Origin of the sequence: Paracoccus sp. NSM, assembly GCF_052379855.1 — a bacterium.
GTDB lineage: Bacteria > Pseudomonadota > Alphaproteobacteria > Rhodobacterales > Rhodobacteraceae > Paracoccus.
Genome location: NZ_JBQTCG010000008.1, coordinates 55963 through 110665, shown reverse-complemented (window position 1 = coordinate 110665; position 54703 = coordinate 55963). Strand labels below are relative to the sequence as shown.

Below are 54703 nucleotides of genomic sequence, written 5' to 3'. Positions count from 1 at the left end.
GGCACCAATGAAAACGGGGCCAGCAAGATCCGACATGAGCATCCCCTTGAAAATGCGGCCAGTGTTCACATTTTGTGCCGCAAGGCAAGGGTACTAGCCGGGCAGCATCCGCAGAAAGCTGGCCACCCCGCCCGCGTAATCGCCGGGATTGACGGTCGAGCTGCCCGAGCGTGCGAACCAATCCATCAGCGAAACCTGATCGCGGTCCGAATAGCGCATCGTCCAGTTGCGAAACAGCCGATGCTCCAGCCCACCCGCGGACAGGATCTGCACCTGATCGTGGCGACGGTCGCGCATCAGCAAGGCCATCACCTCGCGCAGGGCCGGGGCCGGGCCTTCAAGCCATTGAAAGAACAGCCCAGCCTCGTGGTGCAGACAGCCTGTCAGGTCCAGCCTGCGGTTGCGGCCCCGCGCCGAGTCGAGGATGGCGCGCATGTCGTCATCGTTCAGCCCGGGCGCGGCATTGCTGCGGTATAGCAGGAATGACAGTCCGTTCAGTCCGCCCAGCCTATTGGTCAAGGAAGGACCGCAGCTTCCTGCTCCGCGACGGGTGCTTGAGCTTGCGCAATGCCTTGGCCTCGATCTGGCGGATGCGTTCGCGGGTGACGCTGAATTGCTGGCCGACCTCTTCCAGCGTGTGGTCGGTGTTCATGCCGATGCCAAAGCGCATCCGCAGCACGCGTTCCTCGCGCGGGGTCAGGCTGGCCAGAACGCGGGTCGTGGTCTCCTTGAGGTTTTCCTGGATCGCGCTGTCCAGCGGCAGGACGGCGTTCTTGTCCTCGATGAAATCGCCAAGCTGGCTGTCTTCCTCGTCCCCAATCGGGGTTTCGAGGCTGATCGGCTCCTTGGCGATCTTCATCACCTTGCGGACCTTTTCCAGCGGCATCTGGAGCTTTTCGGCCAGTTCCTCGGGCGTCGGTTCGCGGCCGATCTCGTGTAGCATCTGGCGGCCGGTGCGCACCAGCTTGTTGATCGTCTCGATCATGTGGACCGGAATGCGGATCGTGCGCGCCTGATCGGCGATGGATCGCGTGATCGCCTGCCGGATCCACCAGGTCGCATAGGTCGAGAACTTGTAGCCGCGGCGGTATTCGAACTTGTCCACGGCCTTCATCAGGCCGATATTGCCTTCCTGAATGAGATCAAGGAATTGCAGGCCGCGGTTCGTGTATTTCTTGGCAATCGAGATGACCAGGCGCAGGTTCGCCTCGACCATTTCCTTTTTCGCCTGACGGGCCTCTTTCTCGCCACGCTGGACCTGAGCCACGATGCGGCGGAATTCCTCGATATCGACGCCGACATATTGGCCGACCTCGGCCATGTCGCCGCGCAGCTTCTCGACCTGATCGCGCGAACGGTCGAACAGGGCCTGCCAGCCGCGACCGGCCTGAGCGGACATGCGATCGATCCAGGTCGGGTCCAGTTCGCTGCCGCGATAGGCGTCGATGAATTCGCGGCGGTTGATGCGGGCGGCATCTGCCAGCTTCACCATGCCGGAATCGATGGTCACGATGCGGCGGTTGATGCCGTAAAGCTGATCGACCAGCGCCTCGATCCGGCTGTTGTTCAGGTGAAGCGAGTTGACCAGAACCACGATTTCGGAACGCAGGACCTGATAATCGGTCTCGGCGGTGGCCGAGAAGCTGTTATCTTCGTTCAGCGTCGCGGACATGCGCTGATCCTGCATGTCGGCCAGACGCTCGTAGTTCAGTGCGATGGCTTCCAGCGTCTCGAGGACCTTGGGCTTGAGGCTGGCCTCCATCGCGGCCAGCGACAGGTTCTGACCCTCTTCGTCCTCATCCTCGTCGTCGTTGCGCAGAGGGTTGCCGTCGGCGTCGAATTCCTCGCGCTTCTGGGCGGTCGTGCCGGATTCGGCCTCGGGGGTCAGTTCTTCCTCGTCGGCATCATCGCCCTCGCCGTCGAGTGACTGGCCGAACGTGGTTTCCAGGTCGATCACGTCGCGCAGCAGGATCTCTTCGTCCAGAAGCTCCTCGCGCCACATGGTGATGGCCTTGAAGGTCAGCGGGCTTTCACAGAGACCCGCGATCATCGTGTTGCGACCGGCCTCGATGCGTTTGGCGATGGCGATCTCGCCCTCGCGCGACAGCAATTCGACGCTGCCCATCTCACGCAGATACATCCGCACGGGGTCGTCGGTGCGGTCCAGCTTTTCGGTCTCGGTCGCGGCGACGGCGACCTCGCGCGAGCCGGAACCGGTCACGGCGACCGCGCCGCCCTCGGATTCCTCGGCACCGTCTTCGTCCTCGATCACGTTGATGCCCATTTCCGAGAGCATCGACATCACGTCCTCGATCTGCTCGGAACTGACCTGCTCGGGCGGCAGGACGGTGTTCAGCTGATCATAGGTGATGTAGCCCCGCTCGCGGGCCTCGGCGATCATGCGCTTGACCGCCGCCTGGCTCATGTCCAGCGTATGGGCGTTGTCGTCGCGTTCGGTCTTGTCGTGATCGTCGTCCTTGGCGGCCATCAACGGCTCCCTTTTCAGCGGTCTGGCAGCGATTCGCGAGGAAACCGAATCGGCGCTTGAGACCAAGATATCTAGCCTGCTTCGAGGCCGAATCAAAGACCGGCCCCTGATGATGATTCGCAAAGCTGCGCGAGCGGCGGGCGGCGGCCCTCAGCGGCGCGGCGGCTTGCGCCAGATCTGACCCGAGAGCCAGTCGGACAGCTGCGCCGCAAGCGCGTCGCGGTCCTCGTTCAGATCGCCCGTTGTCTCGATCTCGGGGCGTTCGGCGCGGTGGCGGGCCCGGGCGATCTGGCTGATGCGCCAGGTCAGCCCCTCGTCGGCCTCGCCCTGGATCTCGGATTCGGCGCGTGCCAGTTCCGATTGCGCGGCGCGGTCGGCCTCGAGCCGGTCGAGAAGATTGCCCAGAATGGCGGATGCGGCCTCGTCCTGCTGCTGTTCGATGACGGTCGGGGTCAGCCCCAGATGGGAATCGCGCCTGAGCCTGTCAAGGCAACGCGCGCCTTGCGGAGTGCTGCCTTGCGTCAGCAGATCGTGCAGCAGGGCGGCGCGGTCGGGATCGCGCGGCATCAGCCGCTCCAGCCGCGACTCGACCGGAGGGATGCAGGCGGGTCGCAGGGCGCAGATCAGCAGCGCCGCACCTTCGAGCAGGTCGGCGCCGCGTTCGGGCACGGCCACCGGAACGGGCGTATGCGTCGCCCGCGGGGCCATCGAGGCCCCTTGGCGACGGGCCGGGCTGCGCCCGGCCGCGCCCCGACCCGACGCGGATTGCCGGGCCGCGCCGAACAGCGCCCACCGTTTGTCGCGGATTTCCTGCTGGTAGTGGTTGCGGGTCAGCTCGTCCGGGATGCGCCCGATAGCCTCGGCCAGCCGCCGGTCCAGCGCGGCCTTGCGTTCGGGGCTGTCAAAGACCTGCCCCTCGGTCTCGCGCGACCAGAGCAAATCGACCAGAGGCCGCGCCTGATCCAGAAGCGCGCCCATCGCGCCCGGCCCCGCCGCCTTGATCAGGTCGTCCGGGTCCTGACCGGAAGGCAGCATGACAAAGCGCAGGGCCTGTCCCGGACCGGTCAGCGGCAGCGCCAGGTCGATCAGGCGCTGCGCCGCGCGCTGGCCCGCCGCGTCGCCATCAAGCGCGATCACCGGCTCGGGCGAGACGCGCCACATCAGGCGCAGCTGTTCCTCGGTGATGGCGGTGCCCAGAGGGGCCACGGCGCCCTCGAACCCGGCGCGGGCCAGGGCGATGACGTCCATATAGCCCTCGGCCACGATCAGGCGCTGACCCTTGGCCACCGCCGAGCGGGCCGGGCCGAGGTTGTAGAGGTTGCGGCCCTTGTCGAACAAAGGCGTTTCCGGGCTGTTGAGGTATTTCGCCCGCGCATTCGGGTCCATCGCGCGGCCACCGAAGCCGATGCAGCGGCCCTGCCCGTCGCGGATCGGAAAGATGATGCGCCCCCGGAACCGGTCATAGGCCGCGCCGCCGCCGTCGGGCCGCGCGGACATGCCGGCCTCGACGATCTGATCCTCGGGGAAGCCCTTTTCGCGCAGGGCGGCGGTCAGGGCGGTGCGTTGATCGGGTGCAAAGCCGATCTCGAACCGCTCGAGCGCGGGGGCATCCAGCCCGCGCCGGGCCAGGTAATCGCGCGCCTCAGCGGCGGCGCCCGTCTGAAGCTGCAGGCGGAACCAGCGGCAGGCGGCCTCGGTCACGTCCAGCAGCGTCTTGCGGCGGTCGGTCCTTTCGCGGGCGCGGGGGTCGGGTTCGGGCATGGCAAGCCCCGCCTCGGCGGCCAGCAGCTTGACCGCATCCATGAAGTCCAGCCCATCATGGTCGCGCAGGAAGCTGACCGCGTCGCCCTTGGCGTGACAGCCGAAGCAGTAATAGAACCCCTTCTGGTCGTCGCAATGGAAGCTGGCGGATTTTTCCTGATGGAACGGACAGGGCGCCCACCAATCGCCACGCGCCTGGTTCGACTTGCGCAGATCCCACGTCACCTTGCGACCGATCACGCGGCTGATCGGGACGCGGTTGCGAATCTCGTCGAGGAAGCCGGGGGGCAGGGACATGGCGTGATTATCCGGCATGAGGCGCGGCCCGGCAAGCGGGCGATCGGTCAGACCCTATGCGGCCCCCACCGCCCCGCGCGCAAGGCCCCAATAGATCTGCACGATCCGGTCGCGGTCCAGCCGGCCGCCTTCCCGGTACCAGTTCGTCACGCCGGTCAGCATGGCAATCAGTGCCAGCGTAGTCAGCTTGGCATCCTCGATCCGCATGACGCCCGCCGCCACGCCTTCACGCAGGATGCGCTCAAGGATGGCCTCGTATTGCCCGCGCAGGGCCGCGATGCGGGCGAAATTCTCGGGCGTGAGGTTGCGAAGCTCCATGTAGGACAGAAACACCGAATCGGGGTGGTCGATGCTGAAGCCGATATGGAAGCGCACGAAGCGTTCCAGCCTTGCCAGCGGACCCTCGGCCGGATCGTCGGACCAGGCGTCCAGCAGGTCCTGCATGTGGCTTTCCAGCAGATCATGCAGCAGCGCCTGCTTGTCGGGCGTATAGGCGTAAAGCGCGCCAGCCTGCACGCCCACCGCCGCCGCAATCTGGCGCATGGACACGGCCGCATAGCCCTGCCGCGCGAACAGGCGGCGGGCTTCGTCGCGAAGCAGGGGGCCGGTGATCTCGGCGCGGGAACCTTGTGTGCGGGCCATGGGCCGTTCATAGCGCCCGCCCGCCGCCGCGAAAAGCCGCCATTGCCGCGACTTTGGCACGGGATTAGGGTTGCGCCATGATCCTGCGCGCCCTGCCCCTGTGCCTTGCCGCCCTGACCGCCGCCTGCGCGGACCGGGACGCCTATCCCCGGCTTCTGCCCACAGCCGAGGTGCTGGCCGAACCCGCACTGCCCGCCCATGCCGCCCCCGCCGCCACCCCCGACGGCGCCGCCCGAACCGAGGCCGCCGCCCTGTCGCGGGCCGAGGCCCTGCGCCGCCGCGCGGCCAGCCTTGGCGGGCCGGTGATCGAGCCCGGCCTGCGCGACCGGTTGCGGGGCGAATGATTGCGCGGGGCCGCGTCAACTGGTAAGGAAAACTGACCAGACCTTCGGAGAGCCTCATGCCCGCCATCACCTGCATCGACGACCTCAAGGCGCTGCACCGCGCGCGGGCGCCTAAAATGTTCTACGATTACGCGGAATCGGGCAGCTATACCGAACAGACCTTTCGCGAGAACTGCACCGATTTCGCGCGGCTGCGCCTGCGCCAGAAGGTGGCCGTGGACATGTCGAACCGCACACTGGCCGGGCAGATGGTGGGCCTGCCGGTTTCGATGCCGGTGGGGCTGGCGCCGGTCGGGCTGACCGGGATGCAGCATGCCGATGGTGAGATCCTGGCCGCCTGTGCCGCCGCGGATTTCGGCGTGCCCTTCTGCCTGTCCACCATGTCGATCTGTTCCATCGAGGACGTGGCGGAACACACGACCAAACCCTTCATGTTCCAGCTTTACGTGATGAAGGATCAGGATTTTCTGGCCGCGATCATCGAACGCGCCAAGGCCGCCAGGTGCAGCGCGCTGGTCCTGACGCTAGACCTTCAGATCTTGGGCCAGCGCCACAAGGATCTGAAGAACGGCCTGTCGGCCCCGCCCAAGATGACGTTGCCGGTGATGCTGGATCTGGCCACGCGCTGGCGGTGGGGTCTGAAGATGCTGCAGACGAAACGGCGCGGCTTTGGCAACATCGTGGGCCATGCCAAGGGCGTGGGCGACACGCGCTCATTGATGAGCTGGACGGCCGAGCAATTCGACGAGCGGCTGGACTGGGACAAGATCGCCGCGATCCGCGACATGTGGGGCGGCAAGCTGATCCTCAAGGGCATCCTGGACCCCGAGGATGCCCGCATCGCCGCCGATTTCGGGGCGGACGCCATCGTGGTCAGCAACCATGGCGGGCGCCAGCTGGACGGGGCGCTGTCCTCGATCCGCATGCTGCCCCATATCGTGCGCGCGGTTGGCGACCGGGTCGAGATCCACATGGATAGCGGCATCCGGTCAGGACAGGACGTGCTGAAGGCGCTGGCCATGGGCGCGGATGCGGCATGGATCGGGCGCGCCTGGCTGCACGGTCTGGGCGCGATGGGCCAGCCCGGCGTCACCCGCGCGCTGGAGATCATCCGCAAGGAACTGGACACGACGATGGCGCTTTGCGGCGAACGCGACGTGGCAGCCCTTGGCCGGCACAACCTGCTGGTGCCGCAGGGCTTCGAGACCGAATACGGTGCCTGACCAACCCGGCCGAAAGGGACTTCACATCCGGGCCGTCCTGCGATAAGGGCCACGACTTGTCGTCATGCACCCTGGAGGATGGCGACACCAACAACGGATAAGGAATATGATCATGGCCAAAGAGATCCCGGATCTGGTGGCCGAGCCGCGCGCGGGGACAGGCAAGGGAGCCGCCCGCCAAGCTCGCCGCGCAGGCAAGGTGCCCGGCATCGTCTATGGGGACAACAAGGACCCCGTGTCGATCCAGTTCGACTTCAACAAGCTGCTGACCACGCTGCGCGCGGGCCGCTTCATGTCCACGCTGTGGAACCTGAAGGTCGAAGGCCAGGATGACGTGCGCGTCGTCTGCCGTGGCGTCCAGCGCGATGTCGTCAAGGATCTGCCGATCCACATCGACTTCATGCGCCTGCGCCGCACCTCGAAGGTGAACCTGTTCATCCCGGTCGAGTTCATCAACCAAGACAAGTGCCCCGGCCTCAAGCGCGGCGGCACGCTGGTGACCGTCCGCGCCGAGGTCGAGCTGATGGTGACCGCGGGTGACATCCCCGATCACATCACCGTCGACCTGGAAGGCCTGGATGTCGGCGCCACGATCCACATCGAGGACGTGAAGCTGCCCGAAGGCGCGAAGCCCACCATCGACCGCAACTTCGTCATCGCGAACATCGCAGCCCCCTCGGCGCTGCGTTCGGACGAAGCCGAGGAAGCTGCGGAATAATCTCCGCGCGCTTCGGTCGCATCAGACAGGGGGCGGTGCCATGGGCGCCGCCCCTTTCCATTCAGCGCAGCCTTTGCTAGCCCGCTCGCATGGAGACACGCATGGAACCCGTCCACATCATCGGCGCCGGCCTCGCCGGATCGGAAGCCGCATGGCAGATCACCCGCGCGGGCGTGCCCGTCGTGCTGCACGAGATGCGCCCGACCAAAGGCACCTTCGCGCACCGCACCGGCGATTGCGCGGAAATGGTCTGCTCGAACAGCTTCCGCTCGGATGACGACGTGATGAACGCGGTCGGACAGCTGCATTGGGAAATGCGCGCGGCAGACGGGCTGATCATGCAGATGGCCGCCCGCCACCGCCTGCCCGCAGGCGGCGCGCTGGCCGTGGACCGCGACGCCTTCTCGGCCGCCGTGACCGAGACCCTGCGCGCCGAGCCGCTGGTCACGATCCAGCCCGGCGAGATCACCGAACTGCCCGACCACGGCAACTGGATCGTGGCGACCGGCCCCTTGACCTCGGACGCGCTGGCCCATGCGATCCGCGCCGTCACCGGCACCGAGGCGCTGGCCTTCTTCGACGCCATCGCGCCCATCGTCCATGCCGAAACCATCGACATGTCGATCGCCTGGGAACAGTCGCGCTATGACAAGGGCGAGACGCTGGCCGAGCAGAAGGCCTATATCAACTGCCCGATGACCAAGCCCGAATACGAGGCCTTCATCGACGCCCTTCTGGCCGCCGACAAGACAGAGTTCCACGAGGGCGAAACCGCGGGCTATTTCGACGGCTGCCTGCCCATCGAGGTGATGGCTGAACGCGGCCGCGAGACGCTGCGCCACGGCCCGATGAAACCCGTCGGCCTGACCAACGCCCACAAGCCCACCGACAAACCCTATGCGGTTGTCCAGCTCCGGCGCGACAACGCACTGGGAACGCTCTATAATATCGTGGGCTTCCAGACCAAGATGAAATACGGCGCCCAGACCCAGGTGTTCCGGATGATCCCCGGCCTGCAGGATGCCAGCTTTGCCCGGCTCGGCGGCATCCACCGCAACAGCTTCCTCAATTCGCCCACGCTGCTTGACGACCGGATGCGCCTGCGCCTTGCGCCGCATCTGCGGTTTGCAGGCCAGGTCACCGGGGTCGAGGGCTATGTCGAAAGCGCCGCGATGGGCCTTCTGGCCGGACGCATGGCCGCAGCCCAGGCGCTTGGACGCGACCTACCGCCGCCGCCCGCCACCACGGCGATGGGCGCGCTGGTCAACCACATCACCGGCGGCGCCGAGGCCAAGACCTTCCAGCCGATGAACGTGAATTTCGGCCTCTTTCCGCCCTTGCCCGAGGCGCGCAGCGGCAGGCGTGGCCGCAAGGACCGCTACCCGGCCTATACGCAGCGCGCCAAGGACGATTTCGGCGCATGGCTGGCCGCGCAGTAGAACCCGGCGCGGTCACGCGCTTTGCCCCCTCGCCAACAGGGCTTCTGCATCTGGGTCACGCCTTCTCGGCCCTGACGGCGGCGGCGCATGGCCGCTTTCACCTGAGGATCGAGGATATCGACCGCGACCGATGCCGCCCGGAATTCGAGACGGCGATCTTCGAGGATCTCGCCTGGCTGGGCCTCGACTGGCCGCAACCGGTGATGCGCCAGTCGGACCGCCTGCCCGCCTATCAACAGGCGCTGGACCGCCTGTCAGCGCTGACCTATCCCTGCCGCTGCCGCCGCGCCGATATCCGCGCCGCGCTCTCGGCCCCGCAAGAGGGCGCGCCGCCCGCAGGCCCCGACGGCCTGATCTATCCCGGCACCTGCCGCCACCGCCGCCACGATCAGGCCGGACCGGACGACGTCATCCGCCTGGACACGGCGCGCGCCTTCGCAACACTCGGGCTCGACGGGCTCGCCTTCCGCGATCAGGCGACCGAACCTGACCGCGACCACGGACTGACCGCCCGCGAATTCGCCGCCACGATCGGAGACGTGATCCTGTCCCGGCGCGGCATGGGAACATCCTACCACCTCGCGGTCGTGGTCGATGATGCGGCGCAGGGCATCACGCTCGTCACCCGTGGGCGGGATCTCTTGCAGGCGACCTTCATCCATATCCTGCTGCAACGCCTTCTGGACCTGCCGACGCCCGGCTACCTGCATCACCGCCTGATCCGCGACGATGCGGGCAAGCGCCTCGCCAAGCGCGACGATGCCCGCGCGCTGCGCCATTACCGCGAGGCGGGCGCCATGCCGGACGACATCCGCCGCATGGTCGGCCTGTGACCTTTGCCTTGGTCCAAATATCCCGGGGGGAGCCCGCGGGGCGGGGGGCAGCGCCCCCCTACGCCATCGGCACCATGATCTCGACTTCGGCGCCATCGCGGATCGCCGTGTAGAAGCACGACCGCCGGTTCGTGTGACAGGCCGGCCCCGCCTGCCGTACCAGCACCAGCAGACAGTCGCGGTCGCAATCCACCCGCATCTCGACCAATTCCTGCACATGCCCCGAGCTTTCGCCCTTGACCCAGAACCCCTGCCGCGACCGCGACCAATAGGTCACGCGCCCCGTCTCCAGCGTGCGGGCCACCGATTCGGCGTTCATCCAGGCCATCATCAGAACCTCGCCCGATGCGGCATCCTGCGCGATGGCGGGAACCAGACCGGCTGCATCATATTTGAGGCTGAGAGGGTTGAACATCCTGTTTCCTTTCACGGACCGGCCTCCTATCTAACGAAAGCATCCGGCCCGCGGAAGAACCCAAGGAAAGAACCATGTCCGACAGCGACCTCATGCAGCTCTATTCGCGCCGGATCCTGGCCCTCACGACGGTCATTCCGCATCTGGGACGCCTGACCGACCCGCAGGCCGAGGCGACACGCCGCGCGCCGCATTGCGGATCGTCGGTCAGCGTGCAGCTGCGCCTCTCCGAAGGCCGGATCGCGGAATTCGCGCAAGAGGTACGGGCCTGCGCGCTTGGTCAGGCCTCGGCCTCGGTTCTGGGGCAGGCGGTGATCGGCTGCGACCGCGCGGAAATCGCCGCAGCGCGCGACGCCCTGCGCGCCATGCTGAAGGACGACGCCCCGCCCCCCGCCGCCCCCTTCGACGCGCTGGAGGCCCTGACCCCGGCTCGTGCCTATCCCAACCGCCATGCCTCGATCCTGCTGGCATGGGAGGCGACGCTGGACGCGATGGACCAGGCGGCAAAGGCTGCCTGACACGCCGCCCATCGTCATGCCATGAAAAAACCGGCCCGCGAAAACGGGCCGGTCAAGTTGCGCGTGCTTCGGGGATCAATCGACCGCACAGGCGAACGGTCAAGGGCAACGCGGGGCAGAATACGGCAGGCGCGGCGTCAGGGTTGCAGGATCGCGGGCAACCACAAGACGACGGTGGTGATCACGGCCAGGGCGGTCACACCGATGATGTCGGACAGAAATTCACGGGTCATGGCAGCAACTCCTCTCTGTTGCTGCTTTGTTCCCATATTCATCCGATTCGGTAAAGAACTTTTTAAGAACATCCGTTTTACCCGACCGAGATCAGCCGAAAGGCCTGATCCTGCTGCATCAGCCACATCAGCATCCGCACCGCCTGCCCGCGCGGGCTGCTCAGATCCGGGTCGCGTTCCAGCAGGGCGCGCGCATCGGTCTGGGCAACGGCCATCAGCCCGGCCTGATGTTCCAGGTCCCCGATCCGGAAGCGCGGCAGGCCAGATTGCGCGGTGCCGATCACATCGCCCGCGCCGCGCATCTCCAGATCGACCTCGGCGATGCGGAACCCGTCCTCGGTGTCGCGCAGTGTGGTCAGGCGGCGCGTCCCGGTCTCGTTCAGCGGCGCGTGATACATCAAGAGGCAGGTCGAGGCCCCCTGCCCCCGCCCGACCCGGCCACGCAGCTGATGCAGCTGCGCCAGACCGAAGCTTTCGGCGCGCTCGATCACCATGATCGTGGCCTCGGGCACGTCCACACCCACCTCGATGACGGTGGTGGCGACCAGAAGCTGCGCCCGCCCCGAGGCGAAATCGGCCATCGCCGCGTCGCGCTGATCGGCGGGCATCTGGCCATGCACCATCCGGACGCGTTCCCCGAACCGGGCGCGCAAGGCGGTGAATCGCGCCTCGGCGGCGGTTAGATCGCTGACCTCGCTTTCATCGACCAGAGGACAGACCCAATAGGCGCGCGCGCCTTTTTCCATCGCGCTGTCCAACCGGGCCACGACCTCGTCCAGCCGGTGATCGCCGATCATCACCGTGGTGATCGGCTGCCGCCCCGGGGGCTTTTCGTCCAGCACCGACAGGTCGAGATCGCCATATTGCGACAGCGCCAGCGATCGCGGGATGGGCGTCGCGGTCATGATCAGCATATCGGGCGGCTCGTGCCCCTTGGCCGAAAGCTCAAGCCGCTGCGCCACGCCGAAACGGTGCTGTTCGTCGATGATCGCCAGCCGCAGATCGGCAAAGGCCACGTCCTTCTGAAAGACGGCATGCGTGCCGACCAGAATGTCGATCCGCCCCTCGGCCAGATCGGTCAGGATCATGGCCCGCGCCTCGCCCTTGTCGCGGCCGGTCAGCGCGGCCAGCCGCACGCCCGCCAGCCGGGCCAAAGGCTCCAGCGCGCGGGCATGCTGACGGGCCAGAATTTCTGTCGGGGCCATCAGCACGGCCTGGCCCCCGGCCTCGACCGCGACCAGCGCGGCCAGCAGCGCGACCAGCGTCTTGCCCGCGCCGACATCGCCCTGAAGCAGCCGGTTCATGCGCCGGTCGCTGGCCATGTCAGCCGCGATCTCGGCCACCGCGCGCGACTGCGCCCCGGTCGGAGGCCAGGGCAGCCCGGCCAGAACCCGCGCCCGCAGCCCCCCATCCCCGGCACTGGGCCGCCCGCGCAGCCGCCTTTTCTCGCGCCGGACCAGCGCCAGTGTCATCTGATGGGCCAGAAACTCGTCATAGGCCAGCCGCGCACGACAAGGCACATCGGGCGACAGATCACGCGCCGAGGCCGGATGATGCGCCTGATCCAGCGCGGCAGCCATGCCGGGCCAGCCGCGCGCCGCGACAAGCTGCGGATCGATCCATTCGGCAAAGTCGGGCAGCCGCGTCAGCGCCGCTTCGACCCCCCGGGCCATCATCTTCTGCGTCAGCCCGGCGGACAGTGGATAGACCGGCTCGAACCCCGCGGGGGGCGGGTCACCCTCGGGCAGGATATGGTCGGGATGGATCATCTGGGCCAGGCCGTCGAACAGCTCAGTCTTGCCGCTGACCAGACGCCGTGCGCCGACCGGCAGTTGCGAGGCGATCCAGTCGCCCCGCGCGCGGAAGAAGACCAGCGTCACGTCCCCGCCCTCGTCATCGCTGCAATGCACCCGCCAGGGGCGGTTGCGCGCGGTGGGGGCGTGGTGGCGCGAGACGGTCAGGGTCAGGGTCACGATCTCGGGCGGGCGGGCATCGGCGATCCGCGCGATCCGCCTGCGGGCGATCCCGCCGGTGGGCAGGGTCATCACCAGATCGCGCGGGCGAGTGACGCCCATCTGCTCCAGCGCGGCGCGGGCCTTGGGGCCGATCCCCGGCAGCGTCTCGATCCCCGCGAAAAGCGGGAACAAGGCGGGCGGGCGGCCCTTGCTTTCGGTCATCCGGCCCCCGCGATGCGAAGCCATTCATCCTCGTCGATCACCGTGACCCCCAGTTCCGAGGCCTTGGCGGCCTTGGACCCGGCGCCGGGGCCCGCGATCAGCAGATCGGTGCGCGCACTGACCGAGCCTGCGACCTTGGCGCCCATCGCCTCGGCCCGGGCCTTGGCCTCGGCGCGGGTCATGCGTTCCAGCGTGCCGGTGAAGACCAGCGTCTTGCCGGTGATCTCGGTCTGCGCCTCGGGCGCGGCCTCGACATCCAACGGAGTGATCTGAGCCAGCAGCCTGTCGATGCCCCCGCGCTCGGCCTCCTGTGCGAAGGCAGTGACCAGCGAGCCCGCCAGAACCTCGCCGATCCCGTCGATGCCGACCAGATCGGCCCAGGCCGCGCGGGCCTCAGCGCCGGGATCGGGCGCTTCGGCCCAGATCCGGTCGCGCGTCTCCTTCAGCCTCGCGCGGCGGCCTTGTGTGGCGGCGTCGGCGCGTTCACGGGCGACAGCCTCCTCGGCCTGGACATGGCGCTCGGCGGCAGGGGCGGCGCGGTCCAGCGCCCCGGCCAGCGCGTCCCAACTGCCGTAATGCCGTGCCAGCGTGGCCGAGGCGACCTCGCCCACATGCCGGATGCCAAGGGCGAAAATCAGGCGCGCCAGCGGAATGCGGCGCTTTTCCTCGATCGCGCTGAAAAGTTTTTCCACCGAACGCTCGCCAAACCCCTCGCGGTTTTTCAGGCGCGCCAGACCCGCAGCGTCGCGTTCGGCAAGCGTGAAGATGTGGGCGGGTTCGCGGATCGGCAGGGCGGGATCGGTAAAGAACATCTCGATCTGCTTGGCGCCGAGGCCGTCGATGTCAAAGGCGGCGCGGCTGACGAAATGCTTCAGCTTCTCGACCGCTTGGGCCGGGCAGGTCAGCCCGCCGGTGCAGCGGCGCACGGAATCGCCCGGCTCGCGGATCGCCTCGGCCCCGCATTCGGGGCAATGGGTCGGAAAGGCGAAGGGCACCGCGTCAGCCGCCCGGCGCGACAGATCGACATCGGCGATCTTGGGGATCACGTCCCCCGCCCGATAGACCTGCACCCAATCGCCCTCGCGGATGTCGCGGCCCTCGCGGATCGCGGCGCCCGTGCTGTCGCGGCCGGCGATGTAATCCTCGTTGTGAAGCGTCGCGTTCGAGACGACCACCCCGCCCACCGTGACCGGCGCCAGCCGTGCGACCGGCGAGAGCGCGCCCGTGCGACCCACCTGAATCTCGATCCGCTCAAGGCGCGTCCAGGCGGTCTCGGCCGGGAACTTGTGGGCCAGCGCCCAACGCGGCGTGGTCGCGCGAAAGCCCAGCCGCGCCTGATAGGACAGGTCATCGACCTTGTAGACCACGCCATCGATGTCATAGCCGAGGCTGGCGCGCTGCTTCTCGATCGCGGCCCAGGTCTCGATCAGGCCCTCGGCATCGTCGCAACGCCGCATCAGCGGGTTGGTCTGAAAGCCCAGCTCGGCCAACCGCGCGACCGCATCGAACTGCGTCAGGGCCAAGGGTTCGGACAGCGCGCCCCAGCCATAGGCGAAATAACGCAGCGGCCTGCGCGCCGTCACCGCAGGGTCGATCTGGCGCAGCGATCCGGCCGCCGCATTGCGCGGATTGGCAAAGACTTTCCCCTCGCCCGAGGCGTTGAGGGCCGCGAAATCCTCGTGCGACATGTAGACCTCGCCCCGGACCTCTAGGATCTCGGGCGCGCCGTCCAGCCGCTGCGGAATGTCGGCGATGGTCATCGCGTTCGCGGTGACATTCTCGCCCACCACCCCATCGCCCCGCGTTGCCGCCTGGACCAGAACGCCGCCTTCGTAGCGCAGCGACAGCGAGAGGCCGTCGATCTTGGGTTCGGCCGTTAGGGCCAAGGGCTGATCCGCTCCTAGGTTCAGGAAACTGCGGATGCGGGCGATGAAATCGGTGACGTCCTCGCGTTCGAACCCGTTGGCCAGCGACATCATGCGCTGCGCATGCGTGACCTTGCCGAAGCCTTCGGCGGGCGCGGCGCCGACGCGACGGGTGGGGCTGTCGGAGCGCGCGAGGTCCGGGTTTAGATCCTCGAGCGCCTGTAGCCGCCGCTTGAGCGCGTCATATTCCGCATCCGGGATGAAAGGCGCATCCTCGGCGTGATAGGCGCGGTCCGCAGCCGAGACGCGCGCCACCAGATCCGCGATCTCGGCCATCGCCGCCTGCCGATCCGCCCCTGCCTTGCCGTCACTTTGCATCATGCCATCCCTCGCCGCGTCTGTCGCGGCCCGGCAGGGCCGCGCGATACGCCTTGGGTATCGCCGAAGCCGCGCACAAGTTCCAGCCCGCCCCGGCGCGGCCCGTCGCCCCGGTCAGGGTTCAGGCGCCAAGCGCCAGACGCTCTTCCTGGGCGGGGCCGGGATCGCGCAGGACGTAGCCGCGGCCCCAGACGGTCTCGATGTAATTCTCGCCGCCAAGCGCCTCGGTCAGCTTCTTGCGAAGCTTGCAGATGAAGACGTCGATAATCTTCAGTTCGGGCTCGTCCATGCCGCCGTAAAGGTGGTTCAGGAACATCTCCTTGGTGAGGGTCGTGCCCTTGCGCAGGCTCAGAAGCTCGAGGATCTGGTATTCCTTGCCGGTCAGGTTCACGGGCCTCCCCGCCACCTCGACCGAGCGTGCGTCGAGGTTCACGGTGATCTCGCCGGTGCGGATCAGCGCCTGGCTGTGCCCCTTGGAACGGCGGATGATCGCCTGGATCCGGGCCTGCAATTCCTCGCGGTTGAAGGGCTTGGTCATGTAGTCGTCGGCGCCAAAGCCGAAGCCGCGCAGCTTGCTTTCGGTGTCGTCCGAGCCGGTCAGGATCAGGATCGGCGTGTCGATCCGCGCCAGTCGCAGATGGCGCAGAACCTCCATCCCGTGCATGTCAGGCAGGTCCAGATCCAGGAGGATCAAATCGTAATCATAGAGCTTGGCAAGGTCGATGCCCTCCTCGCCCATATCGGTGCGGAACACATTGTAGCTGGCTGCCGTCAGCATCAATTCGATCGCGCGCGCGGTGCTGGGATCGTCCTCAACCAGAAGAATACGCATGGCCAATATAATCCTTCGATTCGCCGTGGTCCTTGCCCGACCATCGCGCCAACAGGTTAATATGCCGTTACCATGCAACCGGTTGGCCGCATTAATCAACCTTTGGTTGTCTGAACCTCTGCAAGGAGGTCACTTTCAGCGCCTTGCGGCCGTGTTTGGCCACGGCTTGTTCCCACGCGTCCAGTTCTTCATCCGACAGGCCATAGCGGCGCAAAGCCTCGTCGCGGGTGATCAGGCCGTGGCGGATGGCCAGCACGACGACCTCCTTGCGGCTGGCGACCCATCGCGTGTCAGAGGGCGGCAAGTCGGCCATCGTCAGAATACGTCCATCAGGCAAGGTCGCGGTCCTCGGCCCAGAGCTCTTTTTCACGAACATTCAACCCGTCCTTGGTTCCATGGACAGATCATCGCATCGCTCACTTGCCTACGGGTTAACCGGCCCGCCGTTTTAGCCCCCCGATCCCTTGAGATTGCCCGGCATTTACTTATATTTTGACGCAATCCGCCGCCCAATGGGCCGGCCCGCCCGCCCCCGGAGATCGCCATGACCGCAACCGCCCTGACCGACACCCCTTCGGGGGTCGCGGAAATCAACAGCCTCGGCTTTGCCAAGCCGCCCGCGCAGACGCGCGTCGTGGTGGCAATGTCGGGCGGCGTTGACAGTTCGGTTGTCGCCGCCAAGCTGAAGGCCGAGGGCTATGATGTCATCGGCGTGACGCTGCAGCTTTACGACCACGGCGCGGCTCTGGCCAAGAAGGGTGCCTGCTGCGCGGGTCAGGACATCCACGATGCCCGCCGCGTGGCCGAACGCATGGGCTTTCCGCATTACGTCCTTGATTACGAGAACAAGTTCCGCGAATCGGTGATCGACGAATTCGCCGACGCCTATCTGGCCGGTGCGACGCCAGTCCCCTGCATCCGTTGCAACGAACGCGTGAAGTTCCGCGATCTGCTGAACACCGCGCGCGATCTGGACGCCGATTGCATGGCGACCGGCCACTATATCCAGCGCAAGACGGGCACCAAGGCCGAGCTGCACATGGCCGCCGACCCGGTCCGCGACCAGAGCTATTTCCTGTTCTCGACCACGCAGGAACAGCTTGATTTCCTGCGCTTTCCGCTTGGCCATCTGCCCAGCAAGGCCGAGACGCGCGCCTTGGCGGCCGAATACGGGCTGATCGTGGCCGACAAGCCCGACAGTCAGGACATCTGCTTCGTGCCGAACGGCGACTATGCCTCGGTGATCGAGAAGCTGCGTCCGGGCGCGGCTGATCCGGGCGAGATCGTGGACATGGAGGGCCGCGTCCTGGGCCAGCATCGCGGCGTGATCCATTACACGATCGGGCAGCGGCGCGGTCTGGGGATCGGGGGCCTGGGCGATCCGCTTTATGTGGTGCGACTGGAACCCGACAGCCGCCGCGTCGTCGTGGGGCCGAAAGCGGCGCTGGCCACCACCACAGTCAACGTGACCGAGGTGAACTGGCTGGGCGACCAGCTCTTTGATGGGGAAATCGCCTGTTCGGTCCGCATCCGCTCGACCCGGCCGCCCAAGCCCGCGATCCTGCGCTCCCTGCCCGGCAACCGCGCCGAGGTCGAGCTGCTGGACCCCGAGGAAGGCGTCAGCCCCGGCCAGGCCTGCGTGTTCTACGAGACCGGCGGAACCCGCGTTCTGGGCGGCGGCTGGATCAGCCTGCGTCGGCGGCCAGCTGCCTGATCCGCGCGATCATCGCGCGCACGCCGTTCGAGCGCTGCGCCGAAAGATGTTCGTCCAGACCCAGCCGGGCCAGCTGCGCCTGCGCGTCCACGTCCGCCACCTGCCCGACCGGCAGGCCTGAATACATCGCATGCAGAACCGCGATCAGGCCGCGCACGATCAGGGCGTCGCTGTCACCCTCGAAATCGAAGCGGCCGCCCTCGATCCGGGGCATGATCCAGACCTGACTGGCGCAGCCATCGACCTTGGTGGCGGGCACCTGAAGCGCCGGGTCCATCGCGGGCATGGCGCGGCCAAGCTCGATCACGTGGCGGTAGCGTTCTTCCCAATCGTCGAGGAAATCGAAGGTGGCGGCGATGTCGTCAAAGGCGGGGGTGGCCATGGGGTTCTCCTGTCTCGGGACCGGGGTAGCCTGCGCTTGGCCGAAGGTCAAAGAGGCTTTTCCGCGCGGCCCCTTTGGCCTAACACTCGGGCCAGTGCCGCGCCGCGCGGCAGGACCGCAGAAGGGATGCCGCGATGATCAGACTGACCCTGCCGCTGTTGATTGCCGCGCTGGCGCTGTCGGGCTGTGCGCGCCTTGGCGAAAGCAGGCTGAACCCGTTTCGCGGCGGTCCGGCCGCCCCCGCCACGCTGGCGCCCGAGGGCGGTTACGCGCTGCGCGACGCGCGCCCTGCCGTGCCGATGCTGGTCGCGGCGGAATGGCAACCCCTGCCCGAGGGGCGGCTGCTGGTCGTGCGCGGGCTGGCGCCGGTCAAGGGATACCACTCGGCCGCGCTGATCACCGAGCGGGTGCAGCCCGGCGGCAGGCTGGCGCCCGATGCCGACGGCGTGCTGCGCCTGCGCTTTGTTGCCGCGCCCCCGGCGGCGGGGGATCCGGCGGCGGCCCTGCGGGCGGATGCGGCGACCGACACGATCACCGTCGCCCGCCCGATCAGCTTTGCCCAGCTTCGCCGCATCGCCGCCATCGAGATCACCGGCGGCGACAGGGTCATCCGCCTGTCGCGCTGATCCGGTTGCCGCCCCCCGGCGCGGGGGCTAAGGTGGCGGCTTCAAGACAGGTGCCCGATGACCCAGACACAAGAGGCCGCATACAAGGTTCTGGCCCGGAAATACCGGCCCGAGACCTTTGCCGACCTGGTGGGCCAGGATGCGATGGTCCGCACGCTGAAGAACGCCTTTGCCGCTGACCGGATCGCGCAGGCCTTCGTGATGACCGGCATCCGCGGCACCGGCAAGACGACCACGGCGCGCATCATCGCCAAGGGCATGAACTGCATCGGCCCCGACGGCACGGGCGGCCCCACGACCGAACCCTGCGGGCTCTGCGAGCATTGCGTGGCCATCGCCGAGGGCCGCCATGTCGACGTGCTGGAGATGGACGCGGCCTCGCGCACCGGCGTGGGCGACATCCGCGAAATCATCGAATCGGTGCATTACCGGGCGGCATCGGCGCGCTACAAGATCTACATCATCGACGAGGTCCACATGCTGTCCACCAGCGCGTTCAACGCGCTGCTGAAGACGCTGGAAGAGCCGCCTCCGCATGTGAAGTTCATCTTTGCCACGACCGAGATCCGCAAGGTTCCGGTCACCGTCCTGTCGCGCTGCCAGCGCTTCGACCTGCGCCGGATCGAACCCGAGGTGATGATCGCCCTGCTGCGCCGCATTGCGGATGCCGAGGGCGCCTCGATCACCGATGAGGCGCTGGCGCTGATCACGCGCTCGGCCGAGGGTTCGGCGCGAGACGCGACCTCGCTTCTGGATCAGGCGATCAGCCATGGCGCGGGCGAGACCACCGCCGATCAGGTCCGCGCGATGCTGGGTCTGGCCGACAGGGGCCGGGTGATCGACCTGTTCGAGATGATCCTGCGCGGCGATGCCGCCGCCGCCCTGACCGAGTTGCAGGGCCAGTATGCCGATGGCGCCGACCCGGTCGCCGTGCTGCGCGATCTGGCGGATGTGACGCACTGGATCTCGGTCGCGAAGATCACGCCGGACGCGCTGGAGGACCCGACGGTCGCCCCCGACGAACGCCTGCGGGGCCGCGACCTGTGCGAGCGGCTGCCGATGCGCGTGCTGTCGCGGATGTGGCAGATGCTGCTCAAGGCGCTGGACGAGGTCTCGGCGGCGCCGAACGCGATGATGGCCGCCGAGATGGCGGTGATCCGCCTGACCCATGTGGCCGACCTGCCCGACCCCGAGGCGCTGATCCGCCGGGTCCAGCAGGCGCAGAACGCGGGCGAATTCGCGCGCGCACCCGCCATGGCCGGGACCGGTTCGGGGGCGGGCGCGCAGGCGGTGGAAGCCCCTCACGCGATGCGCCGCGCCCGCCCTGCACCGGCGGTCCAGTCGCGCGGTTCCGCGGCGCAGGCGCTGGCCGTGGCACCGGAGCTGGTCGAGAGCTTTCCCGACTTCGGCTCGGTCGTGGATCTGATCGCGCGGATGCGGGACATGACGCTGCTGGTGATGGTCGAACGCCACGTCTCGCTGGTGCGCTACAGCCCCGGCCGGATCGAGTTCCAGCCGCGCGGCAATCCTCCGGCGGAACTGGCACAGCGTCTGGCGGAACGCCTGCGCGGCTGGACGGGCGGGCAGCGTTGGGCGGTCACGGTCACGAACGAGGACGGCGCGCCCACCATCGCCGAGATGCGCGAGGCCGAGGAACGCGAGGCCCAGGAACGCGCCCTGGCCCTGCCGATCGTGCAGCAGGTTCTGGCGGCCTTTCCCGGCGCGACCCTGACACGCGTAACACGCGCCGCGCCCCCGCCCGACATCGCGGACGAGGCCGAGGGCGCCGGCAATCCCCATGACGGAACCCAGGGCCCGGTTGCCGAGGTTGAGGAATGGGACCCCTTCGAAGATGAGGACTAGACGATGATCAAGGGATTGGGCGGCATTGGCGACATGGCCAAGATGATGAAGGCCGCCAAGGACATGCAGGACAAGATGGGCCAGATCCAGGAGGACATGGCCCGCATCACCGTGACCGGCGAATCCGGCGCGGGGCTGGTGCGCGCGACCTGCACCGCGAAGGGCGAGCTGACCGCGCTGGAGATCGACCCCTCGATCTTCGTTCCCTCGGAAAAAGAGGTCGTCGAGGACCTGATCCTTGCCGCTGTCAAGGAGGCGCAGCGCCTGGCCGAGGAACGGATGAAATCCGAGATGGCGAAGATGACCGAAGGGCTGGGCCTGCCGCCCGGCATCAAGCTGCCCTTCTGAGCCATGCGCGACCCGCAGGCCGAGGGCAGCGACGACATTCAGGCGCTGATCGCCCTGATGGGGCGCCTGCCGGGGCTTGGCCCCCGCTCGGCCCGCAGGATCGTTCTGCAACTGATCCGCAGGCGCGGCGACCAGATGGCGCAGCTTGCCACTCTGATGGAGAAGGTCGCGCAGAACTCGCGCGAATGCCTGTCCTGCGGCAACATCACCGACCGCGACCTCTGCGCGATCTGCTCTGACCCGGCCCGCGCCACGGGCGAGATCTGCGTGGTTCAGGATGTGGCCGACCTGTGGGCGCTGGAACGGGGGCGGGCCTTTCGCGGGCGCTATCACGTGCTGGGCGGCACCTTGTCGGCGCTGGACGAGATCGGCCCCGAGGATCTGGGCATCCCTCAGCTTCTGGACCGAATCGCCGCCGAAAGCGTGTCCGAGGTGATTCTGGCCCTGAACGCGACCGTGGACGGGCAGACCACCGCCCATTACATCGCCGACGCGCTGGAGGGGCAGGCCGTCACCGTCACGGGCCTGGCCCAGGGCGTGCCGATCGGCGGAGAGCTTGATTACCTGGACGACGGCACGATCAGCGCGGCCCTTCGGGCACGGCGGCGTCTGTGATCACCGGATCCGGGCGGGCGCCAGGGCGCGGGCCAGGCTGGCCTCGCCGCGGCCATGGAGGGCGGGGTTGTAATTGCGGATCGTATCGCTCCTTGCGGTGTCCAGCAGCTGGTTGCCGATCTGCGCCGGCGTGGCATCTGTGAACTTGCTGCCCAGAACCGCCGCATAGCCGCTGACCACCGGAGCCGCGTAAGAGGTGCCCGCGAGCCCTGTCAGATCGCCGCGCACGCCCACCGTCAGGAACTGTCGCTGCACGCGGCGGTCATGGCCCGGACGGTTCGAATAATGCGCCAGCTCGGCCCGGTCCGTGGGCGAGCCGTTGCGGTCCAGCGCGCCGACGAAGATCGCCGCATCGCTGCCGACCAGCGCCAGGTTCAGATAATCGCTTCGACCCGCGCGATTCGCCCGGCCAAGCGCAACCCCGTCATTGCCCGCCGCCTTGACGACCAGCGCCGAACCCTGGCGCGCATGACGGATGATCGAGGCCTCTTGCGCCGACCATGCCATCCGGGCGGGGTTGTGACCGGCGGGCGCGTACATCGCGTAGCTGAGATTGACGATGTTCAGCCCGGCGCCAGGCCCGACCTGACGCCCCGCGCCCATATCGTGCCGACGAACCTGCGCCTGCGGCGCCAGCAGCGACAACGTAAGCTGCGTCCAGTCGCCGTGACGGAGGCTTTGGCGACCATTGCCCAGATTGCCCTCGATCCGGGCGCCGCGCTCGAAGCTGTCCACCACGGTGATGGTCGCACCTTGCCCGCGATAGCCCGCATTCCAGGCATTGGCGATGTCGGGATGCATCCATGGGCGCAGCTGTGGCTGGTTAGCCTGGCGCGAGGTCGGGCGCGTCGTCCCGACACTGCGCTGGCTGACGGCCACCGGACGCGTGCTCTGCCCCGCCTTGGCAAAGCCCTGCCCCAACGCACCAATCGCCGGACCCTGGGCCGACGCCACCTGCGGCGCGGCAAGCGACAGCAGGATGGCCAGCAGGGCGGCAATGGGGCGGTGTCGGCGTGTCATTATGCATCCTCGTTTGTCCGGATGCAGTCCTAAACTGGCTGATGGTATCACTGCCATACCGCCAAACGGATGGGAACCATTCTTTCGGATGTATTCTGCGGCCTTTCCGCCAAAGGAAAAAGGCCCGCCCCCTGCGGCAGGGGACGGGCCTTTTCCTATCGGGACGAAACCACGATCAGGCGGCGGCTTTCGCCTTTTCGACGATCGCACCGAACGCCTCGGGCTCGTTCACGGCCAGATCGGCCAGAACCTTGCGGTCAACCTCGATCCCGGCTTTCGCCAGCAGGTTGATGAAACGCGAATAGGTCATCTCGGCATCGACCAGACGGACGGCGGCGTTGATGCGCTGGATCCACAGGGCGCGGAAGTTGCGCTTGCGGTTCTTGCGGTCGCGGGTGGCGTACTGGTTCGCCTTGTCCACGGCCTGGGTGGCGGTGCGGAAGTTCCGCGAACGCGCGCCGTAATAGCCCTTGGCTTGATCCAGGACCTTCTTGTGGCGGGCGTGGGTGACCTTGCCGGATTTAACTCGTGCCATTGTTCAGTCCTCGGATCAGCGGTTGTAGGGCATGTATTTCTTGACGATCTTGGCATCCGCGTCGCAGAGGACCGTGGTGCCGCGCGCGTCACGAATGAACTTCGTGGTGCGCTTGATCATGCCGTGGCGCTTGCCGGCCTGGGCGGATTTCACCTTGCCCGAGGCCGTGAACGAGAACCGCTTCTTGGCAGCGGATTTGGTCTTCATCTTCGGCATTTTCATCTCCTTCATCAGAGTGAACGCGCGACTCGGCAATGCCAACTTGGCCGGCCGCACGGGATCGGAAGCGTGCCTGATAAGCGCGCTTGCGGGATTTGGCAAGAGGGGTCAGGGCGCGATGCGGCCCGTCAGCCTATCCAGCGAAGCGGCCAGCCCTTCGGGGCTGAAGGGCTGGGGCTGCATCGCAAAGGCCCAGAAGATCAGCAGGATGCCCGCGACGAAGGCCAAAGCCGCCGCGCGCGGCGGCTGGATCCGCAGCAGCTGGACCACCGCCAGGACGACCGACAGCAGGCACAGGACCAGACCGGCCCCCAGAAGAATATCCGTCATCGCAGACCCCCGTTGATGCGTGGCCCGATTACTCGGGATCGCTGGCGTAGATCAAGCGTTCGTCGCAGGGCGCGATCCGCAGGATGTTGGTCGATCCGGCCACGTTGAAGGGCACGCCGGCCATGACCACGACCTTGCGGGTCTCGTCGGCGAAACCGAACTTGCGCGCGGCGCGGGTGGCGTTCACGACAGCCTCCTTGAAGCGCGACAGGCGCGGCGTGGCGACGCCATGGGTCCCCCAGGTCAGACAGAGGCGGCGCAGCACGCGATCCTCGGGCGACAGGGCCATGATCGGCACGCGGGGGCGTTCACGACCGACCAGGCTGACGGTCTGGCCCGACTGGGTGAAGACGCAGATCGCCGCGACATCGGTGGTTTCCGCGATCTCGCGTGCTGCGGTCACGATGGCGTCGGGGACCGAGGACAGCGAAGCCTTGCGCGCGGCCTCGATGATCGAGCGGTAGTTCGGGTCCGCCTCGACGGACCGCGCGACGCTGTCCATCGTGGTCACGGCCTCGACCGGATAGCTGCCCGCGGCGCTTTCGGCCGACAGCATCACGGCATCGGCGCCTTCGTAGATGGCATTCGCCACGTCGCTGACCTCTGCACGGGTCGGCATCGGGCTTTCGATCATCGATTCCAGCATCTGGGTCGCCACGATCACCGGCTTGGCGGCGCTGCGGCACAGGCGGACCAGACGCTTCTGGATCGGCGGAACCGAATGGACCGGCAGTTCCACGCCCAGGTCGCCCCGCGCCACCATGATCCCGTCCGAGACCTTGAGGATCTCGTCAAAGGCGCGAACGGCGGCGGGTTTCTCGATCTTGGACAGGATTGCGGCGCGACCGCGGGCCAGGACCTTGGCCTCTTCGACATCCTCGGGGCGCTGCACGAAGGACAGGGCCAGCCAATCGACGCCCAGCTCGCAGGCGAATTCCAGATCGGCGCGGTCCTTGTCGGACAAAGCCGCCAGCGGCAGGACCACGTCGGGGACGTTCACGCCCTTGCGGTCGCTGATCTGGCCGCCCACCGTCACGGTGCAATCGGCGTGATCGGGGCCGCAGGACACGACCTTGAGGCGGATCTTGCCGTCATTGACCAGAAGCTCGGCGCCTTCGACCAGGGCCGCGAAAATCTCGGGATGGGGCAGTTGCACGCGGCTGGCGGTGCCCGGCTCGGGGCTGAGGTCGAAACGGAACGATTCGCCCTCGGTCAGGTCATGGGGACCGGCGGCGAACTGGCCCACGCGCAGCTTGGGGCCCTGAAGGTCGGCCAGAACGGCGATGGGGCGGCCCGTCTCGGCCTCGATGGCGCGGATCGCGTCATAGCGGGCGCGGTGATCCTCGTGGCTGCCATGGCTCATGTTCAGGCGGAACACGTCGGCCCCCGCTTCAAACAGCGCCCGGATCATCTGGCTGCTCGAGGATGCCGGCCCCAGAGTGGCCACGATCTTCACGTTGCGATGTCTTCTCATTCTTCCCGCCCCTCTGACGTTTAGCGCTATCTATGCCGCAATTGCTGCGTGGCGGCAACTGGCGTCCGGTCCGGTTTCGTCGTAAGCAGGCGCGCAGCATGAATGATGACGCGACCATGACGGAAACCGCCTACTGGATCGAGGGCCAGAATCGACCCTCGCGCTGGCTGATCACCTGCGACCATGCCACGAACCGCGTGCCCGACTGGATCGGCGGCGGAGACCTGGGCATCGCGCCCGCCGACATGGCCCGCCACATCGCCTATGACGTGGGCGCGGCAGGTCTGGCCTCGGCGCTGGCGGAGCGGATGGATGCACCGGCGATCTTTTCGGATTTCTCGCGGCTGGTGATCGACCCGAACCGCGGCGAGGACGACCCGACCCTGCTGATGCGGCTTTACGACGGGACCGTGATCCCCGCGAACCGCGATGCCGACGCGGCCGAGCGTGCGCGGCGGCTGGACCGGCTGCACCGCCCCTATCACCGGGCGCTGACGGCGCTGGCCGACGCCCATCCCGCGCGCTGCGTCTGCGCGATCCACAGCTTCACGCCGCAGCTTCGCGGCCGCCCGCCCCGGCCCTGGCAGGTGGGCATCCTCTATTCCCACCGCGACGCACGGCTTGGTCCGGCCATGGTCGCGGCCTGCCGCGACGAGGGCTGGGTCACCGGCGAGAACCAGCCCTATGACGGGCATCTGGACGGGGATTCCATCGACCGGCACGCGCTGGCGCAAGGGCGTCCGAACATGCTGATCGAGTTGCGCAACGACCTGATCGCCACGCCCGAGGGGCAGGCGGAATGGGCCGCGCGTCTGGCGCCGGTCATCGCGCGGGTGCTGGCGCAGGCGGGGCTTTAGCGCGTTTGGCGGGGACGGCAGGGGGGCGCTGCCCCCCGATCGCCTGCGGCGATCTCCCCCCGGGATATTTGGACCAAGGCAAGGACGGGCGCCGTCGGAAGGATTTTCCGGCGGCGCCTTTTTTCGTCAGACGGCGGCCTTGCGGCTTTCGTCCAGATAGATTTCGCGCAAGCGGGTGGCCACGGGGCCGACCTTGCCCGAGCCCACTGCGGCCCCGTCGATGCTGACGACCGGCATGACGAAGGCCGAGGCCGAGGTGATGAAGGCCTCGTCCGCGGCCTGGGCCTCGGCGATGGTGAAGGCGCGTTCCTCGACCTGCATCTGCGCCTCGGCGGCGAAGCGCAGGACGGCGGCGCGGGTGATGCCGTGCAGGATGTCGTGGCTGAGCTGGCGCGTGATGATCGTGTTGCCCTTGACGATATAGGCGTTGTTCGACGTGCCTTCGGTCACCTGGCCGTCCTGCACCATCCAGGCATCGTCGGCGCCGCGGGCCTTGGCCTCCATCTTGGCCATCGAGGGATAGAGCAGCTGCACCGTCTTGATGTCGCGGCGACCCCAGCGGAGATCCTCGACGCTGACCACGCTCCAGCCGGTTTTCGCGGCGGGGGCTTCGGCCAGGCCCGGTTTGGACTGGGTGAACATCACCACCGTCGGGGCCGTGTCCTCGGGCGGATAGGCGAAATCGCGGTCGCCGGGATTGCCGCGCGTCACCTGAAGATAGACGAGCCCGTCGATGATCGCGTTGCGGGCGACAAGATCGCGATGCGCGGCAAGGTATTCGTCATCGCTGAGCGGATTGGCGATGGCCAGTTCCGACAGCGACCGCTTGAGGCGGACCATGTGGCCCTCGAAGTCGATCAGCTTGCCGCCCAGCACGCTGACGACCTCGTAGACGCCATCGGCCATCAGGAAGCCGCGGTCGAAGACCGAGACGCGGGCCTCGGATTCGGGCAGGTAATCGCCGTTCACATAGACTGTCCGCGTCATCGAGATCCTCCTTGCGCGTGGCTTGCGCGCCGGTCCTGCGCCCAAAGCGGCCGCAGGTCAAGAACCCTGGCATCACGCGCGACGCAGCTTGCGGAACGCGGCCGAGGCGCCCCAGCCCGCCAGCACCGCCACGGCCAGCGACATCAGCCCGTAGATCAGCGGCTGGTCGAAGGCGAGCCGGTAGAGCCAGCGTTCCAGCCCGACCTTGCGGACCATGATCGGGGCGCGGTGGACATCGATCACCTGCCCCTCGCGCACGAGGAAGATGCGGGTCTTGTATTCGCCCTCGACCAGGGTGGCGGGCAAGGCGATATCGGCGCGGAACAGCGTTTCCTCGGCCAGATGGACGCCGTCCTCCTGAAGAAGGAAGCGGCCCTCGTCCTCGCGCAGGCGCAAGAGCGCCTCGGTGAAGGGGAGCGTGTCGCGGACCTCGAGCGCGCCTTCGAAGGCGCGCATTGCTTGCGGCAGCGAGATGCGGTAGCGCGCATCCCATGCGGGGTCGAGGATCTGGTCCAGCGGTCCGGACGAGGCGACGGCGTAATAGCTGGGCGCGGAGCCGATCTCGACGCGGTCGGTGTTGATCCAGATGCCCGCGCGGCGGGCCTTGCGCCAGACGGTCAGCGCCTGCGAGGGGGCCTCGACCGTGACGATGACATGCAGCGGCGTGTCGGGGATCGGCGTCTCGCGCCGGATCGCGCCGTAGATCAGGATGTCCGAGCCGTCGAAGCTGGCCGTGATCGCCACGGAATCGCTGGAGAGGCCCACCACGACCTGTTCGGCGGGCTGTTCGGCCTCGGGGCGGCTGATGTTCTCAGGCGCGGGCGCGCGGGGCAGGCCCGGATCGGGATAGAGCGGATAGGCGCCATCCTGCGCCAAAGCCGCCGGCGCGAGGATCAGCGCAAGGATCAGGGCCAGCCGCCGCATCAGCGCGCCCTCACCACGATGGAATAGAGATCCTCGGGCGGCAGGAACAGGTCCAGCGCCAGCTTGCCGCAGACCGCCAGCACCAGAAGCGCCAGCAGGATGCGCAGTTGTTCCGCACGAAGCCGTGCGCCAAGCGTGGTGCCGACCTGCGCCCCCACGACTCCGCCGACGATCAGCAGCACCGCCAGCATCACATCGACCGTGTTGTAGCTGACCGCATGCATCAGCGTCGTGAAGGCCGTGACGAAGGTGATCTGAAAGAGCGACGTGCCCACGACGACCTTGGTGGGCATGCCCAGCAGGTAGATCATCGCAGGCACCATGATGAAGCCGCCGCCGACGCCCATGATCGCGGCCAGCACACCCACCGCAACGCCGACCAGCAGGGGCGGAATGACGCTGATGTAAAGGCCCGAGGCGCGGAACTTGACCTTGAGCGGCAGGCGATGGACCCACATGTGGTCATGCAGCTTGCGCCTTGGCGCGGCGGGATTGCGGGCGCGGCGCAGGGCGCGGATGCTTTCCTGCAGCATCATGGTGCCGATCAGGCCCAGAAAGACGACATAGCAGAGCTGCACGACCAGCTCGACCTGACCCAGCCTTTGCAGGACGTTGAAGACCAGCACCCCGAGCGCCGATCCGACAAGCCCCCCCGCCAGCAGCACGCCCCCCATGCGGAAATCGACCGTGCGGCGCTTCATATGGGCCAGCACGCCCGACACGGAAGAGGCCACGACCTGATTGGCGCCGGTCGCGACCGCAATGGCGGGCGGAATGCCGATGAAGAACAGAAGCGGCGTGATCAGGAAGCCACCGCCCACGCCGAAAAGGCCGCTCATCAGCCCGACCAGACCGCCAAGGCCGATCAGGGTGAAGGCGTTGACCGAAACCTCGGCGATGGGAAGATAGATCTGCATGCTGCCGCGCCGGTTGCCTTGATCAAGGATGCAACACCCCCCGGCAGAGGTCAAACCGCTTTCGCCTGCGTCGCAACGGGTTGAAGCAGGCGCAGGCGGCGGCTAATCAGGTCCGGTCACGATGGCGTGCGCGCGACCGCGCGGGCCGCGTTCGGCGGGGGACTTTCGGCATGCGCATCCTGATCACCAATGATGACGGCATCAACGCTCCGGGTCTCGAGGTGCTGCATCAGATCGCCACCGAACTGGCCGGCCCGCATGGCGAGGTCTGGACCGTCGCCCCCGCCTTCGAGCAATCGGGCGTGGCCCATTGCATCAGCTACACCCACCCCACGATGATCGCGCGCCTTTCGGAACGCCGCTATGCCGCCGAGGGCAGCCCCGCCGATTGCGTTCTGGCCGCCGTGGGCGACCTGATGGCCGATGCCCTGCCCGATCTGGTCCTGTCCGGCGTCAATCGCGGCAACAATTCGGGCGAGAACGCGATGTATTCCGGCACGATCGGCGGCGCCATGGAAGCCGCGTTGCAGGGCCTGCCCGCCATCGCCCTGTCGCAATACCTTGGCCCCGAGACCGCCGATCTGGCCGACCCGTTCGAGGCCTCGCGCCAGCACGGCGCATCGTTGATCCGGCAGCTTCTGGACCACGGCGACTGGAACTCGGACGAGGATTTCCGCCTGTTCTACAACGTGAACTTTCCGCCCCTGCCTGCCTCGAAGGTGCGCGGCATCCGGGTGGCGCCGCAGGGCAAGCGGCGCGGCAGCCGGTTCGGGGTGGTGCCCTATACCGCGCCGAACGGGCGGCGCTTCATGTGGATCTCGGGCGGCTCGCAGCAGGCCGAGGCGCAGCCGGACAGCGATGTCGCGGTGAACCTGGACGGTTACGTCTCGGTCACGCCGATGCGGGCGGACCTGACATGCCACGCCTCGCTTTCGCGGCTGGCCAGGGCGCTGGACGGCAAGCCTCTGGCGTCCGGGGACTAGGCCATGACCGAGGACGAAGCCGAGGACATTCCCGATCACGACCCCGCCGAACGCAAGATGCGGTTCCTGTTCGCGCTGCGCTCGCGCGGGGTGACGGACCCCCGCGTGCTGCAATCGATGGAGCGGATCGACCGGGGCCTCTTCGTGCGCGGCCAGTTCGCAGACCGCGCCTATGAGGACACGCCGCTGCCCATTCCCTGCGGCCAGACGATCAGCCAGCCCTCGGTCGTGGGGCTGATGACGCAGGCGCTGGCGGCAGGCCCGCGCGACACCGTGCTGGAGGTCGGCACCGGCTCGGGCTATCAGGCGGCGGTTCTGGCCGGCCTCTGCCGCCGGGTCTATACGGTGGACCGCCACCGTCGGCTGGTACAGGAGGCCGAGGCGATCTTTCGCGATCTGGGCCTCTACAACATCACCGCGCAGGTGGCCGACGGGTCGCGCGGGCTGCCCGATCAGGCGCCCTTTGATCGCATCCTCGTGACGGCGGCCGCCGAGGACCCGCCCGGCCCGCTGTTGGCACAGCTGAAGATCGGCGGTATCATGGTGGTTCCGGTCGGGCAATCGGACGCGGTCCAGACCCTGATCCGCGTCACGCGGTCCGAAACCGGTTTCGATTACGACGAATTGCGACAGGTTCGTTTCGTTCCGCTGGTCGAGGGGTTGGGCCAGACATGACCCCCGCCGGCGGTTGGGCAGGCAGGCTGAGGGCAAAAGATCATGAGTGTGAATTTAAGGCGGCTTGCCGCGACGGGCGCTGTGCTGGGCCTGCTGGCCTCTTGCGGGCCGAATGGCGGCTTTGACCCCGATCTGCGCGGCTGGATGCCGGGCAATCTGGCGACCGACGATGCGGCCGCAGCAGCACCCCCGCGCCCCGAACCCGACCAGCGCGGTGTGATCACCTTTGCCAATGGTCAGGTGGTCGTGGCCCGCGCGGGCGACACGCCCGCCGCCATCGCGGCGAGGCTGGGTTTGGGCGCGGCGGAACTGGCGCGCCACAACGCGCTGATGCCCGACACGGTGCTGGAGGCCGGGGCCGTGCTGGTCCTGCCCTCGCGCGTGGCGGGTGCGCCTCAGGGTGGCGCGGTGGGTGCAGCCGGGGCAGCGGCGGTGACGGATCCCTTCGCGAACCAGCCCTCGCGCAGCACGGCACCGACCGGGACGCCCCCGGCGGCGACCCCTGCCCCCGCATCCCCGGCCGCCTCGCCGCGCGAGCATGTCGTGACGGCGGGCGAGACCGCATGGTCGGTCGCGCGGCGCTATAATGTGACGGTGCAGGATCTGGCCGCATGGAACGGATTGCCCGCCGATATGGGCCTGCGCGTGGGCCAACGCCTGCTGATCCCCCAGCCGGGCCAGCAGCGCCCCGCGACCGCCGCCACGACGCGCCCCGGTCAGGGCAGCCAGACGCCGCCGCCGCCCTCGGCCTCGGCGCCTCTGCCGGACGAGGCGACCGCCCCGGCCGCCAGCCCCGGCCCGGCAGCGCCTGCCGCCGATCTGGGCGCCACCCGCACGGCCGCCACGGCCAGCCGCTTCCAGATGCCGGTTTCGGGGTCGATCGTGCGGCTTTACGAAAAGGGCCGCAATGACGGCATCGGCATCGCCGCCTCTGCGGGCGCAACGGTCAACGCGGCCGGCGCGGGAACGGTCGCGGCGATCACCCGCGACACGTCTGGCACCCCCATCGTCGTGGTCCGCCATGAGGGCGATCTGATGACCGTCTACGCGGGCCTTGGCGACGTCAGCGTCGCGCGCGGGGACAGCCTGTCGGCGGGTCAGGCCCTTGGCCAGGCGGGCCAGAGCGGCGTCGTCCATTTCGAGGTCCGCCGCGGCTTCGAGAGCCTGAACCCCGAGAGCTTCCTGAACTGACGCGCCGGAACGGCAGGGCCGCATCGGCGCACAATGCCTGTGCGGTCCGGCTTATCCCATCCTGTGGGGAAACGCGTTACATATGAGTTGCACAAAAAGGGTCCGGCCATGTATCGTAACACCCCTCGCAGCTATGGCGCGGTCGCGCGCGCGTTCCACTGGGCCACGGCGCTGGTGATCCTGGGCAATATCGGGCTGGGCCTTGTGGCGCACCGGCTGCCGATGGATCAGCTGGCGCTGAAATTCACGCTGTTCTCGCTGCACAAGACGCTTGGCGTGGCGGCGTTCGCGCTTGGGGCGGCGCGCATCCTCTGGGCACTGAGCCAGCCGCGCCCCGTGCCCCTGCACCCCGAACGCCGGGCCGAGACCACCTTGGCCGAGGCGGTGCATTGGGTGCTTTACGCCTCGCTGATGCTGGTGCCGCTGACCGGCTGGATCGAACATGCCGCGACCGAGGGCTATGCGCCGATCCTCTGGCCGCTTGGCCAGGGCCTGCCGATGGTGCCGAAATCGCCCGAACTGGCGCTAACCATGGCTGCGCTGCACAAGACGCTGGCCTGGGTGCTGATCGGCGCGGTGGCGCTGCATGTCGCAGGGGCGCTGAAACACGCGCTGATCGACCGCGACCACGTGCTGTCGCGGATGCTGACCGGCCGCGCGGCGGGCCGGGCCGCGCCCGGCGGGGGTCATGCCCTGCCCGCGCTGGTCGCGCTGGCGGTGCTTGGCGCCGGGGCCGGTTGGGCGCTGAACGTGCCGCAGCCGCAGGCGCCGGTCGCCAACCTCGAGGCGCAGGCCTCGGAATGGCAGGTGCTTGACGGGGATCTGGCCTTTTCCGTGCGCCAGATGGGCGCGCCTGTGCGCGGCGGGTTCAGCGACTGGACGGCCTCGATCAGCTTTGATCCCGACAGCGGCACGGGCGCGGTCAGCGTCTCGATCAACCTGCAAAGCGCGACGCTCGGCACCGTGACCGATCAGCTGCGCGGACCCGATTTCCTGGACGCCGAGGCCGCCCCCGTGGCCCTGTTTCAGGCCGATATCCGCCCCGAGGGCGAAGGCTACATCGCCGAGGGCAGCCTGAGCCTGCGCGGCGAAACCCTGCCCGTCACCCTGCCCTTCGATCTTGAGATCGCGGACGGCATCGCCCGGATGCAGGGTGCGACCGTGCTGGACCGCCGCGACTGGGGGATGGGCGCGGCCTATCCCGATGACGGGACGGTGGGCTTCGATGTCGCGCTCGAGGTCAGCCTGCAGGCCACACGTTGACGCGGTTGTGCGCTGAAGGACAGCCAGTGTTCGCCCATCGTGAATTGCGCAAAGGCCGCCGTCGGGGGATGGTGCGGCATCATATCAAGGAGACTGCCATGCTGAAAATCAGCGCCATGACCGCCGGTTTCGTCCTTGCCGCTACGGCCGCGATGGCCGAGCCGCAGACCTATCAGTTCGACACCAGCCACAGCCAGATCATGTTCAGCTATGATCACCTTGGCTTCTCGACCACGATGGGCATGTTCGGTGACATTACCGGCACCATCGTTTTCGACGCCGAAGATCCCGCCGCCTCGTCGGTCGAGGCCAGCTTCCCGGTCGCCTCGCTGATGACCGGCTACGCGGACCGCGACGCGCATTTCCTGTCGGGCGATTTCTTCGGCAGCGAGGCCGCCGCGCCGGAAGTCACCTTCACCTCGACCTCGATCGAGGTCACGGGCGAGGACACCGCGCTGATCTCGGGCGATCTGACGCTGAACGGCGTCACGCGCGAGGTCGTGCTGGACACCGTGCTGAACGGCCAGGGCGACCACCCGATGATGAACCGCCCCTGGATCGGCTTTGACGCGACCGCGACCGTCCTGCGCAGCGACTTCAACCTGGGCATGTTCGCCCCGGCCGTGTCCGACGAAGTCGAGATCCGCATCTCGGTCGAGGCAATGCAGCCCGAATAAGCGCTGGCACGAGACCGGCACAAAGAAACAGGGGCGGGTGAAAACCCGCCCCTGCCTCGTTTTTTGCTGCGATCAAAAGGTTACTGGTTAAGAACCTCTTGCCGGCGAAGCGATCACTTCGCGGCGGCAGCGGTCGCCGTCGTGGCTTTCTTCACCGCGGCTTGCGTCTCGCGGGTGGCTTTCTCGGCGACTTTCTGAGCGTCGGCGGCGATGTCCTTGCCGGCGGTCAGCATCAGGTCGACGGTATCCATCTGCACCTTCTTGGCCAGCTCGGCATAGGCGGCCATGTGCTCGGCGGCCATCTCGGCCGAGGCCGAGGCGAAGTCGCTCATCGCCTTGGCATATTCCGACGGCTCGTCACGGACGGCCGCCAGTTCGCCGGCGCGGGCGATGGTGTCCTTGGCCCAACGGGCCGAAATCTCGGTCGAACGCTCGGCGGCGCCCAAGGCGACTTTCGCCAGCTTTTCGCCCAGCATGGATTGCGACTTCATCGCTTCCTGCATCGAGCTGGTGTCGATCGGAAAGTTTGCCATCATGTCCTGCATGGTCTTGGCGAAATCGGGGGTCTTGGCCATCTTGCTCACTCCTGTGGTGCAGGGCCGAGGTCCTGAACCTCGCGGCGCTGCCGGTCATCTAGTGAGATCAATATGAATGCTGCGCTGCAGCATTTCAAGATAATTTTCTGCGGCGCAGCAGAATTTTCGCTGCGCCGCATGTTGTCCCGTTTCAGCTGGCGCGTTCGTGGACATAGCGGCCCGGCGCGGGTTCCAGCCCCTCGCCCGGATCGCGCGCATCGACCATCCGGCCCGCGCGTTCGGCCAGCCAGCCCCCCCAATGCGGCCACCAGCTGCCCTGGGTGAAGGTGGCGTCCTTGCGCCAGGTCTCGTGATCGCCGCTGAAATCGGCCGAGCCAAGGTAATGGCCGTATTTCTTCTTGCTGGGCGGGTTCACGATGCCCGCGATATGGCCCGATTCCGACAGGATGAAGGTCTTGTCCGTCGAACCCATCTGCGCCACGCCACGCCAGCAATCCTTCCAGGGGGCGATGTGGTCGGTCTCGCAGGCGATGGCGCAAAGCGGCACCGACACGTCCGACAGGTGCAGCCGGTGGCCCATCAGATCGAACCCCTCGCCCGCAAAGGCATTCTGCTGGCAGAGGCCGCGCAGATATTGCATCGCCATCTTGCCCGGCAGGTTGGTGCTGTCACCGTTCCAGAACAGCAGGTCAAAGGCAGGCGGCGCCTCGCCCATCATGTAGCTGCGAATCGCCGGACCCCAGACCAGATCATTGGCGCGCAGAAAGCTCATCGTGCGCGACATCAGACGCGCCCGCATCAGCCCGTGGCGCGCGACCTCTTCGGCGATGCCATCGACGAAATCCTGTTGCAGGAAGGTCGTGAACTCGCCCTGATCCGAGAAATCCGTCAGCGTCGTGAAGAACGTCGCCGAGTTCACCCGGTCGTCGCCCCGCGCCTTGAGCAGCGCAAGCGTCAGCGACAGGGTGGTTCCCGCGATGCAATAGCCGACGACGTTCAGCTTTTTCTGGTCGGTCAGGTCGCGGACCTTGTCCATCGCGTCCAGATAGGCGGCGATGTAATCCTCGATCCCGGTCTCGGCCATGCTGGCATCGGGGTTCTTCCAGCTGACGACGAACAGCGTGTGGCCCTGATCGACCAGCCAGCGGATCAGGCTGTTCTCGGGTTTGAGGTCGAGGATGTAGAACTTGTTGATCCAGGGCGGAAAGATCAGCAAGGGCGTCGCATGGACCTGCGGGGTCGTGGGTGCGTACTGGATCATCTCGAACAGGGGGGTGCGGTGGACGACCGTGCCGGGGGCGGTGCCGATGTTCTGGCCCACGCTGAAGGCGGTGCTGTCGGCCAGCGACACGATCACCTCGCCGCCATGGGTCTCGACATCGCGGACAAGGTTTTCCAGACCGCGCACGAGGCTTTCGCCCTCGGTCTCGATGGCCTTTTCCAGCGCGTCGGGATTGGTGGCCAGAAAGTTGGTCGGCGCCATCATGTCAATGATCTGCGCGGTCAGCCAATCCAGCCGCCGCCGGGCGATCTGGTCGGGCAGGTCCAGCGCCGCCGAGGCCGAGCGCAGCGCCTCGGCATTGGTCTGGTACTGGCGCTTGACCAGGTTGAAATAGGGATGGGTCTGCCAGAGCGGATTGGCGAAGCGGCGGTCCCTGGGGCCGTCATCCTCGGGGGCGGTCAGCTTTCCTTTCACCAACGCCTCTTGCGCGCGGGCATAGTTCTTCAGCGTCTCGGCCCAGTAATTGACCTGATGCTCGATCATGCGGGCGGGCTGCTCGGTCAGGGTCTTCACCAGCGCCCCGGCGGCGGTGACGTAGAGGTCAGGCCCCGGCCCCTCGACGCCGGGATTGGGCCGCTGGCGATCCGCGAAGGCAGCCATCAGGCGGTGGCTGAGCAGTTCGATCCGTTCGATATTCTCGGCCAGCTTCTGCGCGGTGGGTGCCGATCCGGTCTGCGCGAGGCTGCGCAAGATCTCGCGCGCGGCTTCGTGCGCCGAGGGAGCGGACGCAGGGCTTTCGGCCGCCGCGGCCGCGGGCGTCGCTTGGCCGGGGGCCTGAGCCTCGCCCCCACCTTCGGGCGCTTTTGCCTCGGGCTTCGTTGCCTCGACCTTCCCGGGGGCGGCGGGCTTGCGGCGCGAGCGTGGCGAAGAACCCGCCTCCGGCGTGGGCACCGGCGTGGCGGCCCTGGCTTCGGCGGTGTCCTCGGCTTTGTTGGCGGCGGGCTTTGCGGCCTTGGCCGTGCCGGCGCGCGGCTTTCGGTTTCTTGCCTTGGTGTCGGCAGGATCGGACGGATCTTTCGCCGACCGGGTCGATTTGCTTGCCATGAGCCGGTTCTCCCCCTAGAACTTGTCCCATGATAGGCGCAGGGCGCGGACAGCGTAAACCCGGCATTTCCCGGTCCCTCAAGGCCCCTGCGATGGCATCAGATGGTGAGTGACATGCCGACAAAGGGTCTGAGGGGAATTGTTTCCTACGATGCGATGGAAGCCATTCGGAACACGAACGAATGGCTGGGCGCCTCGGCGCGGGCGCTAGCATCCTATCCGGCCTTCGCGCTGATCCCGCATCCCGGCATCAAGCTGATGGGCGCATGGGGCCGCGTCACGGAACGCAGCTTTGCCCGCATGGTGATCAAGCCGGGCTGGCAGATCCCCGCCATTCCCGGCGAGGATGGGCAGGACCACACTGTCTATCCCGAACCCGTCGTCCGGCGCGCCTTTGGCGATCTGGTGCATTTCCGTGTCGCCCGCCGCGAAGCCCGCCCCCGCAAGGTGCTGCTGGTCGCGCCCATGTCGGGCCATTACGCGACGCTGATGCGCTCGACCGTGACCTCGCTTCTGCCCGATTGCGAACTTTACGTGACCGACTGGCACAATGCCCGCGACATCCCGGTGTCCGAGGGCAAGTTCGACATCGAGGATTACACCCGCTATCTGGTGGACTTCATCCGCCATCTGGGACCGGACACGAACGTCATCGCCGTCTGCCAGCCCGCGCCGCTGGCCTTGGCCGCGACCGCGATCCTGGCCGAGGAGGACCCCGCCGCGCAGCCGCGCACGCTGACGCTGATCGGCGGCCCGGTCGATCCCGACGCCGCCGCCACCGAAGTCACGGATTTCGGCAACCGCGTCACCATGGGCGAGCTTGAGCATCTGGTCATCCAGTCGGTCGGCTTCAAATATCGCGGCGCGGGCCGGATGGTCTATCCGGGTCTGGCGCAGCTGTCGTCCTTCATCGCGATGAACGCCGAGACGCACACCAATGCCTTCGTCAACCAGATCTTCGCCGAGGCGCGCGGCGAGGCATACGAGGGCGACAAGCACAACAAGTTCTATGACGAATATCTGGCCGTGATGGACATGACGGCGGAATTCTACCTCTCCACGGTCGAGCGGATCTTCAAGGGGCTGGAAATCGCGCAGAACCGGTTCAGCGTGGACGGAAAGCCGGTCGATATCGGCAAGATCACCGATGTCGCGGTGATGACGGTCGAAGGCGCGAATGATGACATCTCGGCGCCGGGGCAATGCGTGGCCGCGCTGGACCTGTGCACCGGGCTGCCCGACAGCAAGAAGGCGCAGCATCTCGAGGAAGGGGCCGGGCATTACGGCATCTTCGCCGGCAAGTCCTGGCGGCTGAACATCCGCCCGCTGGTGCTGGACTTCATCGACGAACATTCGATCCTGCCCGATTCGGTCAAACCGCGCCGCCGCCGCCGCAAGGCCGGCTCGCCCGGCCCGGACAGCAACGCCCATATGCCCGTCTGAGCGACAAGGCCCCGGTCGATCCGGGGCCTTTCCACATCCGGGCCGCGTCAGCCGATCTCGTCGATCTGCGCCTCGATGGCACGCAGGCATTCGGGGGTCGAAAAGCGGTGATCGGCGCCCTTGACCAGCAGCAGCCGGATATCCGCGCCATCCGCGTGGTCCAGCAGGTCCAGCGCCCATGACATCGGCACATCCGCATCCGCCGTGCCCTGCAGCATCCGCACCGGCATATCCAGCCGCAGGGGCTGGTTCAGGACCAGATGGTCGCGCCCGTCCTCGATCAGGCGGCGAGTGATGACATAGGGGCTGTCGGCATAATCGCTTGGCAGTTCGATCCGGCCGTCGCGCAGGACAGTCTGGCGCTGATCCTCGGAAAAGCCCGCCCAGAAGCCGCGTTCGGTAAAGTCGGGCGCGGCGGCGATGGTCACCAGCCCCGCCATGCGATGCGGCATCGCCCGCGCCAGAAGCAGCGCGATCCAGCCGCCCATGGACGAGCCGACAAGGATCTGCGGCCCCTCGGTCAGGGCCTCGATGGCGTGGCGGGCATCCTCGGCCCAGTCGCCGATCGCGCCTTCCTCGAACAGGCCGCTGCTGTCACCGTGGCCCGAATAGTCGAACCGCAGGAAGGCGCGCCCCCGCCGCGCGGCCCAATCCTGCAGATGCAGCGCCTTGGTGCCGGTCATGTCGGATTTGAACCCGCCCAGAAAGACGACGCCCGGGCCGCTGCCCGGCTGGCGGGCATAGGCGATGCGCCGCCCGTTCGGGGTGTCGAGATAAGTGCTCATCCGCAAGCTCCTGCTGTGACCATGCCGGATACTGTTATCCGAGCCGTCGGCTAAACTGAACCGCGACGCGACCCGACCGCGCCGACTTGACACCAGAGCCGCCCGCGTCCATGCCTGCCCGACATACCCGCAACCGGGCGTTCCGTGGGCGCCAAACCGACGAGGAGGACGCTATGTCCCAGATCACCCTCTCCTTTCCCGATGGCAATGCGCGCGACTATCCCGCCGGCGTGACGGCGGCCGAGGTCGCGGCCAGCATCGCGCCCAGCCTCGCCAAGCGCGCGATCTCGGCCAGCCTTGACGGGCGCCATATCGACCTGGCCTGGCCGATCACCGAAAGCGGTGCCATCGCCATCCACACGATGAAGGACGACGCGCAAGCGCTAGAGCTGATCCGCCACGATTTCGCCCATGTGATGGCCCGCGCCGTGCAAGAGATCTGGCCCGATGTGAAGGTCACGATCGGCCCCGTGCGCGATCACGGCTGGTTCTACGATTTCGACCGCACCGAGCCCTTCGTCCCCGAGGATCTGGCCCGGATCGAGGCCAGGATGCGCGAGATCGTCAATGCGCGCGAGCCGATCCGCACCGAGGTCTGGGACCGCGCCCGCGCCCGCGCCCATTACGAGGCCGCGAACGAACCCTTCAAGCTGGAGCTGCTGGACCGCATCCCCGAAGGTCAGGACATCCGCATGTACTGGCACGGTGACTGGCAGGACCTGTGCCGCGGCCCGCATCTGCAATCCATGGCGCAACTGCCCGCCGATGCCTTCAAGCTGACCCATATCGCCGGGGCCTATTGGCTGGGCGACGCCTCGCGGCCCATGCTGCAGCGCATCTATGGCGTGGCCTTCCGCACGCGCGACGAGCTGAAGGCCCACATGACCATGCTGGAAGAGGCCGCGAAACGCGACCACCGCAAGCTGGGCCGCGAGATGGACCTGTTCCACATGCAGGAAGAGGCCCCGGGCCAGATCTTCTGGCATGCGAACGGCTGGAACATCTACACCACGCTTCAGGATTACATGCGCCGCAAGCAGCGTGCCGACGGCTATGTCGAGGTGAACACGCCGCAGGTCGTCAGCCGGAAATTGTGGGAAGAATCAGGGCATTGGGAAAACTATCAGGAAAACATGTTCATCGTCGAGGTTGACGAGGATCATGCCCGGACCAAGACGATCAACGCCCTGAAGCCGATGAACTGCCCCTGTCATGTGCAGATCTTCAACCACGGCCTGAAATCCTATCGCGACCTGCCGCTGCGCATGGCCGAGTTCGGATCGTGCAACCGCTACGAGCCCTCGGGCGCGCTGCATGGCATCATGCGGGTGCGCGGCTTCACGCAGGACGATGCCCATATCTTCTGCACCGAGGACCAGATCGAGGCCGAGACGAAGAAGTTCATCGACTTCCTCGCCGGGATCTACACCGATCTGGGCTTTGACGGCTGGCGCATCAAGCTGTCCACGCGCCCCGAAAAGCGTATCGGCTCCGAGGAAAGCTGGGACCGGGCCGAGGCCGCGCTTGGCAATGCCTGCAAGGCGGCGGGCCACGACTTCACCATCTTCCCCGGCGAGGGCGCCTTCTACGGCCCCAAGCTGGAATTCGTGCTGACCGATGCAATCGGGCGCGACTGGCAATGCGGCACCTTGCAGGTGGACCCGAACCTGCCCGAGCGGCTGGACGCCGAATATGTCGGCGCCGACGGCCACAAGCACCGCCCCGTCATGTTGCACCGCGCCGTTCTGGGCAGCTTCGAGCGCTTCATCGGCATCCTGATCGAGAACAGCGCGGGCAAACTGCCCTTCTGGCTGGCGCCCCGTCAGGTCGTCGTGGCCTCGATCGTCTCGGACGCCGATGATTTCGTGCACGAGGTCGTGGCCGAATTGCGCGCGGCGGGCATCCGCGCCGAGGCCGACACCCGCAACGAAAAGATCAACTACAAGGTTCGCGAGCATTCCGTCGCCAAGGTCCCGGCAATCATGGCCATCGGCATGAAAGAGGTCGAGACCCGCAGCGTGTCGCTGCGCCGTCTGGACGCGCAGGGCAGCCGCAGCCTGACGCTGGCAGAAGCGGTCGAGATGCTGAAAGCCGAGGCGACCCCGCCCGATCTGCGCTGATTGGCGCCGATGTCACACGGGCGTCACCGGGCAGCGACAAGCTGCCCGTTATTCCCGCTTGCCTTTCGCTGCGATTCGGGCATCCTCACCCTCGCGTGAGCAAGGACTTTCTACCGCCTCCCTTACGGGCAGCCGGAATTCCGAAAGCGGGCTGCACGGCCTGGCGCAATCCTGCGCCGGGATGACTTGAAGGAGAGACGGTTATGGCGACCGGAACGGTAAAGTGGTTCAACGCCACCAAAGGCTACGGCTTCATTGCGCCCGATGACGGCGGCAAGGACGTGTTCGTCCACATCTCGGCGGTCGAGCGTGCGGGCCTCACCGGCCTGCAGGACAACCAGAAGATCGGCTATGAACTGCAGTCGGGCCGCGATGGCCGCGCCTCGGCCAGCGATCTGAAGCTGCTCTGATCCCACGCCCCGGCGTGCTGTGACGGCCCGTTCGCGCGGGCCGTTTTCCTTTTTTTCGCGACAGGTCCCCCGATGGTCACACTTGATATCTTTGCCGATCCGGTCTGCCCCTGGTGCCTGATCGGCAAGCTGCATCTGGACCGGGCGCTGGAAAGCCGCCCCGACCATCCCTTTGCGATCACCTGGCACCCGTTCCGCCTGAACCCCGACCTGCCGCCCGAAGGCGCCGATCGGATCGCCCATCTGCAGGCCAAGCTGGGCGCCCGCGCGATCGAGGCGGGCGAGCAGATGGCGCGCGAGGCCGCATCCCTGGGGCTGAATCTGAACCCGGCGCCGCGCGAGCCGAACACGCTGGACGCGCATCGCCTGCTGCATTGGGCGGGGCTGGAGGGCGCGCAGAGCCGCGTCATGGCGGGCCTGTTGCGCGCCCATTGGCAAGAGGCGGCCGACATCTCCGATCACGCCACCCTGTCCCGGATCGCGGCGGCAGCGGGGATGGATCAGGATGTGACCGCCCGGCTGCTGGCCTCGGATGCTGACCGGGACGAGGTTCTGCGCCGCGAGGCCCATGCCCGGCTGCGCGGCCTCCGGTCGGTCCCGACCTTCATCGTCGCCGATACCCATGTCGTGCCGGGCGCGCAGCCCGCCTCCCTCTGGCAGCAGGTGATCGACGAGATCGGCGCCGCCTGACCGGCAAGACTTGCAGATCGTGCAAATCAAGCCTATCTGCGGGTCAGAACCGACAGGTATTCCCATGACCGATATCGCCCACCCGGCCAGCCAAGCGCCGCGCCGCCTTCCCTTGCCCGAATTCATCGCGATGCTGGCGTTCCTGTTCGCCACCATCGCCTTTTCCATCGACGCGATGCTGCCCGCCCTGCCCGAGATCGGGGCCGAGCTGACGCCCGACAACATCAACCGCGCGCAGCTGATCCTGACCAGCTTCGTGGCGGGGATGGGGCTTGGCACGCTGTTTGCGGGGCCGATCTCGGATGCGATCGGGCGCAAGCTGACGATCACCCTGGGCTTTGGCCTTTACACGGCGGCCGCGCTGGCGGCGATTGCAGCCCAGTCGCTTGAGATGCTGCTGCTGGCGCGCTTCATCCAGGGGATCGGCGCGGCGGCACCCCGGATCGTCGGCGTGGCGCTGGTTCGTGACCTCTACGAGGGGCGCGAGATGGCGCGGATCACCAGCTTCGTGATGATGATTTTCATCATCGTCCCGGCCTTGGCGCCGTCAATCGGGGCGGGGATCATCGCGGTCAGCGATTGGCACGGGGTCTTTCTGGCCTTTGCCGCCTTTGCGATCATCGGCGCGCTGTGGCTGAACATCCGCCAGCCCGAGACCCTGCCCGCCGAAAACCGGCGCCCGCTGAAACTGTCCGTGCTGGCCGCCTCGGCGCGCGAGGTGCTGTCGGACCGGCAGGTGATGCTGGCGACGGTGATCCTGACGCTCGGCTTCGGGCAGATGTTCGCGCTGCTGTCCTCGGCGCAGCAGCTGTTCGGCGAGACCTATGGAAGGGGCGAGAATTTCCCGCTGTGGTTTGCGGCGATGGCGCTTCTGTCGGGCTCGGCCACGATCCTGAACGCACGCTTCGTCATGCGCTTCGGAATGCGTCGGATCGCGGGCTGGGCCTATCAGATGCAGACCGTGGTCTCGGCGATCATGCTGGTCCTGCTGCTGAGCGACGCCCTTCCGCCCGCGCTGGAATTCCCAGCCTTCTTCTTCTGGGCGACCAGCGTCTTTTTCATGGCGGGGGTGACCTTCGGCAACCTGAACGCGCTGGCGCTGCAAAGGATGGGGCATATCGCGGGCATGGCGGCCTCGGTCGTGGCGGCGATCTCGACGCTGGCGGCGGTGCTGATCGCGGCGCCGGTGGGGCTGCTCTATGACGGGACGGCGCTGCCGGTGGTCGTGGCGACGCTGACCTGCTCGGGCGCGGCGGTTCTGCTGATGCGCCGCCTTCAGGGATGAGAAAACCGCCGCGAGGGCAACCCGCGGCGGCGGCTTTTCCAAGGGCGGGCGGTCAGGCCGCGACGCCCTCGGGGACCTTGGCCCCGGTCATGTAGGCCACCGCATCCGACATCGAATGCTCTTTGGGGTTGATGACGCAGAGCCGCTTGCCCAGCCGATGGATATGGATGCGGTCGGCCACTTCAAAGACATGCGGCATGTTGTGGCTGATCAGCACGATGGGAATGCCGCGCGAGCGCACGTCCTGGATCAGTTCCAGCACGCGGCGGCTTTCCTTGACGCCAAGCGCCGCCGTCGGCTCGTCTAGGATGATGACGCGGCTGCCGAAGGCCGCGGCACGCGCAACCGCAACCCCCTGACGCTGGCCGCCCGACAGGGTCTCGACCGGCTGGCCGATGTTCTGGATCGTCATCAGACCCAGTTCGGTCAGCTTTTCGCGGGCAAATGCGTGCATCGCGGGCGTATCCAGCATGCCGAACCAGCGGCCCAGCACATCCTTGCGGCGCAATTCGCGCCCCATGAACATGTTGTCGGCGATCGACAGGGCGGGCGACAGGGCCAGCGTCTGATAGACGGTCTCGATCCCGGCATTGCGCGCGTCCAGCGGGCTGGCAAAGCTGACGGGCTGGCCCTCAAGCCGGATCTCGCCCTCGTCGGGCTGGACGGCCCCCGAAAGCGCCTTGATCAGGCTGGACTTTCCGGCGCCGTTGTCACCGATGACGGCCAGGATCTCGCCGGGATAGAGGTCGAAATCGGCGCCGTCCATCGCCGTCACGCGGCCATAGCGCTTGATCAGGTTGCGGGCGGTCAGAATCGGCTCGGTCATGACGACACCTTCCGGATCCATTGGTCGATGGCGACAGCCAGAATGATCAGCCAGCCGGTCGCGAAAAGCTGCCACAGCACGTCCACACCGGCCAGCCGCAGCCCCGAGTTGAAGACGCCCACGATCAGCGCCCCGATCAGCGGCCCCAGGATCGAGCCGCGCCCGCCAAAGAGCGAGATGCCCCCGATCACCACGGCGGTGATGGATTCGAGGTTCGCCTCGAAGAACGAGGTCGGGCTGACCGAACCCACGCGCCCGATCGAGGACCACGCCGCCAGCGCGCAGATCACGCCCGCCACGATATAGACCGACATCAGCACGCGCTTGGTCTGGATGCCCGCCAGCGCCGCGGCCTCGGGGTCATCGCCCACCGCATAGACACGGCGGCCCCATGCCGTCTTGTAGAGTGCGTAGTAGAGCACCGCGAACACGACCAGCATCAGCACGACGCCATAAGTCAGGACCGCGCCGCCGATCTCGAACCGCGTGCCGAAAAACTTCAGCAGCGGCGCCTCGGCGTCAATGGTCTGGCTGCGGATCGTCTCGCGCCCCGAGAGGTAATAATTCAACGCCAGGAAGATATTCCACGTGCCAAGCGTCGTAATGAAGGGCGGCAGCTTCAGCCGCGTGACCAGAAAGCCGTTCAGCGCCCCGGTCGCGGCCCCGCAGGCCAGGCCGATCAGGATGGCGATGGGCACCGGGATGCCCATGTTCACGGCCAGATTGCCCATCACGACCGAGATCAGCACCATCACCGCGCCGACCGACAGGTCGATCCCGGCAGTCAGGATGACCAGCGACTGCGCCGCCGCCAGCGTGCCGACCACCGCAACCTGCTGCAGGATCAGCGACAGGTTGAAGGCGGAAAAGAAGTTGGGCGAAACCAGCCCGAAGACGATGACGGAAAGAACCAGCACGATGACCGGAACCATGGTGGGGTATTGATGCAGGAAATGCTGCATCCGGTCCAACGCACTGCGCGAACGGGCATCGAACTGGGCGACCGCTTCGCTGGAATTGCGTTCGACCACGGGATCGGGGGTGTCAGACATCGCGCACTCCGTGGAACAGGCAGCAAGTCCGGCGGCCATCGCGGCCGCCGGAGGTTTTCAGGGTGAAATCAGCCCCAGCAGCGGGCCAGACCCTCTTCGATGTCGATCGATTCCACGCCCTCGACGGCCTCGCCGGTGACAAGGTTCACGCCGGTATTGGTGAAATCGAGACCCTCGCTGGTGGTCGGCTTGCTGCCGTCGGCGGCGAAGGCGGCGATCGCCTCGATGCCCATCGACGCCATCAGCAGCGGGTATTGCTGGGCCGTCGCGCCGATCACGCCGTCACGAATGTTCTGCACACCCGGGCAGCCGCCATCGACCGACACGATCAGAACGTCGTTTTCCTTGCCGAAGGATTTCAGCGCCTCGTAGGCACCAGCGGCGGCGGGCTCGTTGATCGTGTAGACGAGGTTGATGTTGGGATCGCGCTGCATCAGCGCCTCCATCGCCTGACGGCCACCTTCCTCGTTGCCCGAGGTCACTTCGTTGCCGACGATGCGCGGATCGCTTTCATCGCCGATCACGTCGGGATTGTTCACATCGATGCCGAAGCCTTCCAGAAAGCCCTGGTTGCGCAGCACATCGACCGAGGGCGCGCTGGCCGAAAGGTCCAGCAGCGCGATACGAGCATCGGCGGCGGCATCGCCCATCGACGCGGCGGCCCATGCGCCGATCAGGCGGCCCGCCTCGCGGTTGTCGGTGGCAAAGGTGGCGTCGGCGGCGTCGATCGGGTCAAGCGGCGTGTCCAGCGCGATCACCAGCAGACCGGCAGCACGGGCCTGGGCCAGCGGGTCCACGATGGCCTTGGTGTCCGAGGCCGCGATCAGGATGCCCTTGGCGCCGGCGGCGATGCAGCTTTCGACGGCCTGCTGCTGGGTTTCGTGGTCGCCGTCGATCTTGCCGGCGAAGGTCAGCAGCTCGATCCCCAGTTCCTGCGCCTTGGCGGTCGCGCCTTCGCGCATCTTGACGAAGAACGGGTTGATGTCGGTCTTCGTGATCAGGCAGGCGCGGGTCGTGTCCTGCGCGGCGGCGCCGCCCACCGAAAGGGCCAGCGCGGAAAGGGCCGCGGACGCGGCCAGAATGGTTTTCTTCGTCATGTTGATAACTCCTCCAGAACGGCGGGCCCTCATCCCGCCCTGGACACAAAAAGCACCACAACAAGCCGCTTGTCAATAAATCAATTACGTTTATTTAATAGCGTGAGGGAGGACCGCAGAATGCCAAACGACCTGAGCGCCGGCCCCGGCCTCAGCCGGAACGAACGGCTGATCCTGTCGCTGATCCGCCGCCACGGCCCTCTGCCCCGCGCGGCGCTGGCGCAGCGCACGGGGCTGTCGGCGCAGGCCATCACCAACCTGTCGCGCAAGCTGATGGCGGCGGGGCTGCTGGACGCGGGTGAAGTGGTGCGCGGCAAGGTGGGCCAACCCTCGACGCCCTTGTCGCTGGCGCCTGAAGGGGCGCTGTTTCTGGGGCTGAAGATCGGGCGCAGGCTGGCCGAGCTGGCCTTGGTGGACTTCACCGGGCAAGTCCGGCTGCACCGGCAGGAAATGCACGCCTTCCCCGAACCGCGCCGCATCCTGAGCTTTGCGCGCCATGGCGTCGCCACCTTTCTGGGCGGCCTGCCCGGGCCGCTGCGCGGCCGGGTCGCCGGGCTGGGGATCGCCACCCCCTATCGAATGTGGGACTGGGGCGCCGAGATGGCCGACTGGGAGGGGCTGGACCTTGCCGCCCGGCTGGCCCCTGACATGCCCTGCCCGGTCTTCATGGATAATGACGCGACCACCGCCTGCGGGGCCGAACTGATCTTTGGCGCCCAGCCGCTGCCGCCGGATTTCATCCATATCTATGTCGCGCATTTCGCGGGGGGCGGCATCGTGCTGGACGGCGTGCTGCGCCACGGACCCACGCGCAATGCGGGCGCTCTTGGCTCGATGCCGGTGCCGGGGGGCGGGCAGCTGCTGGACCAGGCATCGGTCTCGGCGCTGGAGCGTCAGATCGGTCGCGCGCTGCCTCCTGACGATTCGGCCTGGGACGTTCCCCACGCCGACGAGGCCGCCTGGGCTGCGAAGGCGGGCGAGGCACTGGCCTTCGTGGCCATGTCGGCGGTGGCGCTGGTCGATCTGCCGCTGGTGGTGATCGACGGCGCGGTCCCGCCCGCGACCCGCGCAAGGCTGGCCGACGCCACGGGCGAGGCTCTGGCACGCATGCCTGCCGCCGGCATCGACAGGCCTCGGGTGATCCAGGGCAGCCTGGGGCGGGCGGGGCGCATCCTCGGCGCGGCGGGACTGCCGCTGGCACATTTCTTCCAGCCGGACGGCGCCGCGGACTGATCAGCTTTGCGGGTTGACTTGGGGCAAGGCGGCTCTATAAGCGCGGACTTCATTGGTGTTGGTGGACCCCGCAAGGGGAAGCCTGTCGGGTCGGAGATCCTCGGATCGAAGCCAAAGGACAACGCCCTTCGACAATGCAAGAAGGAGATCAGCCGTGACCAAACGCACGTCTGCCAAGTACAAGATCGACCGCCGCATGGGCGAGAACATCTGGGGCCGCGCCAAGTCGCCGGTCAACCGCCGCGAATACGGCCCCGGCCAGCATGGCCAGCGCCGCAAGAACAAGCTGTCGGATTTCGGCACCCAGCTGCGCGCCAAGCAGAAGCTCAAGGGCTATTATGGCGACCTGACCGAAAAGCAGTTCCGCCGCATCTATGCCGAGGCCGAGCGTCTGCGCGGCGATACCGGCGAGATGCTGGTCGGCCTGCTGGAGCGTCGCCTGGACGCGATCGTCTACCGCGCCAAATTCGTCCCGACGATCTTTGCCGCCCGCCAGTTCGTGAACCACGGCCATATCGAGGTGAACGGCAAGCGCGTGAACATCGCCTCCTACCGCGTGAAGGAAGGCGACGTCGTCTCGATCCGCGAGCGTTCGCGCCAGCTGGCCATCGTGCTGGAATCGGTCGGCCTGACCGAGCGCGACGTGCCGGATTACCTGGACGTGGACCACAACAAGATGACCGCGACCTTCGTCCGCACGCCGGCCCTGGGCGACATTCCCTATGCCGTGCAGATGGAACCGAACCTGGTCGTCGAATTCTACGCGAAGAACTGATCTTCGCCGCATCGGAATGCTCCGGGGGCCGCATCTTTCGATGCGGCCCTTTTTGCGTCCCGCGACAGACGGGGGGCTGCCGCCCCCCGCACCCCCCGCAGGTTCCGCCATCCCGGTGGGCCGGGGCCTGAAAGAGGGCTTTCCTAAAGGTCCTGCGGGGCATAAACGAGAGCCGGACAAAGGATGAGCCCATGACCCAGACACAAGTGCAGCCCGGCATCATGGACATCGCGCTTTATGTCAGCGGCGAGAGTGCGCTGGCGGGGCGCGAGGACGTGCTGAAACTGTCCTCGAACGAGAACCCTCTGGGGTGCAGCCCGGCCGCGGCCGAGGCCTTTCGGGCGGCCGCGGGCGATCTGCATCGCTATCCCGGCACCGATCACGCCGGCCTGCGCCGCGCCATTGGCGAGGTTCACGGGCTGAACCCCGACCGGATCGTCTGCGGCGTCGGCTCGGACGAGGTGCTGCAATTCGTCGTGCAGGCCTATGCCGGTCCGGGCGACGAGGTGATCACCACCGAGCATGGCTTTTCCATGTATCCGATCCTGGCGCGGATGGTGGGTGCCACACCCGTCACCGTTCCCGAGGCCGCACGCCGCGTCGATGTGGATGCGATCCTGTCAGCGGTCACGGACCGCACGCGGGTCGTCTTTGTGGCGAACCCTGCCAATCCGACCGGCACGATGCTGACCGAGGCCGAGTTGCTGCGTCTGGTCGAGGGGCTGCCGCCCTCGGTCCTGTTCGTCCATGATGGCGCCTATACCGAATTCGCCGAGGGTTTCGATGGCGGCGCCTCGCTGGTGGACCGCTTCCCGAATGTGGTGATGACGCGCACCTTCTCGAAGATCCACGGGCTGGGCGGGCTGCGGATCGGCTGGGGCTATGCGGCGCGATCCGTGATCGACGTGCTGAACCGCGTGCGCCAGCCCTTCAACCTGTCCAATGCCCAGATGGCCGCCGCCGAGGCCGCTATCCGCGACCGCGCCTTTACCAGCCGTTGCGCTGAGCTGAACGCCCGCCTGCGCGCCGAGATGCGCGAGGCGCTGACGGGCATGGGGATCGCCTGCGACGAGAGCTTCGCCAATTTCGTGCTGGCGCGCTTCGACAGCCCCGCCACGGCGGAGGCCGCCGACCGGGCGCTGCGCGAGGACGGCATTCTGGTCCGCCGCGTCGCGGGCTATGGCCTGGCCGAGGCCCTGCGGATCACGGTCGGCGACGAGGCCGGGGTCGCGCGCGTGCTGGCCTGCCTGAAGCGCTTCATGGCAGGGCGGGCAGCGGCATGATCTACAAGAAGGTTGCGCTGATCGGGCTGGGCCTGATCGCGGGTTCAATGGCCCATGCGATGCGCGAGGGCGGGCTTGCGGGCCGCGTCACCGGTTATGCCCGCAGTCACGACACGCGCGACGTGGCGCGCGAGATCGGCCTCTGCGAGGTTTGCGACAGTGTGGCCGAGGCGGTCTCGGGCGCTGATCTGGTGGTTCTGGCGGTGCCGGTGGGCGCCATGGGGCCGGTCATGGCCGAGATCGCGCCGCATCTGGCGCCCGGCGCCACGGTCACGGATGTCGGTTCGGTCAAGCAGTCGGTGATCGACGCGGTAGCGCCCCATATCCCCGAGAGCGTGCATTTCATCCCCGGCCACCCGCTGGCAGGGACCGAGCATTCCGGCCCGCGTTCCGGCTTTGCCAGCCTCTTTCGCAACCGCTGGTGGCTGCTGACCCCCCTGCCCGGCACCGATTCCGCCGCGCTGGAGCGGTTGGAGCGGCTGGTCGCGGGCATGGGCGCCAAGACCGACATCATGGAGGCCGCCCATCACGATCTGGTTCTGGCCGTCACCAGCCACGCGCCGCACCTGATCGCCTATACGATGGTCGGCGTGGCCGATCACCTGCGCCGCGTGTCGGGCGAGGAAGTGATCCAGTATTCGGCGGCGGGATTTCGCGACTTTACCCGGATCGCGGCCAGCGACCCGACCATGTGGCGCGACGTGTTCCTGCACAACAAGGAGGCGACGCTGGACATCCTCGGTCGCTTCACCGAGGAGCTCTTCGTCCTGCAACGCGCCATCCGCATGGGCGACGGCCAGCATCTGCACGATTACTTCACCCGTACGCGCGCCATCCGTCGCGGCATCATCGAGGCCGGTCAGGACACCGAGGCGCCCGATTTCGGCCGGACCGCAGGCGCGGCCGCGTCCTGAGGCGGCTCAGGGGCTGAGCCCCGTGACCGGCAGGACCGCGGCGGGCGCCGACGGCGCCAGCAGGAAGGGCGCCGGGCCGATCGGGATCGGGCCAAGCGACATGCGGCCATCCGCCATCGTCAGCAGCAGGCGCAACTCGCCCTCGGCGGGCGGGGGCATGGCGGGGCCGCGATCGAAGGGGGGCGCGATGTCGGCGCGGGCCAGCTGCGACAGGCCCGCCTCGACCAGCAGGCGCGCCGTGTCGGGCAAGAGCCCGGCGGCCGCCAGCACATCGAGCACCGCCCCTGCATCCCGCGCATATAGCGCCACCTGCCCCTCGGCCAGACCCGCCGGGTCGGGCGTGATCCGACCGATGACGCGCAGGGCCTGCCCGCCAAGCCGCAGGTCTATCCCCTCGGTCTGGCCGCCGATCAGGCGGGGCGCGCGCGGGTGATCGGGCCGGAAAGGCGCGTCCAGCCACAGCGTCGCGCCCCCCTCGACCGAGATTGCGGTAGCCAGCACCGCAAGCGTGGGTGCCAGAGGCGACAGGGCCTGCGGCGACAGATCGTCAAGGCGGGCGGTCACGCGATAGGCTGCCCGCGCGGCGCGCGGCGCGTCGAAACCGAGCCGGTTCAGATCGACCCGCAGATCGGCCGCGCCCGCCAGTGGCTGGCCATCCAGCGCCAGATCGCTGCCCTGCATCCGGGCGCGTTTCACAGTACGGCCATGCAGCGGTGAGAAGCCGATCATCGCGTCCAGATCCTGCCCTGTCAGGGCCAGATCGCGCCCGTCAAGCGTCAGCGCCAGGCTGTCGGGCAGCGCAAGCTGCAGGGTCAACGGCGCCAGCGGCTCGACCAGAAGCTGCATCTGCGCGGCCCCGACGGCGCGGCTGGCCGAACCGATACGCGGCGCCTCGATCGTGACGCCAAGCGAGGGCGGAGCGCGCAGGGGCGTGACCGAAGCTGCGGCAAGGTCGGGTCGCGCCTCGATCTCGGCCTTCAGGCGGTTGGCGGCCAGGATCTCGCCCCCGAACCAGATGCCGCCCATCAACAGGGCCAGCAAGATCGTCAAGACGATGATGGCACGACGCATCGCAAATCTTTCCTTCCCTCTGTCGGGCCCGCCGGATCGGCGGAGGGGGCCTTTCGCCGGCCTCTCTGGCCTCTTATGCTGATAGATTGAGGCAATGGCGGCAATGCACAAGATAGATTGGATTTTCGGTTACGGATCATTGATCTGGGACCCCGGATTTCGCCCGGTCGAGGCCGTCCGGGCCAGCCTTGACGGCTATCGGCGCAGCTTCTGCCTGCGCTCGATCCAGCATCGCGGCACCACGGCCCGGCCCGGTCTGGTCCTGGGGCTGGATCTTGAGGCCGGCGCAAGCTGCACGGGCCTTGCCATGCGAATCGCTGCCACCGATCACGACGAGGTTCTGGCCTATCTGCGCGCCCGCGAGCTGGTCACGGATGCCTATCGCGAGGCCGTGCTGCCCCTGACGCTGGAGGATGGGCGCGGCGTCGAGGCGCTGACCTATGTGATGCGGCGCGATCACTGGCAATATGCGGGAAGCCTGCCGCCCGAGGAACAGGCCCGCACCATCGCGGGGGCGGTGGGCGCGCGCGGGCCAAATGCCGATTACCTGTTCAACACCGCCGAGCATCTGGCCCGGATCGGGCTGGCCGATCCGCAGCTTGACCATCTGGCCGACCGGGTCCGCAAGCTGTTGGAAAACCGCGCATCGAAGGCGTGACACGACCGCTTGCCGCGCTTGGCAAGGCGGGACGGCGCCCCTACACTCGGCCAAAACCAGACAGGGACGGGTGACAGCGTGAGCGAGGGGATCAGTGACAAGACGCCGGACGACAGGACGCCACCGCCACGGCTGACGCTTGGGACGCGCCGCGTCAGCGCCAACCGCGCCGAGGCGCTGCTGGGCGCGGCCACGCCGCGCTTTTCCCAGCCGGTGCGCCAGATCCTGCTGATGCTGACCGCTCTGACGCTGGTTCTGGTGGGCGCCTGGTTCACCTATGGCCGCATCCTGCCGATCTTCGTGTCGAACCTGTGGCTGAACGGGCTGATCCTGGCGGTCTTTGCGCTTGGGGTGCTGGCCTGCTTCTGGCAGGTCGGCCAGCTGGTCCGCTCGGTCAGCTGGATCGAGCGTTTCGCCGCCCGCCGCCGCACAGCGGTCGAACGCGACGTTTCGGTGATGCCCGACGATCAGGCGCCGCGCCTGCTGGCGCCGTTGGCGGCGATGCTGGGGGCGCGGGGGGCTGCGGGGGGCGCGATCTCGACCTCGTCGGCGCGCTCGATCCTCGATTCGGTGGCGACGCGCATCGACGAGATCCGCGACATCACCCGCTATCTGGCGAACCTGCTGATCTTTCTGGGCCTTCTGGGCACGTTCTACGGGCTGGCCACGACCGTTCCGGCGGTGGTGGACACGATCCGCGCGCTTGCCCCGCAAGAGGGGCAGACCGGGATCGAGCTCTTCGACCAGCTGATGACCGGCCTCGAGGCGCAGCTGGGCGGCATGGCGGTGGCGTTTTCATCATCGCTACTGGGTCTGGCCGGGTCGCTGGTCGTGGGCCTGCTGGAATTGTTCGTCACCCACGGGCAGAACCGCTTTTACCGCGAGCTCGAGGAATGGATGTCGGGCTTCACCCGCGTCGGCATGGCCGGCCACGAGGGCGAGGCGATCGACCAGGCCGCGATGGCCGGCTTCATCGAGCAGATGGGCCTGCAGATGGACCGCCTGCACGAGATCCACGCCACACGCGACGCAGCGCGCGACGATGCCTCGCTGCTGGCCGATGAGCGCGTCGTGGTGATGGCACAGGCGATCGAGGCGCTGGTCCTTCGGACCGAGGCCGATCAGGCCGCAGCCACCGCACGCGCCGAGGCCACGACCCGCGCGCTGGAGCAGATCGCCCGCGGACAGGAACGGCTGATCGAGGCCGCGGGCCAGGGTTCTGCGCCGGACCTGACGCGGATCGAGACAGCCCTGTCGCGGCTTGGGACGGAACTTGCCAGCGGCCGCGACGAGATGCTGGCCGATCTGCGCTCGGACCTGCTGGTGCTCACGCGGGCGGTGCGGGCGGCGCGTTTCGGCGATCCGTTCCGCGATGATCTTCTGGCCCAGCCCCGCCGCCGGGACGAGTGATCATGGCCCTGCGCGCGAATTCCGGGCAACGCTTCTCGGCCACGATCTGGCCGGGCTTCGTCGATGCGATGACGGCGCTGCTGATGGTGCTGATGTTCGTTCTGACGATCTTCATGGTCGTGCAATCGGTGCTGCGCGAGCAGATCACCGAGCAGGATGACCAGATCACCGATCAGGGGCAGGTGATCGCGCGGCAGGAACGGCAATTGCAGGATCTGGGCCGTCAGGTCGCGGCGCTTGGGCAGGCCCTGACCGCGTCCGAGGAACGCGAGGCGGGGCTTGCGCGCGATCTGGCCAGCGAAGAGGCCCGCGCCGCCGATCTGGAGGCCGAGGCACGGGCGCGTGCGGCGCAGATCACCCGGCTTGGCACGCAGCTTGAGACGCGAGAGGCCGAACTGGCCGACACGCGCAGCCGCCTGACCGATTTCGAGGCCGAGGTCGCCACCCTTCTGGCCGCGCGCCTGCAGGATCAGGCCCGGATCGAGGATCTGGGCGCGACCCTTGCCCAGACCGAGGAACGCGCCTCGGCCGCGGAACTGGCCATCGCCGCCGCCCGGTCCGAGATCGACGCCCAGGCCGAGGCCGCCCGCCTCGACGCCGCCCGCCGCGAGGCACTGGAGGCCCTGACTGCCGAGTTGCGCGCCGAAGCAGCCGCGACCGAGGCCGCCCTGACCGAAGCCGAGGCCGCGCGTCTGGCCGAGGCCGAGGCCGCCGCCCTCTTGCGCCGCCGTCTTGAGACCGCCGACAGCGAACTGACCGCGATGACGCTTGCACTCGAGGAACGCCGCCGCGAGGCTGAAGAGACGCTGACCCTGCTGGCCGCAGCCGAGGCCGCGCGCGATGGCCTGACGGGCGATCTGGCCGCACAGGCGACCGAGGCACAGCGACAGGCGGGTCTTCTGGCCGCCGCCCGGGCCGAACTGGCCCGGCAGGAAAACCTGTCCGAGGAAAGCCAGCGCCGCGTGGCCCTGTTGAACCAGCAGGTCGCGGAACTGACCGCGCAGTTGGGCTCGTTGCAGGCATTGC

At 67.6% G+C, this 54703-nt stretch carries 55 protein-coding genes (2 of these 55 running past the window's edge); 29 read left to right on the top strand and 26 right to left on the bottom strand.

Going from position 1 to position 54703, the window contains the following annotated elements; all coding sequences use genetic code 11:
• The 5 genes from ACTZWU_RS12555 to ACTZWU_RS12535 all read right to left on the bottom strand — a co-directional run.
• Nucleotides 1-36: the start of a DNA recombination protein RmuC gene (locus tag ACTZWU_RS12555; protein ID WP_444737702.1), read on the bottom strand. Its footprint begins 1431 nt before the window's first position; 36 of the gene's 1467 nt are visible here — the first part of the coding sequence; the start codon lies at nucleotides 34-36; its stop codon lies beyond the left edge, outside the window.
• A 57-nt stretch (nucleotides 37-93) separates the two neighbouring features.
• Nucleotides 94-519, bottom strand: a complete 426-nt coding sequence (locus tag ACTZWU_RS12550; protein ID WP_444737701.1) for a BLUF domain-containing protein — start codon at nucleotides 517-519, stop codon at nucleotides 94-96.
• Nucleotides 509-2488: an RNA polymerase sigma factor RpoD gene (gene rpoD, locus ACTZWU_RS12545; protein ID WP_444737700.1), complete on the bottom strand. Its 1980-nt coding sequence runs from the start codon at nucleotides 2486-2488 to the stop codon at nucleotides 509-511. Before rpoD ends, ACTZWU_RS12550 begins: the two co-directional genes overlap by 11 nt.
• A 150-nt stretch (nucleotides 2489-2638) precedes the next feature.
• On the bottom strand, nucleotides 2639-4546 hold the full coding sequence (gene dnaG, locus ACTZWU_RS12540; protein ID WP_444737699.1) for a DNA primase: 1908 nt from the start codon (nucleotides 4544-4546) through the stop codon (nucleotides 2639-2641).
• Nucleotides 4547-4600: 54 nt separating this feature from the next.
• Nucleotides 4601-5188: a TetR/AcrR family transcriptional regulator gene (locus tag ACTZWU_RS12535; protein ID WP_444737698.1), complete on the bottom strand. Its 588-nt coding sequence runs from the start codon at nucleotides 5186-5188 to the stop codon at nucleotides 4601-4603.
• A 77-nt stretch (nucleotides 5189-5265) separates the two neighbouring features.
• Between ACTZWU_RS12535 and ACTZWU_RS12530 the strand changes: the two genes are divergently transcribed.
• The 5 genes from ACTZWU_RS12530 to gluQRS all read left to right on the top strand — a co-directional run bounded on the left by ACTZWU_RS12530 (nucleotide 5266) and on the right by gluQRS (nucleotide 9745).
• Nucleotides 5266-5532, top strand: coding sequence for a hypothetical protein (locus tag ACTZWU_RS12530; protein ID WP_444737697.1), 267 nt, complete (start codon nucleotides 5266-5268; stop codon nucleotides 5530-5532).
• A gap of 56 nt (nucleotides 5533-5588) precedes the next feature.
• Nucleotides 5589-6755 carry an alpha-hydroxy acid oxidase gene (locus ACTZWU_RS12525; RefSeq protein ID WP_444737696.1) on the top strand — a complete coding sequence of 389 codons (1167 nt, stop codon included), beginning with the start codon at nucleotides 5589-5591 and terminating at the stop codon, nucleotides 6753-6755.
• A gap of 112 nt (nucleotides 6756-6867) precedes the next feature.
• Nucleotides 6868-7473, top strand: a complete 606-nt coding sequence (locus ACTZWU_RS12520; RefSeq protein WP_444737695.1) for a 50S ribosomal protein L25/general stress protein Ctc — start codon at nucleotides 6868-6870, stop codon at nucleotides 7471-7473.
• 101 nt (nucleotides 7474-7574) lie between these two features.
• Nucleotides 7575-8912 (top strand): methylenetetrahydrofolate--tRNA-(uracil(54)-C(5))-methyltransferase (FADH(2)-oxidizing) TrmFO, encoded by a 1338-nt coding sequence (gene trmFO / locus ACTZWU_RS12515; RefSeq protein ID WP_444737694.1) that lies wholly within the window; start codon nucleotides 7575-7577, stop codon nucleotides 8910-8912.
• Entirely contained in the window at nucleotides 8894-9745 is an 852-nt protein-coding gene (gluQRS, locus tag ACTZWU_RS12510; RefSeq protein WP_444737693.1) for a tRNA glutamyl-Q(34) synthetase GluQRS, read from the top strand. Before trmFO ends, gluQRS begins: the two co-directional genes overlap by 19 nt.
• Before the next feature lie 58 nt (nucleotides 9746-9803).
• On the opposite strand, the gene hisI is transcribed toward gluQRS, so the two are convergent.
• Nucleotides 9804-10160, bottom strand: a complete 357-nt coding sequence (gene hisI, locus ACTZWU_RS12505) for a phosphoribosyl-AMP cyclohydrolase (protein WP_444737692.1) — start codon at nucleotides 10158-10160, stop codon at nucleotides 9804-9806.
• Between the two features lie 74 nt (nucleotides 10161-10234).
• On the opposite strand from hisI, the gene ACTZWU_RS12500 reads away from it, so the two are divergent.
• Nucleotides 10235-10678 carry an iron-sulfur cluster assembly scaffold protein gene (locus tag ACTZWU_RS12500; RefSeq protein WP_444737691.1) on the top strand — a complete coding sequence of 148 codons (444 nt, stop codon included), beginning with the start codon at nucleotides 10235-10237 and terminating at the stop codon, nucleotides 10676-10678.
• Nucleotides 10679-10988: 310 nt separating this feature from the next.
• Here the strand turns inward: ACTZWU_RS12500 and recG are convergent, their stop codons facing one another.
• The 4 genes from recG to sciP form a co-directional block, all read right to left on the bottom strand.
• Nucleotides 10989-13112, bottom strand: a complete 2124-nt coding sequence (gene recG, locus ACTZWU_RS12495) for an ATP-dependent DNA helicase RecG (RefSeq protein WP_444737690.1) — start codon at nucleotides 13110-13112, stop codon at nucleotides 10989-10991.
• Nucleotides 13085-15334: an NAD-dependent DNA ligase LigA gene (ligA, locus tag ACTZWU_RS12490; RefSeq protein ID WP_444737689.1), complete on the bottom strand. Its 2250-nt coding sequence runs from the start codon at nucleotides 15332-15334 to the stop codon at nucleotides 13085-13087. Before ligA ends, recG begins: the two co-directional genes overlap by 28 nt.
• 118 nt (nucleotides 15335-15452) lie before the next feature.
• On the bottom strand, nucleotides 15453-16163 hold the full coding sequence (ctrA, locus tag ACTZWU_RS12485) for a response regulator transcription factor CtrA (protein WP_444737688.1): 711 nt from the start codon (nucleotides 16161-16163) through the stop codon (nucleotides 15453-15455).
• A gap of 91 nt (nucleotides 16164-16254) precedes the next feature.
• Nucleotides 16255-16539, bottom strand: a complete 285-nt coding sequence (gene sciP, locus ACTZWU_RS12480; RefSeq protein WP_444737687.1) for a CtrA inhibitor SciP — start codon at nucleotides 16537-16539, stop codon at nucleotides 16255-16257.
• A gap of 168 nt (nucleotides 16540-16707) precedes the next feature.
• Between sciP and mnmA the strand changes: the two genes are divergently transcribed.
• On the top strand, nucleotides 16708-17877 hold the full coding sequence (gene mnmA / locus ACTZWU_RS12475) for a tRNA 2-thiouridine(34) synthase MnmA (RefSeq protein WP_444737686.1): 1170 nt from the start codon (nucleotides 16708-16710) through the stop codon (nucleotides 17875-17877).
• On the opposite strand, the gene ACTZWU_RS12470 is transcribed toward mnmA, so the two are convergent.
• A complete protein-coding gene (locus tag ACTZWU_RS12470; protein ID WP_444737685.1) occupies nucleotides 17849-18259 on the bottom strand; it encodes a SufE family protein in 411 nt (136 codons plus the stop codon). The genes mnmA and ACTZWU_RS12470 overlap by 29 nt on opposite strands.
• Nucleotides 18260-18393: 134 nt before the next feature.
• Here ACTZWU_RS12470 and ACTZWU_RS12465 point away from each other — a divergent pair, with 134 nt between their 5' ends.
• The 4 genes from ACTZWU_RS12465 to recR are packed head-to-tail and all read left to right on the top strand — an operon-like array spanning nucleotide 18394 to nucleotide 21711.
• Nucleotides 18394-18885 (top strand): hypothetical protein, encoded by a 492-nt coding sequence (locus ACTZWU_RS12465; RefSeq protein ID WP_444737684.1) that lies wholly within the window; start codon nucleotides 18394-18396, stop codon nucleotides 18883-18885.
• Nucleotides 18886-18942: 57 nt separating this feature from the next.
• Nucleotides 18943-20748 (top strand): DNA polymerase III subunit gamma/tau, encoded by a 1806-nt coding sequence (locus tag ACTZWU_RS12460; protein WP_444737683.1) that lies wholly within the window; start codon nucleotides 18943-18945, stop codon nucleotides 20746-20748.
• Nucleotides 20749-20751: 3 nt separating this feature from the next.
• Nucleotides 20752-21096, top strand: coding sequence for a YbaB/EbfC family nucleoid-associated protein (locus ACTZWU_RS12455; RefSeq protein ID WP_444737682.1), 345 nt, complete (start codon nucleotides 20752-20754; stop codon nucleotides 21094-21096).
• Between the two features lie 3 nt (nucleotides 21097-21099).
• Entirely contained in the window at nucleotides 21100-21711 is a 612-nt protein-coding gene (gene recR, locus ACTZWU_RS12450; protein WP_444737681.1) for a recombination mediator RecR, read from the top strand.
• Here recR and ACTZWU_RS12445 read toward each other — a convergent pair whose 3' ends face one another.
• The 5 genes from ACTZWU_RS12445 to pyk form a co-directional block, all read right to left on the bottom strand.
• Nucleotides 21712-22731 carry a S8 family serine peptidase gene (locus ACTZWU_RS12445; protein WP_444737680.1) on the bottom strand — a complete coding sequence of 340 codons (1020 nt, stop codon included), beginning with the start codon at nucleotides 22729-22731 and terminating at the stop codon, nucleotides 21712-21714.
• Between the two features lie 175 nt (nucleotides 22732-22906).
• Nucleotides 22907-23266, bottom strand: a complete 360-nt coding sequence (rplT, locus tag ACTZWU_RS12440; RefSeq protein WP_444737679.1) for a 50S ribosomal protein L20 — start codon at nucleotides 23264-23266, stop codon at nucleotides 22907-22909.
• A gap of 15 nt (nucleotides 23267-23281) precedes the next feature.
• On the bottom strand, nucleotides 23282-23482 hold the full coding sequence (gene rpmI / locus ACTZWU_RS12435; RefSeq protein WP_444737678.1) for a 50S ribosomal protein L35: 201 nt from the start codon (nucleotides 23480-23482) through the stop codon (nucleotides 23282-23284).
• Nucleotides 23483-23593: 111 nt separating this feature from the next.
• Nucleotides 23594-23815, bottom strand: a complete 222-nt coding sequence (locus ACTZWU_RS12430) for a hypothetical protein (RefSeq protein WP_444737677.1) — start codon at nucleotides 23813-23815, stop codon at nucleotides 23594-23596.
• 28 nt (nucleotides 23816-23843) lie between these two features.
• A complete protein-coding gene (pyk, locus tag ACTZWU_RS12425; RefSeq protein WP_444737676.1) occupies nucleotides 23844-25289 on the bottom strand; it encodes a pyruvate kinase in 1446 nt (481 codons plus the stop codon).
• A gap of 116 nt (nucleotides 25290-25405) precedes the next feature.
• Between pyk and ACTZWU_RS12420 the strand changes: the two genes are divergently transcribed.
• Entirely contained in the window at nucleotides 25406-26146 is a 741-nt protein-coding gene (locus ACTZWU_RS12420; protein WP_444737720.1) for an N-formylglutamate amidohydrolase, read from the top strand.
• Between the two features lie 126 nt (nucleotides 26147-26272).
• Here the strand turns inward: ACTZWU_RS12420 and ACTZWU_RS12415 are convergent, their stop codons facing one another.
• From ACTZWU_RS12415 to ACTZWU_RS12405, 3 genes are all read right to left on the bottom strand, one after another.
• Nucleotides 26273-27133 carry a D-amino-acid transaminase gene (locus ACTZWU_RS12415; protein WP_444737675.1) on the bottom strand — a complete coding sequence of 287 codons (861 nt, stop codon included), beginning with the start codon at nucleotides 27131-27133 and terminating at the stop codon, nucleotides 26273-26275.
• A gap of 72 nt (nucleotides 27134-27205) precedes the next feature.
• Nucleotides 27206-28060 (bottom strand): TIGR02186 family protein, encoded by an 855-nt coding sequence (locus ACTZWU_RS12410; protein WP_444737719.1) that lies wholly within the window; start codon nucleotides 28058-28060, stop codon nucleotides 27206-27208.
• On the bottom strand, nucleotides 28057-28974 hold the full coding sequence (locus tag ACTZWU_RS12405) for a sulfite exporter TauE/SafE family protein (protein ID WP_444737674.1): 918 nt from the start codon (nucleotides 28972-28974) through the stop codon (nucleotides 28057-28059). The genes ACTZWU_RS12410 and ACTZWU_RS12405 overlap by 4 nt, the downstream gene beginning before the upstream one ends.
• Before the next feature lie 170 nt (nucleotides 28975-29144).
• Between ACTZWU_RS12405 and surE the strand changes: the two genes are divergently transcribed.
• The 5 genes from surE (at nucleotide 29145) to ACTZWU_RS12380 (ending at nucleotide 33763) form a co-directional block, all read left to right on the top strand.
• Nucleotides 29145-29957 (top strand): 5'/3'-nucleotidase SurE, encoded by an 813-nt coding sequence (gene surE, locus ACTZWU_RS12400; protein ID WP_444737673.1) that lies wholly within the window; start codon nucleotides 29145-29147, stop codon nucleotides 29955-29957.
• 3 nt (nucleotides 29958-29960) lie between these two features.
• Nucleotides 29961-30632 (top strand): protein-L-isoaspartate(D-aspartate) O-methyltransferase, encoded by a 672-nt coding sequence (locus ACTZWU_RS12395; protein WP_444737672.1) that lies wholly within the window; start codon nucleotides 29961-29963, stop codon nucleotides 30630-30632.
• Between the two features lie 42 nt (nucleotides 30633-30674).
• Nucleotides 30675-31823: a LysM peptidoglycan-binding domain-containing protein gene (locus ACTZWU_RS12390; protein WP_444737671.1), complete on the top strand. Its 1149-nt coding sequence runs from the start codon at nucleotides 30675-30677 to the stop codon at nucleotides 31821-31823.
• A 108-nt stretch (nucleotides 31824-31931) separates the two neighbouring features.
• A complete protein-coding gene (locus tag ACTZWU_RS12385) occupies nucleotides 31932-33086 on the top strand; it encodes a cytochrome b/b6 domain-containing protein (protein ID WP_444737670.1) in 1155 nt (384 codons plus the stop codon).
• Nucleotides 33087-33184: 98 nt separating this feature from the next.
• Nucleotides 33185-33763, top strand: a complete 579-nt coding sequence (locus tag ACTZWU_RS12380) for a YceI family protein (protein ID WP_444737669.1) — start codon at nucleotides 33185-33187, stop codon at nucleotides 33761-33763.
• 113 nt (nucleotides 33764-33876) lie between these two features.
• Here the strand turns inward: ACTZWU_RS12380 and ACTZWU_RS12375 are convergent, their stop codons facing one another.
• On the bottom strand, nucleotides 33877-34338 hold the full coding sequence (locus tag ACTZWU_RS12375; protein WP_444737668.1) for a Phasin: 462 nt from the start codon (nucleotides 34336-34338) through the stop codon (nucleotides 33877-33879).
• Nucleotides 34339-34489: 151 nt separating this feature from the next.
• Entirely contained in the window at nucleotides 34490-36271 is a 1782-nt protein-coding gene (gene phaC / locus ACTZWU_RS12370; RefSeq protein ID WP_444737667.1) for a class I poly(R)-hydroxyalkanoic acid synthase, read from the bottom strand.
• A gap of 510 nt (nucleotides 36272-36781) precedes the next feature.
• Here phaC and phaZ point away from each other — a divergent pair.
• Nucleotides 36782-38068 carry a polyhydroxyalkanoate depolymerase gene (phaZ, locus tag ACTZWU_RS12365; RefSeq protein WP_444737666.1) on the top strand — a complete coding sequence of 429 codons (1287 nt, stop codon included), beginning with the start codon at nucleotides 36782-36784 and terminating at the stop codon, nucleotides 38066-38068.
• 47 nt (nucleotides 38069-38115) lie between these two features.
• Here the strand turns inward: phaZ and ACTZWU_RS12360 are convergent, their stop codons facing one another.
• A complete protein-coding gene (locus tag ACTZWU_RS12360) occupies nucleotides 38116-38853 on the bottom strand; it encodes an alpha/beta hydrolase (RefSeq protein ID WP_444737665.1) in 738 nt (245 codons plus the stop codon).
• Between the two features lie 173 nt (nucleotides 38854-39026).
• Between ACTZWU_RS12360 and thrS the strand changes: the two genes are divergently transcribed.
• From thrS to ACTZWU_RS12340, 4 genes are all read left to right on the top strand, one after another.
• Nucleotides 39027-40973 (top strand): threonine--tRNA ligase, encoded by a 1947-nt coding sequence (gene thrS, locus ACTZWU_RS12355; RefSeq protein ID WP_444737664.1) that lies wholly within the window; start codon nucleotides 39027-39029, stop codon nucleotides 40971-40973.
• A 203-nt stretch (nucleotides 40974-41176) separates the two neighbouring features.
• Nucleotides 41177-41383, top strand: a complete 207-nt coding sequence (locus ACTZWU_RS12350; RefSeq protein ID WP_304616487.1) for a cold-shock protein — start codon at nucleotides 41177-41179, stop codon at nucleotides 41381-41383.
• 72 nt (nucleotides 41384-41455) lie between these two features.
• Nucleotides 41456-42073 carry a DsbA family oxidoreductase gene (locus ACTZWU_RS12345; RefSeq protein ID WP_444737663.1) on the top strand — a complete coding sequence of 206 codons (618 nt, stop codon included), beginning with the start codon at nucleotides 41456-41458 and terminating at the stop codon, nucleotides 42071-42073.
• A 64-nt stretch (nucleotides 42074-42137) separates the two neighbouring features.
• Nucleotides 42138-43358 carry a multidrug effflux MFS transporter gene (locus ACTZWU_RS12340; RefSeq protein ID WP_444737662.1) on the top strand — a complete coding sequence of 407 codons (1221 nt, stop codon included), beginning with the start codon at nucleotides 42138-42140 and terminating at the stop codon, nucleotides 43356-43358.
• A 52-nt stretch (nucleotides 43359-43410) separates the two neighbouring features.
• Here the strand turns inward: ACTZWU_RS12340 and ACTZWU_RS12335 are convergent, their stop codons facing one another.
• The 3 genes from ACTZWU_RS12335 to ACTZWU_RS12325 form a co-directional block, all read right to left on the bottom strand.
• Nucleotides 43411-44184, bottom strand: a complete 774-nt coding sequence (locus tag ACTZWU_RS12335) for an ATP-binding cassette domain-containing protein (protein ID WP_444737661.1) — start codon at nucleotides 44182-44184, stop codon at nucleotides 43411-43413.
• The gene (locus tag ACTZWU_RS12330) at nucleotides 44181-45236 is read right to left on the bottom strand and encodes an ABC transporter permease (RefSeq protein WP_444737660.1); all 1056 of its coding nucleotides are present in this window, start codon (nucleotides 45234-45236) and stop codon (nucleotides 44181-44183) included. Before ACTZWU_RS12330 ends, ACTZWU_RS12335 begins: the two co-directional genes overlap by 4 nt.
• Before the next feature lie 68 nt (nucleotides 45237-45304).
• Entirely contained in the window at nucleotides 45305-46333 is a 1029-nt protein-coding gene (locus ACTZWU_RS12325) for a sugar ABC transporter substrate-binding protein (RefSeq protein ID WP_444737659.1), read from the bottom strand.
• A 120-nt stretch (nucleotides 46334-46453) separates the two neighbouring features.
• Here ACTZWU_RS12325 and ACTZWU_RS12320 point away from each other — a divergent pair, with 120 nt between their 5' ends.
• From ACTZWU_RS12320 to ACTZWU_RS12305, 4 genes are all read left to right on the top strand, one after another.
• Nucleotides 46454-47566: an ROK family transcriptional regulator gene (locus tag ACTZWU_RS12320; RefSeq protein WP_444737658.1), complete on the top strand. Its 1113-nt coding sequence runs from the start codon at nucleotides 46454-46456 to the stop codon at nucleotides 47564-47566.
• 154 nt (nucleotides 47567-47720) lie between these two features.
• The gene (gene rpsD / locus ACTZWU_RS12315; protein ID WP_444737657.1) at nucleotides 47721-48341 is read left to right on the top strand and encodes a 30S ribosomal protein S4; all 621 of its coding nucleotides are present in this window, start codon (nucleotides 47721-47723) and stop codon (nucleotides 48339-48341) included.
• A 191-nt stretch (nucleotides 48342-48532) separates the two neighbouring features.
• Nucleotides 48533-49624, top strand: a complete 1092-nt coding sequence (hisC, locus tag ACTZWU_RS12310) for a histidinol-phosphate transaminase (RefSeq protein WP_444737656.1) — start codon at nucleotides 48533-48535, stop codon at nucleotides 49622-49624.
• Complete coding sequence (locus tag ACTZWU_RS12305) at nucleotides 49621-50538, top strand: prephenate/arogenate dehydrogenase family protein (protein ID WP_444737655.1); 918 nt, start codon at nucleotides 49621-49623, stop codon at nucleotides 50536-50538. Before hisC ends, ACTZWU_RS12305 begins: the two co-directional genes overlap by 4 nt.
• 6 nt (nucleotides 50539-50544) lie before the next feature.
• Here the strand turns inward: ACTZWU_RS12305 and ACTZWU_RS12300 are convergent, their stop codons facing one another.
• A complete protein-coding gene (locus tag ACTZWU_RS12300) occupies nucleotides 50545-51609 on the bottom strand; it encodes a DUF2125 domain-containing protein (protein WP_444737654.1) in 1065 nt (354 codons plus the stop codon).
• 103 nt (nucleotides 51610-51712) lie between these two features.
• On the opposite strand from ACTZWU_RS12300, the gene ACTZWU_RS12295 reads away from it, so the two are divergent.
• The 3 genes from ACTZWU_RS12295 to ACTZWU_RS12285 form a co-directional block, all read left to right on the top strand.
• The gene (locus ACTZWU_RS12295; protein ID WP_444737653.1) at nucleotides 51713-52267 is read left to right on the top strand and encodes a gamma-glutamylcyclotransferase; all 555 of its coding nucleotides are present in this window, start codon (nucleotides 51713-51715) and stop codon (nucleotides 52265-52267) included.
• Nucleotides 52268-52444: 177 nt separating this feature from the next.
• Complete coding sequence (locus ACTZWU_RS12290) at nucleotides 52445-53677, top strand: biopolymer transporter ExbB (RefSeq protein ID WP_444737718.1); 1233 nt, start codon at nucleotides 52445-52447, stop codon at nucleotides 53675-53677.
• 2 nt (nucleotides 53678-53679) lie between these two features.
• Nucleotides 53680-54703: the 5' portion of a peptidoglycan -binding protein gene (locus ACTZWU_RS12285; RefSeq protein WP_444737652.1), read on the top strand. The gene runs 620 nt beyond the window's last position; only the first 1024 of its 1644 coding nucleotides appear in the window; its start codon is at nucleotides 53680-53682; its stop codon lies off the right edge, out of view.

What these genes read in the sequence shown, in the direction of transcription:
- rpoD (WP_444737700.1), bottom strand. Translation starts at nt 2,488, where the DNA reads ATGGCCGCCAAGGACGACGATCACGACAAGACCGAACGCGACGACAAC.
- dnaG (WP_444737699.1), bottom strand. Translation starts at nt 4,546, where the DNA reads ATGTCCCTGCCCCCCGGCTTCCTCGACGAGATTCGCAACCGCGTCCCG.
- ACTZWU_RS12535 (WP_444737698.1), bottom strand. Translation starts at nt 5,188, where the DNA reads ATGGCCCGCACACAAGGTTCCCGCGCCGAGATCACCGGCCCCCTGCTT.
- ACTZWU_RS12530 (WP_444737697.1), top strand. Translation starts at nt 5,266, where the DNA reads ATGATCCTGCGCGCCCTGCCCCTGTGCCTTGCCGCCCTGACCGCCGCC.
- ACTZWU_RS12525 (WP_444737696.1), top strand. Translation starts at nt 5,589, where the DNA reads ATGCCCGCCATCACCTGCATCGACGACCTCAAGGCGCTGCACCGCGCG.
- ACTZWU_RS12520 (WP_444737695.1), top strand. Translation starts at nt 6,868, where the DNA reads ATGGCCAAAGAGATCCCGGATCTGGTGGCCGAGCCGCGCGCGGGGACA.
- trmFO (WP_444737694.1), top strand. Translation starts at nt 7,575, where the DNA reads ATGGAACCCGTCCACATCATCGGCGCCGGCCTCGCCGGATCGGAAGCC.
- gluQRS (WP_444737693.1), top strand. Translation starts at nt 8,894, where the DNA reads ATGGCTGGCCGCGCAGTAGAACCCGGCGCGGTCACGCGCTTTGCCCCC.
- hisI (WP_444737692.1), bottom strand. Translation starts at nt 10,160, where the DNA reads ATGTTCAACCCTCTCAGCCTCAAATATGATGCAGCCGGTCTGGTTCCC.
- ACTZWU_RS12500 (WP_444737691.1), top strand. Translation starts at nt 10,235, where the DNA reads ATGTCCGACAGCGACCTCATGCAGCTCTATTCGCGCCGGATCCTGGCC.
- recG (WP_444737690.1), bottom strand. Translation starts at nt 13,112, where the DNA reads ATGGCTTCGCATCGCGGGGGCCGGATGACCGAAAGCAAGGGCCGCCCG.
- ligA (WP_444737689.1), bottom strand. Translation starts at nt 15,334, where the DNA reads ATGATGCAAAGTGACGGCAAGGCAGGGGCGGATCGGCAGGCGGCGATG.
- ctrA (WP_444737688.1), bottom strand. Translation starts at nt 16,163, where the DNA reads ATGCGTATTCTTCTGGTTGAGGACGATCCCAGCACCGCGCGCGCGATC.
- sciP (WP_444737687.1), bottom strand. Translation starts at nt 16,539, where the DNA reads ATGTTCGTGAAAAAGAGCTCTGGGCCGAGGACCGCGACCTTGCCTGAT.
- mnmA (WP_444737686.1), top strand. Translation starts at nt 16,708, where the DNA reads ATGACCGCAACCGCCCTGACCGACACCCCTTCGGGGGTCGCGGAAATC.
- ACTZWU_RS12470 (WP_444737685.1), bottom strand. Translation starts at nt 18,259, where the DNA reads ATGGCCACCCCCGCCTTTGACGACATCGCCGCCACCTTCGATTTCCTC.
- ACTZWU_RS12465 (WP_444737684.1), top strand. Translation starts at nt 18,394, where the DNA reads ATGATCAGACTGACCCTGCCGCTGTTGATTGCCGCGCTGGCGCTGTCG.
- ACTZWU_RS12460 (WP_444737683.1), top strand. Translation starts at nt 18,943, where the DNA reads ATGACCCAGACACAAGAGGCCGCATACAAGGTTCTGGCCCGGAAATAC.
- ACTZWU_RS12455 (WP_444737682.1), top strand. Translation starts at nt 20,752, where the DNA reads ATGATCAAGGGATTGGGCGGCATTGGCGACATGGCCAAGATGATGAAG.
- recR (WP_444737681.1), top strand. Translation starts at nt 21,100, where the DNA reads ATGCGCGACCCGCAGGCCGAGGGCAGCGACGACATTCAGGCGCTGATC.
- ACTZWU_RS12445 (WP_444737680.1), bottom strand. Translation starts at nt 22,731, where the DNA reads ATGACACGCCGACACCGCCCCATTGCCGCCCTGCTGGCCATCCTGCTG.
- rplT (WP_444737679.1), bottom strand. Translation starts at nt 23,266, where the DNA reads ATGGCACGAGTTAAATCCGGCAAGGTCACCCACGCCCGCCACAAGAAG.
- rpmI (WP_444737678.1), bottom strand. Translation starts at nt 23,482, where the DNA reads ATGCCGAAGATGAAGACCAAATCCGCTGCCAAGAAGCGGTTCTCGTTC.
- ACTZWU_RS12430 (WP_444737677.1), bottom strand. Translation starts at nt 23,815, where the DNA reads ATGACGGATATTCTTCTGGGGGCCGGTCTGGTCCTGTGCCTGCTGTCG.
- pyk (WP_444737676.1), bottom strand. Translation starts at nt 25,289, where the DNA reads ATGAGAAGACATCGCAACGTGAAGATCGTGGCCACTCTGGGGCCGGCA.
- ACTZWU_RS12420 (WP_444737720.1), top strand. Translation starts at nt 25,406, where the DNA reads ATGACGGAAACCGCCTACTGGATCGAGGGCCAGAATCGACCCTCGCGC.
- ACTZWU_RS12415 (WP_444737675.1), bottom strand. Translation starts at nt 27,133, where the DNA reads ATGACGCGGACAGTCTATGTGAACGGCGATTACCTGCCCGAATCCGAG.
- ACTZWU_RS12405 (WP_444737674.1), bottom strand. Translation starts at nt 28,974, where the DNA reads ATGCAGATCTATCTTCCCATCGCCGAGGTTTCGGTCAACGCCTTCACC.
- surE (WP_444737673.1), top strand. Translation starts at nt 29,145, where the DNA reads ATGCGCATCCTGATCACCAATGATGACGGCATCAACGCTCCGGGTCTC.
- ACTZWU_RS12395 (WP_444737672.1), top strand. Translation starts at nt 29,961, where the DNA reads ATGACCGAGGACGAAGCCGAGGACATTCCCGATCACGACCCCGCCGAA.
- ACTZWU_RS12390 (WP_444737671.1), top strand. Translation starts at nt 30,675, where the DNA reads ATGAGTGTGAATTTAAGGCGGCTTGCCGCGACGGGCGCTGTGCTGGGC.
- ACTZWU_RS12385 (WP_444737670.1), top strand. Translation starts at nt 31,932, where the DNA reads ATGTATCGTAACACCCCTCGCAGCTATGGCGCGGTCGCGCGCGCGTTC.
- ACTZWU_RS12380 (WP_444737669.1), top strand. Translation starts at nt 33,185, where the DNA reads ATGCTGAAAATCAGCGCCATGACCGCCGGTTTCGTCCTTGCCGCTACG.
- ACTZWU_RS12375 (WP_444737668.1), bottom strand. Translation starts at nt 34,338, where the DNA reads ATGGCCAAGACCCCCGATTTCGCCAAGACCATGCAGGACATGATGGCA.
- phaZ (WP_444737666.1), top strand. Translation starts at nt 36,782, where the DNA reads ATGGAAGCCATTCGGAACACGAACGAATGGCTGGGCGCCTCGGCGCGG.
- ACTZWU_RS12360 (WP_444737665.1), bottom strand. Translation starts at nt 38,853, where the DNA reads ATGAGCACTTATCTCGACACCCCGAACGGGCGGCGCATCGCCTATGCC.
- thrS (WP_444737664.1), top strand. Translation starts at nt 39,027, where the DNA reads ATGTCCCAGATCACCCTCTCCTTTCCCGATGGCAATGCGCGCGACTAT.
- ACTZWU_RS12350 (WP_304616487.1), top strand. Translation starts at nt 41,177, where the DNA reads ATGGCGACCGGAACGGTAAAGTGGTTCAACGCCACCAAAGGCTACGGC.
- ACTZWU_RS12345 (WP_444737663.1), top strand. Translation starts at nt 41,456, where the DNA reads ATGGTCACACTTGATATCTTTGCCGATCCGGTCTGCCCCTGGTGCCTG.
- ACTZWU_RS12340 (WP_444737662.1), top strand. Translation starts at nt 42,138, where the DNA reads ATGACCGATATCGCCCACCCGGCCAGCCAAGCGCCGCGCCGCCTTCCC.
- ACTZWU_RS12335 (WP_444737661.1), bottom strand. Translation starts at nt 44,184, where the DNA reads ATGACCGAGCCGATTCTGACCGCCCGCAACCTGATCAAGCGCTATGGC.
- ACTZWU_RS12330 (WP_444737660.1), bottom strand. Translation starts at nt 45,236, where the DNA reads ATGTCTGACACCCCCGATCCCGTGGTCGAACGCAATTCCAGCGAAGCG.
- ACTZWU_RS12325 (WP_444737659.1), bottom strand. Translation starts at nt 46,333, where the DNA reads ATGACGAAGAAAACCATTCTGGCCGCGTCCGCGGCCCTTTCCGCGCTG.
- ACTZWU_RS12320 (WP_444737658.1), top strand. Translation starts at nt 46,454, where the DNA reads ATGCCAAACGACCTGAGCGCCGGCCCCGGCCTCAGCCGGAACGAACGG.
- hisC (WP_444737656.1), top strand. Translation starts at nt 48,533, where the DNA reads ATGACCCAGACACAAGTGCAGCCCGGCATCATGGACATCGCGCTTTAT.
- ACTZWU_RS12305 (WP_444737655.1), top strand. Translation starts at nt 49,621, where the DNA reads ATGATCTACAAGAAGGTTGCGCTGATCGGGCTGGGCCTGATCGCGGGT.
- ACTZWU_RS12300 (WP_444737654.1), bottom strand. Translation starts at nt 51,609, where the DNA reads ATGCGTCGTGCCATCATCGTCTTGACGATCTTGCTGGCCCTGTTGATG.
- ACTZWU_RS12295 (WP_444737653.1), top strand. Translation starts at nt 51,713, where the DNA reads ATGCACAAGATAGATTGGATTTTCGGTTACGGATCATTGATCTGGGAC.